General features: G+C 63.2%; 44 protein-coding genes and 4 pseudogenes. 27 read left to right on the forward strand and 21 right to left on the reverse strand.

The genetic code is table 11. The features are described 5' to 3' along the window. Window positions 1-25: 25 nt before the first annotated feature. The gene (locus AS156_RS22505; protein ID WP_066499663.1) at window positions 26-1129 is read left to right on the forward strand and encodes an ISAs1 family transposase; all 1104 of its coding nucleotides are present in this window, start codon (window positions 26-28) and stop codon (window positions 1127-1129) included. Between the two features lie 157 nt (window positions 1130-1286). Here AS156_RS22505 and dapA read toward each other — a convergent pair whose 3' ends face one another. The 4 genes from dapA to AS156_RS42995 form a co-directional block, all read right to left on the reverse strand. Continuing rightward, window positions 1287-2204, reverse strand: coding sequence for a 4-hydroxy-tetrahydrodipicolinate synthase (gene dapA, locus AS156_RS22510; RefSeq protein ID WP_066508810.1), 918 nt, complete (start codon window positions 2202-2204; stop codon window positions 1287-1289). A 535-nt stretch (window positions 2205-2739) separates the two neighbouring features. After that, window positions 2740-3663, reverse strand: a complete 924-nt coding sequence (locus tag AS156_RS22515) for a LysR family transcriptional regulator (protein ID WP_066508812.1) — start codon at window positions 3661-3663, stop codon at window positions 2740-2742. 2 nt (window positions 3664-3665) lie between these two features. Further along, entirely contained in the window at window positions 3666-4631 is a 966-nt protein-coding gene (gene trxB / locus AS156_RS22520) for a thioredoxin-disulfide reductase (RefSeq protein WP_066508814.1), read from the reverse strand. 64 nt (window positions 4632-4695) lie between these two features. Further along, window positions 4696-4839 carry a hypothetical protein gene (locus AS156_RS42995; protein WP_160331132.1) on the reverse strand — a complete coding sequence of 48 codons (144 nt, stop codon included), beginning with the start codon at window positions 4837-4839 and terminating at the stop codon, window positions 4696-4698. Between the two features lie 73 nt (window positions 4840-4912). Here AS156_RS42995 and AS156_RS22525 point away from each other — a divergent pair, with 73 nt between their 5' ends. After that, window positions 4913-5392, forward strand: coding sequence for an Lrp/AsnC family transcriptional regulator (locus AS156_RS22525; protein ID WP_066508816.1), 480 nt, complete (start codon window positions 4913-4915; stop codon window positions 5390-5392). Window positions 5393-5485: 93 nt separating this feature from the next. Here the strand turns inward: AS156_RS22525 and AS156_RS22530 are convergent, their stop codons facing one another. The 4 genes from AS156_RS22530 to AS156_RS22545 all read right to left on the reverse strand — a co-directional run bounded on the left by AS156_RS22530 (window position 5486) and on the right by AS156_RS22545 (window position 11583). Continuing rightward, on the reverse strand, window positions 5486-5884 hold the full coding sequence (locus AS156_RS22530; protein WP_066508818.1) for a DoxX family protein: 399 nt from the start codon (window positions 5882-5884) through the stop codon (window positions 5486-5488). A gap of 387 nt (window positions 5885-6271) precedes the next feature. Then, window positions 6272-6745 (reverse strand): transcription elongation factor GreA, encoded by a 474-nt coding sequence (greA, locus tag AS156_RS22535; protein WP_136626382.1) that lies wholly within the window; start codon window positions 6743-6745, stop codon window positions 6272-6274. 198 nt (window positions 6746-6943) lie between these two features. Further along, complete coding sequence (gene carB / locus AS156_RS22540) at window positions 6944-10408, reverse strand: carbamoyl-phosphate synthase large subunit (protein ID WP_066508822.1); 3465 nt, start codon at window positions 10406-10408, stop codon at window positions 6944-6946. Between the two features lie 479 nt (window positions 10409-10887). Further along, window positions 10888-11583, reverse strand: a complete 696-nt coding sequence (locus AS156_RS22545; protein ID WP_066508823.1) for a class I SAM-dependent methyltransferase — start codon at window positions 11581-11583, stop codon at window positions 10888-10890. Window positions 11584-11715: 132 nt separating this feature from the next. Here AS156_RS22545 and AS156_RS22550 point away from each other — a divergent pair, with 132 nt between their 5' ends. Further along, window positions 11716-12255, forward strand: a complete 540-nt coding sequence (locus AS156_RS22550) for a Dps family protein (RefSeq protein ID WP_066508824.1) — start codon at window positions 11716-11718, stop codon at window positions 12253-12255. Window positions 12256-12425: 170 nt separating this feature from the next. On the opposite strand, the gene AS156_RS22555 is transcribed toward AS156_RS22550, so the two are convergent. The 3 genes and pseudogenes from AS156_RS22555 to AS156_RS46095 form a co-directional block, all read right to left on the reverse strand. Beyond that, on the reverse strand, window positions 12426-12947 hold the full coding sequence (locus tag AS156_RS22555) for a cupin domain-containing protein (RefSeq protein ID WP_066508825.1): 522 nt from the start codon (window positions 12945-12947) through the stop codon (window positions 12426-12428). Between the two features lie 200 nt (window positions 12948-13147). Further along, entirely contained in the window at window positions 13148-13543 is a 396-nt protein-coding gene (locus AS156_RS46090) for an enolase C-terminal domain-like protein (RefSeq protein WP_430641810.1), read from the reverse strand. Then, a pseudogene (locus AS156_RS46095) lies at window positions 13494-14096 on the reverse strand (mandelate racemase/muconate lactonizing enzyme family protein); the annotation flags it as partial. The pseudogene AS156_RS46095 and the gene AS156_RS46090, both read right to left, overlap by 50 nt. Here AS156_RS46095 and AS156_RS44760 point away from each other — a divergent pair. Next, the gene (locus AS156_RS44760; RefSeq protein WP_245313015.1) at window positions 14095-14289 is read left to right on the forward strand and encodes a hypothetical protein; all 195 of its coding nucleotides are present in this window, start codon (window positions 14095-14097) and stop codon (window positions 14287-14289) included. The pseudogene AS156_RS46095 and the gene AS156_RS44760 overlap by 2 nt on opposite strands. A gap of 87 nt (window positions 14290-14376) precedes the next feature. On the opposite strand, the gene AS156_RS22565 is transcribed toward AS156_RS44760, so the two are convergent. Both AS156_RS22565 and carA read right to left on the reverse strand, forming a co-directional pair. Beyond that, window positions 14377-14874: a PaaI family thioesterase gene (locus tag AS156_RS22565; RefSeq protein WP_066508865.1), complete on the reverse strand. Its 498-nt coding sequence runs from the start codon at window positions 14872-14874 to the stop codon at window positions 14377-14379. Window positions 14875-15039: 165 nt separating this feature from the next. After that, window positions 15040-16233 carry a glutamine-hydrolyzing carbamoyl-phosphate synthase small subunit gene (gene carA / locus AS156_RS22570; protein ID WP_066508828.1) on the reverse strand — a complete coding sequence of 398 codons (1194 nt, stop codon included), beginning with the start codon at window positions 16231-16233 and terminating at the stop codon, window positions 15040-15042. A 161-nt stretch (window positions 16234-16394) separates the two neighbouring features. On the opposite strand from carA, the gene AS156_RS22575 reads away from it, so the two are divergent. From AS156_RS22575 to AS156_RS22585, 3 genes are all read left to right on the forward strand, one after another. Further along, window positions 16395-17096 carry an alpha/beta fold hydrolase gene (locus AS156_RS22575; RefSeq protein WP_066508830.1) on the forward strand — a complete coding sequence of 234 codons (702 nt, stop codon included), beginning with the start codon at window positions 16395-16397 and terminating at the stop codon, window positions 17094-17096. Between the two features lie 136 nt (window positions 17097-17232). After that, window positions 17233-17688, forward strand: coding sequence for a GatB/YqeY domain-containing protein (locus AS156_RS22580; protein ID WP_066508832.1), 456 nt, complete (start codon window positions 17233-17235; stop codon window positions 17686-17688). A 15-nt stretch (window positions 17689-17703) separates the two neighbouring features. Next, complete coding sequence (locus AS156_RS22585) at window positions 17704-18171, forward strand: hypothetical protein (protein WP_066508835.1); 468 nt, start codon at window positions 17704-17706, stop codon at window positions 18169-18171. Window positions 18172-18321: 150 nt separating this feature from the next. Here the strand turns inward: AS156_RS22585 and AS156_RS22590 are convergent, their stop codons facing one another. Continuing rightward, window positions 18322-19284 carry an MBL fold metallo-hydrolase gene (locus AS156_RS22590; protein ID WP_082747679.1) on the reverse strand — a complete coding sequence of 321 codons (963 nt, stop codon included), beginning with the start codon at window positions 19282-19284 and terminating at the stop codon, window positions 18322-18324. A gap of 167 nt (window positions 19285-19451) precedes the next feature. On the opposite strand from AS156_RS22590, the gene AS156_RS44765 reads away from it, so the two are divergent. Both AS156_RS44765 and AS156_RS44770 read left to right on the forward strand, forming a co-directional pair. Then, window positions 19452-20177 (forward strand): AMP-binding protein (locus AS156_RS44765; protein ID WP_245313010.1); only part of this gene is annotated, 726 nt, incomplete at its 3' end. 3 nt (window positions 20178-20180) lie between these two features. Next, window positions 20181-21062 (forward strand): annotated as a pseudogene (locus tag AS156_RS44770) (AMP-binding enzyme); the annotation flags it as partial. A gap of 180 nt (window positions 21063-21242) precedes the next feature. Here the strand turns inward: AS156_RS44770 and AS156_RS22600 are convergent. From AS156_RS22600 to AS156_RS22610, 3 genes are read right to left on the reverse strand one after another with little or no spacing between them, the layout of a single operon-like run. Then, window positions 21243-21758, reverse strand: coding sequence for an SRPBCC family protein (locus AS156_RS22600; RefSeq protein ID WP_066508869.1), 516 nt, complete (start codon window positions 21756-21758; stop codon window positions 21243-21245). A gap of 32 nt (window positions 21759-21790) precedes the next feature. Further along, window positions 21791-22258 carry an SRPBCC family protein gene (locus AS156_RS22605; RefSeq protein ID WP_066508839.1) on the reverse strand — a complete coding sequence of 156 codons (468 nt, stop codon included), beginning with the start codon at window positions 22256-22258 and terminating at the stop codon, window positions 21791-21793. Beyond that, a complete protein-coding gene (locus AS156_RS22610; protein ID WP_066508843.1) occupies window positions 22251-22565 on the reverse strand; it encodes an ArsR/SmtB family transcription factor in 315 nt (104 codons plus the stop codon). The genes AS156_RS22605 and AS156_RS22610 overlap by 8 nt, the downstream gene beginning before the upstream one ends. A 120-nt stretch (window positions 22566-22685) precedes the next feature. On the opposite strand from AS156_RS22610, the gene AS156_RS22615 reads away from it, so the two are divergent. Continuing rightward, window positions 22686-24119, forward strand: a 1434-nt coding sequence (locus AS156_RS22615; RefSeq protein ID WP_066508871.1) for an LVIVD repeat-containing protein, incomplete at its 3' end; no start/stop codon positions are given. A gap of 803 nt (window positions 24120-24922) precedes the next feature. Next, window positions 24923-25540: a LysE family translocator gene (locus tag AS156_RS22625; protein WP_066508845.1), complete on the forward strand. Its 618-nt coding sequence runs from the start codon at window positions 24923-24925 to the stop codon at window positions 25538-25540. 21 nt (window positions 25541-25561) lie between these two features. Here AS156_RS22625 and AS156_RS22630 read toward each other — a convergent pair whose 3' ends face one another. Further along, window positions 25562-26275 (reverse strand): GntR family transcriptional regulator, encoded by a 714-nt coding sequence (locus tag AS156_RS22630; RefSeq protein WP_066508846.1) that lies wholly within the window; start codon window positions 26273-26275, stop codon window positions 25562-25564. A 216-nt stretch (window positions 26276-26491) separates the two neighbouring features. On the opposite strand from AS156_RS22630, the gene AS156_RS22635 reads away from it, so the two are divergent. The 10 genes and pseudogenes from AS156_RS22635 to AS156_RS44780 all read left to right on the forward strand — a co-directional run. Then, on the forward strand, window positions 26492-28069 hold the full coding sequence (locus AS156_RS22635; RefSeq protein ID WP_066508878.1) for a sugar ABC transporter ATP-binding protein: 1578 nt from the start codon (window positions 26492-26494) through the stop codon (window positions 28067-28069). Continuing rightward, the gene (locus AS156_RS22640) at window positions 28066-29400 is read left to right on the forward strand and encodes an ABC transporter permease (protein ID WP_066508848.1); all 1335 of its coding nucleotides are present in this window, start codon (window positions 28066-28068) and stop codon (window positions 29398-29400) included. The genes AS156_RS22635 and AS156_RS22640 overlap by 4 nt, the downstream gene beginning before the upstream one ends. Beyond that, window positions 29387-30361 (forward strand): substrate-binding domain-containing protein, encoded by a 975-nt coding sequence (locus tag AS156_RS22645; protein ID WP_066508850.1) that lies wholly within the window; start codon window positions 29387-29389, stop codon window positions 30359-30361. The genes AS156_RS22640 and AS156_RS22645 overlap by 14 nt, the downstream gene beginning before the upstream one ends. A 133-nt stretch (window positions 30362-30494) precedes the next feature. After that, complete coding sequence (locus AS156_RS22650; RefSeq protein WP_066508853.1) at window positions 30495-31088, forward strand: DUF1349 domain-containing protein; 594 nt, start codon at window positions 30495-30497, stop codon at window positions 31086-31088. Window positions 31089-31228: 140 nt separating this feature from the next. After that, entirely contained in the window at window positions 31229-31462 is a 234-nt protein-coding gene (locus tag AS156_RS22655; RefSeq protein WP_066508856.1) for a DUF6894 family protein, read from the forward strand. Window positions 31463-31587: 125 nt separating this feature from the next. Further along, on the forward strand, window positions 31588-32115 hold the full coding sequence (locus AS156_RS22660) for a MaoC family dehydratase (protein ID WP_430641809.1): 528 nt from the start codon (window positions 31588-31590) through the stop codon (window positions 32113-32115). Between the two features lie 113 nt (window positions 32116-32228). Continuing rightward, a complete protein-coding gene (locus AS156_RS22665; protein ID WP_201456090.1) occupies window positions 32229-32843 on the forward strand; it encodes a TetR/AcrR family transcriptional regulator in 615 nt (204 codons plus the stop codon). An 83-nt stretch (window positions 32844-32926) separates the two neighbouring features. Then, window positions 32927-33784, forward strand: a complete 858-nt coding sequence (locus AS156_RS22670; RefSeq protein WP_066508857.1) for a DMT family transporter — start codon at window positions 32927-32929, stop codon at window positions 33782-33784. Window positions 33785-34016: 232 nt separating this feature from the next. Continuing rightward, window positions 34017-34488: pseudogene (locus AS156_RS44775) on the forward strand (chloride channel protein); the annotation flags it as partial. A 1-nt stretch (window position 34489) separates the two neighbouring features. Beyond that, window positions 34490-35299: pseudogene (locus tag AS156_RS44780) on the forward strand (chloride channel protein); the annotation flags it as partial. 126 nt (window positions 35300-35425) lie between these two features. Here AS156_RS44780 and AS156_RS22680 read toward each other — a convergent pair. Continuing rightward, window positions 35426-36616: an OpgC domain-containing protein gene (locus tag AS156_RS22680; RefSeq protein WP_066508858.1), complete on the reverse strand. Its 1191-nt coding sequence runs from the start codon at window positions 36614-36616 to the stop codon at window positions 35426-35428. 119 nt (window positions 36617-36735) lie between these two features. Beyond that, a complete protein-coding gene (locus AS156_RS22685) occupies window positions 36736-36930 on the reverse strand; it encodes a hypothetical protein (protein ID WP_066508859.1) in 195 nt (64 codons plus the stop codon). Between the two features lie 38 nt (window positions 36931-36968). On the opposite strand from AS156_RS22685, the gene AS156_RS42290 reads away from it, so the two are divergent. Together AS156_RS42290 and AS156_RS22690 are read left to right on the forward strand one after the other, a co-directional pair. Then, window positions 36969-37316, forward strand: coding sequence for a hypothetical protein (locus AS156_RS42290; RefSeq protein ID WP_136626384.1), 348 nt, complete (start codon window positions 36969-36971; stop codon window positions 37314-37316). A 175-nt stretch (window positions 37317-37491) separates the two neighbouring features. Beyond that, window positions 37492-38469 carry a helix-turn-helix transcriptional regulator gene (locus tag AS156_RS22690; RefSeq protein WP_066508862.1) on the forward strand — a complete coding sequence of 326 codons (978 nt, stop codon included), beginning with the start codon at window positions 37492-37494 and terminating at the stop codon, window positions 38467-38469. Window positions 38470-38580: 111 nt separating this feature from the next. Here AS156_RS22690 and AS156_RS22695 read toward each other — a convergent pair whose 3' ends face one another. Continuing rightward, window positions 38581-40005 (reverse strand): FAD-binding oxidoreductase, encoded by a 1425-nt coding sequence (locus tag AS156_RS22695; RefSeq protein WP_082747681.1) that lies wholly within the window; start codon window positions 40003-40005, stop codon window positions 38581-38583. Between the two features lie 124 nt (window positions 40006-40129). On the opposite strand from AS156_RS22695, the gene AS156_RS22700 reads away from it, so the two are divergent. The 4 genes from AS156_RS22700 to tnpC all read left to right on the forward strand — a co-directional run. Next, window positions 40130-41038: a LysR substrate-binding domain-containing protein gene (locus tag AS156_RS22700; RefSeq protein WP_066508864.1), complete on the forward strand. Its 909-nt coding sequence runs from the start codon at window positions 40130-40132 to the stop codon at window positions 41036-41038. Window positions 41039-41361: 323 nt separating this feature from the next. Then, on the forward strand, window positions 41362-41766 hold the full coding sequence (gene tnpA, locus AS156_RS22705; protein WP_066501573.1) for an IS66-like element accessory protein TnpA: 405 nt from the start codon (window positions 41362-41364) through the stop codon (window positions 41764-41766). Next, on the forward strand, window positions 41763-42110 hold the full coding sequence (gene tnpB, locus AS156_RS22710) for an IS66 family insertion sequence element accessory protein TnpB (RefSeq protein WP_038388978.1): 348 nt from the start codon (window positions 41763-41765) through the stop codon (window positions 42108-42110). Before tnpA ends, tnpB begins: the two co-directional genes overlap by 4 nt. Window positions 42111-42180: 70 nt before the next feature. Then, the coding region (gene tnpC, locus AS156_RS22715) for an IS66 family transposase (protein WP_136626056.1) at window positions 42181-43110 on the forward strand (930 nt) is incomplete at its 3' end.

The following is a 43110-nucleotide window of genomic DNA, read 5'->3' on the forward strand; positions in this document are numbered from 1 at the left end:
ACTCCTGGGTCAAGAAGGGGGTCGGATGCGCCAATTCAAGAAGGTTTTTGGTCGATTGCCGGACCCGCGGGCGGCCAATGCGAGGCACGATCTTTTGGAGGTGCTGGTCATCGCGCTGGCAGCAACGCTGTGCGGAGCGGAATCGTGCTCGGACATGGCGGACTTCGGAGCAGCGAAGGAGGAGCTGTTGCGGCTCTTCCTTCGGTTGGAGCATGGCATCCCGAGCCACGACACATTCAGCCGGGTTTTCCGCCTGCTCAAGCCACAAGCCTTCGAGAAGGTTTTCCGTCGTTTCATGGCGGCTTTTGCCAAAGCCAACGGGCTCAAGCTCACCGGAGTGGTGGCCGTCGACGGCAAGGCGTTGCGCGGCGCCTACGAGCGCGGCGGCAAAGCCACGCCGCTGCATCTGGTCAACGTCTTTGCGGTGGATGCCCGCATGGCTTTGGCTCAGCAGAAAGCGCCTGGTCGCAACGAGACGGCAGGCGCCTTGGAAGTGTTGGACCTTCTCAGTCTGGAGGGCTGCATCGTTACCGCCGATGCCCTGCATTGCAGCCGCGCCTTTGCCAGCGCCGTGCTGGAGCGAGGTGGCAATTACACTCTGGCGATCAAAGCCAACCGCGGCCCCCTGTTCAAGGCGGTTACGCAACAATTTGCGCGATCGGGCAGGCGCAGCAGTGCCGAGCAGATCGACCCCTCCAGCCACGATCGGCACGAGGCGCGGCGCGCCACCATCATGCGCAACACCAGCCTGGCTGCGCACCACGACTTCCCCGGCGTCGCAGCGGTGGGGCGCATCACCTCGCGCAGGCGTCTGCGAGGCCACCGGGCCGATGCACCGGTTGTACGCCACTATCTCTTGTCCAAATACATCTCCCCCAAGCGGCTGCTGCACATCACCCGCAGTCATTGGGGCATCGAGAACCAGCTCCATTGGGTGCTCGACGTCCATTTCGCCGAGGACGGCAATCGCGCGCGAAAGGACCATGCTCCCGAGAACCTCGCTACCCTGCGCAGGCTCGCACTCAATATCCTGCGAGCTCACCCCGACCGCGCCTCCATCCGGCGCAAAATCAAGCGCGCCGGATGGGATCATGCCTTTTTCCTCGGCATGCTCGGTCATATGCGATAGCCCTGCCGCTTGCGGGGAGAGGTCGGCGCGCAGCGCCGGGTGAGGGGCACCGCGAGTTCGTCTCACTATTATTTGCGGAAGCAGCCCTCACCCGCTCCTCTAAGAGCAGGCTTCGCTTGTCTCGACCCCGTAAGGACGGGGAGAGGGAGAAGACTGGTCACGCCGGCTGCAAGCTGGCCGGCATGTGCCGCTCGATCTCCGCATCCAGCAAGATCGCGAGATCCGCGCTCACCTCCATCATCGGCAGCCGCACCTCGGGGCTGTCGATCAATCCCTGCCGCCACAGCCAGTGCTTGGCCGGCGCCGGGCTCGGCTCGGCGAACAGCAGCCTGGTCAGTCCGGCAACACTCTGCCAGGCCACCAGCGCCGCATCGCGCTTGCCCTGCTTCAGCAGCGTCCGGATCGAGGCGAAGGTTGCGGTCTGAAGGTGCGCCGACAACAGGATGGCACCGTCCGCGCCATCGGAGAGTGCGTCGAATGTCTGTGCGTCCTCGCCGGTCAGCACGCGAAAATCCGCGGGCCGCCGGTTGAGGAAATCGATCGACTGCGCGCGGTCGGCACAGCAATCCTTCATGCCGACGATGTTGGGATGGCGCGCGAGCGCCAGCAGCGTCTCGTTGGTCAGGTTCACCCCCGTGCGGTAGGGGATGTTGTAGATCACGATCGGCGAGGCCGTGTGGTCGGCGAGTGCGGTGAAATGCTGCAACAGGCCGCGCTGCGACGGGCGGGTGTAATAGGGGCTGGCGATCAGGTAGCCGCTGATCGGCCAGTCGGCTGTGTCGTCGAGCGCCTCCTTCATTCTCGCGGTGCTGGCGCCGGAGAGCCCGAGGCAGACCGGCAAATGGCGGGAGCTGGCACTGAGCTCGGCAAGCACCACGCTCACCAGTCCCTCCATTTCGTCCATGGTGAGCGACATGCCTTCACCGGAGGTTGCACCGAGGATGAGGCCATCGACCGGGCCGGCGGCGTAGTGCCGCACGAGGCGGCGGAGCGATGCGACGTCGAGTTCGCCGTCGCGAAACGGCGTGATCAGGGGCAGCCAGAGGCCCTGCAATTGCGGTTGTAGATCGGTCATGTTCCATCTCCTGGGAAGACAAAGCCGGAGACGGGACCGATAAAAAAACCCCGTCCAGGCGGCGGGGTTTCGGGATCGTTCAAATGCGAAATGATCTTATCGCGCGCGATCTCGTGTCCCCGGGAGGGGACCTTTTTTCGACGACAGAGCGGCGCACGAAGTCGTGATCATCCGATAATGATGCTGCGCCGCGTGGTTGTTGTCAATGCGCGTATTGACCGTGGCGTGCGGCCCCCAAAAGGGCACGCGGCGCGCATCGATGAGGAGCGTGAGCGGAAGAAAAAAAGCCGGGCTCGATAGAGCCCGGCTTGAGGTATTGGCCACGTGAGGCCGACACAATCACCTTCCAAGAGGGATTACTGAACTTCCGCGCCACTGGAGGAGGGGGACATATGCGCGACGCGAACGCTCAGCGTGCAAACACTATGATCCTCATCGGCGCTATGCAGCAACCGTCCGAGCCGCATGTCAGACATGCGGAGTCTTGGGGGGCAGCGCAGGGAGCCTATAACAGAAGCGTATAAGGGCCGCTTAATCAGGACGGCCAGCGCTGCGCCTTGCTGACCACGAAGTCGCGGAAGACCTGCACGCGCGCCACCGTCTTCAACTCTTCCGGATAGACGAAGTAGGTGTCGAGCGCGATCGAGTCGGACTCACCGAACAGCTGCACGAGGCGGCTGTCTTCTTCGACGAGATAGTCGGGCAGTGCAGCGATGCCGAGGCCCTGCTGGCAGGCGCGCACCAGGCCCAGGATGTTGTTCACCTTGAAGAACGGTTCGCGCGGTCCAGAGCCGTTGCGCCCGGCATCGATCAGCCATCCCCGATTCTGCAGGTGCGGCAGCACCTGGGCGTCGCCGAGCATGATGATGCGGTGCTGGTCGAGATCATCCAGCGTCCGCGGCGTACCGAAGCGCTTGATGTATTCCGGCGAGCAATAGGCATGGAAGCCGATCGAGAACAGCTTGCGCTGGATCAGGTCCGGCTGGGTCGGCTTGCGGGTGCGGATCGCGACATCAGCCTCGCGCATCGACAGGTCGAGATCCTCGTCGGTGACGATCAGCGAGATCCTGATGTCGGGATAGAGCGCGGTGAACTCGTCGAGCCGCGGGATCAGCCAGTTGATGCCGAGCCCCTGAGGCGTCGTGATCTTGAGGTCGCCGCTCGGCCGCTCGCGGCTGTCGGTGAGCTTTGCGCGTGCCGCCTGCAATTGCATGAACACATCATGCGCGGTGCGAAAGAGCAGGTCGCCCTGTTCGGTGAGAATCAGGCCGCGAGCGTGGCGGTGAAACAGCGAGACCGACAGCTCCTGCTCCAGCGCGCTGACCTGGCGGGAGACCGCCGATTGCGAAAGCCCAAGCTGCTCACCGGCATGCGTGAAGCTCCCAGCTTCCGCTGCTGCGTGGAAGACCTTCAGCTTGTCCCAGTCCATATCCGTAAATCCGTCGCGAGATCGTGCCATGATTATTCCGCCGCTGCGCGATCGCTCGCGCGAAGTGCCAAGAAGCGTTCTGCCTCGAGCGCCGCCATGCAGCCGAGGCCGGCAGCGGTGACCGCCTGCCGATAGGTTTCATCCGCCACGTCGCCAGCGGCGAACAGGCCGGGCACCGAGGTCGCCGTCGAATTCGGTGCCACCTCGACATAGCCTGACGGTTTCAACTTGATCTGGCCCTTGACGAGCTCCGTCGCCGGCGCATGGCCGATCGCGATGAAGACGCCGTCGGTCTTGAGGTTCGTCAGCGCGCCGGTCTTGACATTCTTCAGACGCACATGGGTGACCTTGCTCGGGTTCTCCGAGCCGCAGATCTCGTCGACGGCGGAGTCCCAGACCACCTTGATCTTGGGATGCTTGAACAGCCGCTCCTGCAGGATGCGCTCGGCACGGAAATGGTCGCGGCGGTGCACGATGGTGACCTGGGAGGCGTGATTGGTCAGAAACAGGGCTTCCTCGACCGCGGTGTTGCCGCCGCCGACCACCACGACTTCCTTGTTGCGATAGAAAAAGCCGTCGCAGGTCGCGCAGGCCGATACGCCAAAGCCCTGGAACTTCTCTTCCGACGGCAGCCCGAGCCAGCGGGCCTGGGCGCCGGTGGCGAGGATGACCGTCTCGGCGAGATAGACGTCGCCGGAATCGCAGGTCAGGCGGAACGGCCGCTGGCCGAGTTCCAGCTTGTTGACCAGATCGGTGACGATCTTGGTCCCAACATGGGCCGCCTGCTTCTCCATCTGCTCCATCAGCCAGGGGCCCTGGATGACGTCGGCGAAGCCCGGATAGTTCTCCACGTCGGTGGTAATGGTGAGCTGTCCGCCCGGCTGGATGCCCTGGATCAGCACCGGCTCGAGCATTGCGCGCGCTGCGTAGATCGCTGCGGTGTACCCGGCGGGGCCGGACCCGATGATTACGACCTTGGCATGGATAGGCGCGGGCATTAGCTGATCCCTCTCTGCTGGGGACTTTGGTCAGGACTTGTGTGGGAAGTGCCCCGGAAACACGTCACGGCGGCACCAAAAGTGTCAAATCAAAGTCTATGATATCTGGGAAGCTATGCAAGAATTGCAATTCAAGGCGGCGAATTTTCCCCGGAACTGAAATCAAAATCGCGAAATCGTGCGCTGCACGCGCAATAAAATTGCGCACGGCGTGCCGCCTGCGCTATGAGAGTTGCGGCAGATTTGCCGAGCCTTCCGAACTTCTAGGGAACTGTAGTCGCGTGTCGAAGAACCTTGACGAGATCGACCTCAAAATCCTCGCCGAGATCCAGGCCGATGGCCGAATCACCAATGTGGAACTGGCCAAACGTGTCGGCATCTCGCCGCCGCCCTGCCTGCGCAGGGTCAGGGCGCTGGAGGAGGAGGGCTACATCCAGGGATACCGCGGCCTGCTCGATCCCCGGCGTCTCGGCTTCGATGTCACCGTGTTCGCCTCGGTGCATCTGTCGAGCCAGGCTGACGCCGATTTGCGCGCCTTCGAGAACTTCGTGCGCGCCGAACCGCTGGTACGAGAGTGCTGGATGCTGTCGGGCGAGGTCGACTTCATCCTCAAATGCGTCGCGCCCGACATGGCGACGTTCCAGGACTTCGTCACCCACCTGACCGCCGCGCCGCATGTGCGCAATGTCAGGACCTCGCTGGTGCTGCACAACTCGAAATACGAAGCCGCGGTGCCGCTGGATCTCAAGGCTGCGGGCTGATGCGCGGTCTCCGCTTAACCGCCATTGCGAGCAGCCAGGCGACGACTTGTCCGCCGAAGCTTCAGCCTTCGCTCGCAATGACGACGAATAGGCTCAACCCCTCTTCCGCAGCAGTGCATCGAGGCTGATCGGGCCCCCGCCCGATGTCACCAGATAGAGGCAGGTGAAGCAGAGCAGGATCGCAGCGGTGCCGCCGTTGATGACCGGGTAGAAGTTCTTCGGGAAGTGACCGATAAAATAAGCGAAAGCCATCTCACCCGACAGAATGAAAGCAACCGGCCGCGTGAATAGGCCGAGTATCAGCAGGCCGCCGATGATCAGCTCGATGCTGCCGGCCGCGCCATACAGTGACATCAGCTCCACCTTTGCGAACGGCGAGTCCGGCGGGAACTTCAGTAGCTTGGCAACGCCGTACTGAAACAGCATGAGCCCGGTGATGACCCGAAGCAGGCTCAATGCGATCGGTTGCAGTTTGGAAAGCGTCTGGTCCATTGTCATTTACCCCCTTTTGACACGTTGGAACATTGCGAAGCGTAGAACACGGTGTCTGCCACCACAGCGTGATGTCAACACCCGGCGTTTGGAATCATTCCCTGGTACACGGCTGACCAACGCGTCGAGCGCATGACGCGCAGCAAGCTGCACCACGACGCGCAACGACACCTCGTGTGTGTGTGTGTGTGTGTGTGTGTCGCAGGATCGCCGGCATCGATCCCAAGCCGTCCGATATGATTATGCAGCATAATCATATCGTCGCGATGCGTAGTATGGATCGTGCCGCGCCTCTACTCACAAAGGCGTCAGATTGGCGCGGGACAGACGAAAAGAAAAAAGCCGCGTCCTCGACGCGGCTTCCTTGCACCAGTCACTTGCGGGTAACTATCGCCATTCGACCTTGGTGATCTCGTAGGCTTTGGCGCCGCCGGGTGCCACCACTTCCACGGTGGCGCCCTTCTTCTTGCCGATCAGCGCGCGCGCGAGCGGCGAGGTGATGGAGATGCGGCCCTTCTTGGCATCGGCCTCGACCTCGCCGACGATCTGCCACACCGCTTTCTTCTCGGTGTCTTCATCGACCAGCGTCACGGTGGCGCCGAACTTGATGGTGTCGCCGGAGAGCTTCGAGATGTCGATGACGTCGGCGCGCGCGAGCTTGTCTTCGAGCTCGGCGATGCGGCCTTCGTTGTGCGACTGCTCTTCCTTGGCGGCGTGATACTCGGCGTTTTCAGAGAGGTCGCCGTGCGAGCGCGCTTCCGCAATATGTTCGATGATGCGCGGACGATCCTCCGACTGGCGCTTCTTGAGCTCGTCCGTCAGTGCGGCGTATCCACCCGCAGTCATCGGAACCTTATCCATCATCTTCGTCCTTAATCGTGCGCGCCCGTGGCGAGCACGAGTATTTGGTTCAGCCAACGCAGGAATCGGGGCGCAAGACGCGCCCGGAAGCCCAGTGATTTTCGGCCCCGCTAAGGGCCGATACAACATCCAATCGCGCGGTGAGTTCCAGCCATTCGGCTCACGCTGACCGATTCGGGCCTTCGGCCCGGGCAGCGGTCAGGTCTCGGAAAAGTAACTCTGAAGCGTGCGGACCTCAAGGTCCCCGTCCCGATAGGCCCGTATTCCCTGTGCAGCCGCCACCGCACCGGAAAGAGTGGTGTAATACGGCACTTTATGCAAGAGGGCAGCGCGCCGCAGCGAACGGCTGTCGGCCAGCGCCTGCGGACCTTCGGTGGTATTGAAGACCAGCTGGACATCACCGTTGGTGATGGCGTCGACAATGTGGGGACGCCCCTCAAGCACCTTGTTCACCTTTTCCGTCGGCACGCCGTTGTCGCTGAGATAGCGCTGTGTGCCCGAGGTCGCCATCACCTTGAAGCCGAGCGAGTGCAGCAGCCGCACCGCGTCCGCGATGCGCATCTTGTCGTCGCCGCGCACCGAGACGAACACCGTGCCTCGTCGGGGCACGCGCGTGCCGCCGCCGAGCTGGCTCTTGGCGAATGCGACCTCGAAGGAGCGGTCGATACCCATCACCTCGCCGGTGGAGCGCATCTCCGGCCCGAGCACGGTGTCGACGCCGGGGAAGCGCGCGAACGGGAACACCGATTCCTTGACGCCGACATGGTCGAGCTTCTTCTTCTTCAGCTTGAAATCGGCGAGCTTTTCGCCGGCCATGATCCGCGCCGCGATCTTGGCGACCGGCGTGCCGATCACCTTGGCGACGAACGGCACCGTGCGCGAAGCGCGCGGGTTGACCTCGAGCACATAGATCTCGCCGTCCTTGATGGCGTATTGCACGTTCATCAGGCCGATCACGTCGAGGCCGAGCGCGAGCTCGTGGGTCTGCCGCTCCAGCTCCTCGATGGTCTTTGCGTCGAGCGAATGCGGCGGCAGCGAGCACGCGGAGTCGCCGGAGTGGATACCGGCCTCCTCGATGTGCTCCATGATGCCGACGATGAAGGTGTCCTTGCCGTCGGACAGGCAGTCGACGTCGACCTCGGTCGCGTCGCTCAGATAGCGGTCGAACAGCAGCGGGTTCTTGCCCAGCACGGTATTGATCTGCCCGGTCTTGTCGTTCGGGTAGCGCGCCTTGATGTCGGCGGGCACCAGCTCGGGCAGCGTTCCCAGCAGATAGTCGTTGAGCTGGGTCTCCTCGCGGATGATCTGCATCGCGCGGCCGCCGAGCACATAGGACGGACGCACCACCAGCGGCAGGTCGAGATCGGCGGCCACAAGGCGCGCCTGCTCGACCGAATAGGCGATGCCGTTCTTCGGCTGCTTGAGGCGGAGCTTGTCGAGGACGCGCTTGAAGCGGTCGCGGTCTTCCGCGAGATCGATCGCGTCGGGCGAGGTGCCGAGGATCGGCACTTCGGCGGCTTCCAGCGCGCGTGCGAGCTTCAGCGGAGTCTGGCCGCCGAACTGCACGATCACGCCGTGCAGCGTGCCGTTGCTGCGCTCGGTCGCGATGATCTCCAGCACGTCCTCGGCGGTGAGCGGCTCGAAGTAGAGGCGATCGGCAGTGTCGTAGTCGGTCGACACCGTCTCGGGGTTGCAGTTGACCATGATGGTCTCGTAGCCGGCATCCGCCAGCGCGAAGCAGGCGTGGCAGCAGCAATAGTCGAACTCGATGCCCTGGCCGATGCGGTTCGGGCCGCCGCCCAGGATGATCACCTTCTTCCTGTCGGACGGATCGCTTTCGTCGGCTGCGGCGCCCGCGAACGGCGCTTCATAAGTCGAATACATATAGGCCGTGGGCGAGGCGAATTCGGCCGCGCAGGTGTCGATCCGCTTGTAGACGGGACGGATGCCGAGCGCGTGGCGCCTCGCTGTGACCTCGGCCTCGGTGGTTTCGGTCAGCACCGCCAGCCGCGCATCCGAGAAGCCCATCGCCTTCAGCATGCGCATGCCGTAGCCGTTCGGCGGCAGGCCGTTCTTGCGAACCTTGTCCTCCATCTCGACGATGCTGCGCATCTCGGCGAGGAACCAGGGATCGATCTTGCAGGAGTTGAATATCTCCTCGTTGGACCAGCCGAGCCGCATCGCCTGCGCGACCTGCAGCAGGCGGTTCGGCGTCGGCGTGCCGAGCGCGGCGCGGATCGCGTTCTTGTCGTCGCCGCGGCCGAGCCCTTCGATCTCGATCTCGTCGAGGCCGGTCAGCCCGGTCTCGAGCCCGCGCAGCGCCTTCTGCATGCTTTCCTGGAAGGTGCGGCCGATCGCCATCACTTCGCCGACCGACTTCATCGAGGTGGTGAGGGTGGAGGAGGCGCCCGGGAATTTCTCGAATGCGAAGCGTGGGATCTTGGTGACGACGTAGTCGATGGTCGGCTCGAACGAGGCGGGTGTGGCGCCGCCGGTGATGTCGTTGGCGATCTCGTCCAGCGTGTAGCCGATCGCGAGCTTCGCCGCGACCTTGGCGATCGGGAAGCCGGTGGCCTTGGAGGCCAGCGCCGAGGAGCGCGACACGCGCGGGTTCATCTCGATCACGACCATGCGGCCGTCGTCCGGACTGATGCCGAACTGCACGTTGGAGCCGCCGGTCTCGACGCCGATCTCGCGCAGCACCGCAATCGATGCGTCGCGCATGATCTGGTATTCCTTGTCGGTGAGCGTCAGCGCCGGCGCCACCGTGATGGAATCGCCGGTGTGCACGCCCATCGGATCGACGTTCTCGATCGAGCAGATGATGATGCAATTGTCCTTCTTGTCGCGCACCACCTCCATCTCGAACTCTTTCCAGCCGAGAACGGATTCCTCGATCAGCACCTCGTTGGTCGGCGAGGCGTCGAGGCCGCGCTCGATGATGTCGAGATACTCTTCCTTGTTGTAGGCGATGCCGCCGCCGGTGCCGCCGAGCGTGAAGGAGGGGCGGATGATCGCGGGCAGACCGATGTCGGACAGCGCCATCAGCGCTTCGGCGAGCGCCTGCTGCTGGTAGCGCTTGCGCCGTTCGTTCTCGCCGGCATCCCACTGCGCCTCGAACTCCTCGAGCTCGGCGCCGGACAGCTTGGCGTGATCGGCGAGGTATTTGTCGCGGTCGGATTTCTTCAGCGCCGAGGCGTTGGCGAGCCGCGACTTCGGTGTCTGCAGCCCGATCTTCTCCATGGCGTTGCGGAACAGCTGGCGGTCCTCGGCCTTGTCGATGGCGTCAGCCGTGGCGCCGATCATCTCGACGTCGAACTTCTCCAGCGTGCCCTGCTTGCGCAGCGACAGCGCGCAGTTCAGCGCGGTCTGGCCGCCCATGGTCGGCAGCAGCGCGAAGCCGCCGGGGATGACATGGCGCTCCTTCTCGATGATCTTGGCGACGATCTCCGGGGTGATCGGCTCGATATAGGTCGCATCGGCCAGGTCCGGATCGGTCATGATCGTCGCCGGGTTGGAATTGACCAGGACGATCCGATAGCCCTCTTCCTTCAGCGTCTTGCAGGCCTGGGTGCCGGAATAGTCGAATTCGCAGGCCTGGCCGATCACGATGGGACCGGCGCCGATGATCAGGATGGTGGAGATGTCGGTTCTTTTGGGCATCAGCTCTCGCGGACTGGAATTTGGGCACAAAAAAAGGGCGCGCGTTCCGCGCGTCCCTCGAGCCCTGCGCTACAGCCTGTAGCGCGGGAAGCGCGATCCCTCGCGCGCGGGTGGTCTTTAGACCAGTTTCTGCACCTGCGAAACCCCCAAAGAGGCCCAATCAACCGCGATTCTGGGGAAATTCGAGGTATTTACCTAAGCACGGCTTCGCCCTACTACCTCGAGCGCTGCCTTATCCGTCTACGCTTTCGCTAGGCTCAAGCTACGCCGGACACGCTTTGCCCTGCCGGTCTAGCGTGGCTGTGCCACGCGTAGCCCGTCAGGGCGAAGCGTGGAGGCCCGGCCTGGAGTTGAACCAGGATAAAGAGCGATGCACTGCTCCCGCGTCGACGCTTCCGCCACCGGGCCGAAGCAATCATTGCTGAATATTTCCAGGCCCGCCACGGTTACTTTTGGTTAACCTTAATTCGCGGCACAACCTATGATGGATCGTGCGCGACGAACGTCATTCGCCACGGATTGTGTCCGATGTTGCGCGGCGCCCGCGTGGCGCTGAACCCCGCTTTGCCGAGCTTTGCAATCATCTCGGCCTCGCCATAGCGCTGCAGTCCGATCTTGTTGCGCAATTGCCGGTAGTCGGAGAGCGCGGTGCTGACCAGCCCGACCGCTGCGTCGCGCAGGAAGCCGTGGGTCGCGGCGAAGCGCAGCAGCGCCATCACGTCCCTGATCATGCCGACCTCGGGCCGCAGGATGTCGCCGAGCACGAACCGGCCCGACGGCTTCAGCAGGCGATGGATCACCTCGAATGCCGAATCCAGCTCCTCCGCCGTCATGTATTGCGCCACCGAATTCATCACGACGAGGTCGAGCGAGTTCGCGTCCATCTGCTTGAGCTCATCGAGCGAGCGCACCGAGATCTTGGCATTGCGCGCAAACCGAGCGGCGAGCCGTCCGCGGACACCCGGTGCGGGCTCGGCCAGATAGAGCTTGCCACAGGCATCCGCGACCTTGGTCGCGGACAGCGCCTCGCCGCAGGCATAGTCCAGCACCACCGCATCGGGCGAGGTGATGTAGCCGATGATGTCGCGCGCGATTGCCTCAAAATGCAGGTCGCGGTGCAGTCTGCTTGCATAGATCGTATGCGTGGAATCGTAATAATCGATCCATTCATCCATCGCGTTTGGTATCCGGTAGAAGCGGGTTCCCGGCCTGCAGGAACGGGTGGGCAGATGATGCGTTAGCGGTCCGGCGGCCAATGTTCAATGCGCCGAAAGCAGAAATGCAGTTCCTAAACAGGAAGGTCCAACGTGAACAAAGCCAGGAACGACAACAAGTCCGACAAGATCTCCTCCGACCTCGATACGCCGAGCGACCTTCCGCAGGCCGCGGTGGACAAGATTACGACCTCGCTGAACACGCTTTTGGCGGATGCTTTCGCGCTCTACGTGAAGACCAAGAATTTCCATTGGCATGTCAGCGGCCGGCACTTCCACGATTATCACCTCATGCTGGACGAGCAGTCTGACGCGATCTTCGCCACCACCGACCAGCTCGCCGAACGGGTGCGCAAGCTCGGCGGCGCGACGCTGAAATCGATCGGCGATATCGCCAAACATCAAACCATCAAGGACAATGACGAGGACTATGTCCCGCCGCGCGAAATGCTGCGCGAACTGATGGAAGACAACAAGCACATCGCAGCGGCGATGCGCAAGGCTCACAAGCTCGCCGACGACCACGAGGATTCCGGCACCGCGGGCCTGCTCGAGACCTTCATCGACGAAACCGAGCGCCGCACCTGGTTCCTGTTCGAGGCAAGCCGCCAGGAAGGCAGCAACGCGGCTTGAAATTCACCCTCTCCCCTTGCCGGAGAGGGTGGCGCAATCGAGGCGGGAGCGAGATGAAGCCGGTGAAGGGGCTGTCTCCGCGGATGCAGACCCATCCGGCTCGCATCCGTCGATGCGAGCCCCCTTCCCCAAAGGGGAAGAAGGGAAAGTGAGCGCTTGCTTGCGAACTCCTAGCGCTTCCACAGCCGCAGCAGCGGCCCGTCCTTGCCCATCACCGGATCGCTCGGAGGGATCGCGACCAGCGGGATCGTCTTCAGCGCCTTGGCGTGGTTCTCCGGCGTCAGCCGTTGCAGATCCATCGGCGGGCCGGGCGGATAGGCGCCGACCACGCAAAAGTCGTCGCTTGTCGACAGGCATTGATGCCCGGTGCCGGCCGGCAGGATCGCGACATCGCCGGCTGCGATCTCCAGCGCGCGTCCGCGCTCGCCGCCGAACTGCACCCGCGCGGAGCCGGTGGCGACGCCGAGCACCTCATGCACCGTGGCATGATAATGCGGATAGTCGTAGACGCCGTTCCGCCACATCGCACCCCAGCCATTGGCGCTGAACAGGCGTTCGATCGTGGCTTCGGGATTCTTGCTGACGTCGACCGCACCCTTGTAGACCAGGAACGGCATTGGATTGTTGGGCACCAGGCCGTCGTCCCGAAAGACGAAGGTGAGGGGTTCGATATCGGTATTGATGACCGACATGGTGGCTCTCGGCTGTTTGAGTGAACGCGATCTCCGGACAGACCAAAGCGTTGGTCCGGGAGACTGTTCCCGCCAAAGCGCGATGAGATTGAGTTGAATCGTCATCGCGCTTTAGCTCTTTGTTTGAGCATGATCTCCGCGCAAACGCGTTCCGCGTTTGTCGCGACGGAAAACCGCTTCACACTTTTCCGGATCGTGCTTTAGATTTTGAACTTCAGCACGTCGTCCTTGAATCTGAGCCCGTGTCCGGGCCGCTCCGGCGCCGTGATCATGCCATTGGCAATCTGCGGCGGATCGACCCAGAGGTCGTCGATCAGCCCCATGTTCTCGCACCAGATCCCGTTGGGAATCGAGGCGAGCAGGTGCACATTGAGTTCGGGAAACAGATGCGGCGCGATGGTGACGCCGAAAGTGTCCGCAAGCGCTGCGATCTTGCGCAGGTCCGTCATGCCGCCGCGCATCGGGTCGGGCTGCAGGATCGGCAGGCAGGGATTGAGAAAGAACGGCCTCAGATCGTAGCGCGTGAAGTGGGTCGGTCTCGCCGCCGACGACGCGCATGTCCAGCGCCGCCGCGATGCGCTGATAGCCGGCGAAATCGTCGGCCGGTACCGGCTCCTCGAGCCAGTAGATGTCGTACTTCTCGAACTTGCGTCCCATCTCGATGGCGACGTCGGCGCTCCAGCCCATGTTGACGTCGATCATGATGTCGATGTCGGGCCCGAGAGCCTCGCGCATGCGGCGTACATTGTCGAGGTCTTGCGCCGGCGTGTGGACATGCGCGACCTGCATCTTGATCGCCTTGTAGCCCTGCTTCACGAAATGCAGCGCTTTCTCGATCATCCCGTCGCCGCCGGCGCCGCGGAAACAGCCGGAGCCGTACACCGGGATTTGCGAGCGATAATGCCCCCACAGCCGGTGCAAAGGCAGGCCGGCGCGTTTCCCCACCGCGTCCCATAGCGCGATGTCGAGCGCCGACATCGCCATCGCAGCGATGCCGCCGCGGCCATAGGTCATTGTTGCCGTCCACAGGTCACGCCAGATCGCCTCGATCGCGGTGGCGTCCTTGCCCTTGACGCGCGGGATGATGCATTCGTCGAGACAGGCCGCGATCGATTTCATCCCCGGTCGGAACACGAACAGATAGCCCATGCCCGTCACGCCGCCTGATGTCTCGACCTCGCAGATCAGAATGTCGCGCGTGTCGCCCAGCGCGGCCCCCTTCAGCCAGGGATCGTCGGCCCACGGTAGCCGCAACATCGTCACGCGGATGTCGCGGATGGTCATGTCTGAAGCGGCTGATGCCATCGGGTTTCCCCTTTTCGGCCGGATCATGTTTGTCTGATCTCGGACCGGGAAACTCAATCACATGATGCTGCCGCTGATCCAGCGCCGTTCGTCATGCCTCCAATGCGCGAAGCTGCGATTGCCTTCAGGCGGTCTTCGGCAGTTCAAACACCAGGCAGGTGGTGGTGGCATGCGCCAGGAGCTTGCCCTTGTCGTCGGTGATCCGCGCCTCGGCGGTCGCGGCGCGGCGGCCGACATTGAGCGTGCGGCCCTCGGTGCGGATCTTGCCGGTGTCCTTGGTCATGCCGCGGATGAAGGAGATCTTGAACTCCATCGTGGTGTAGCCTGAGCCCTTCGGCAGCGTGGACTGCACCGCGAGCCCCATCGCGGAGTCGAGCAGGATTGCGGCGTAGCCGCCATGCACCGAGCCGATCGGATTGTAGTGGCGCAGTCCGGGCACGCTGTGGATCACCACATGGCCTGCCTCGGCGGTGCAGTCGAACGGCTCGACGGTCTGCATGATCGGCGGCTCGGGCAGGGTGTGGGCAAATATCCCGCGCACAAAGTCGAGGCCCGACATCGATGCCATCACCTCCATCGAGGTGACGCCGTATTCGGTCTTTGCGGTCGGGTTCTCGGTCATATTGGCATTTCCTGTGATTTGGCAGTCGCCATGCGAAGGCGCCTCGGTGCCCGTCGGTGTTTGCGGGACATGACGATCCGTCATGCCCGGACTTGATCCGGGCATCCATCTCTTTTCTTCAAGGGATGGATTGCCGGGGCAAGCCCGGCAATGACGAATGCGGATTTACGCCGCGCGCTTGTTCTGTCGCATCAGGTCGGCGAAGCGCTGGAAAAGGTAATGCGAGTCGCGCGGGCCGGGTGAGGCTTCGGGATGGTACTGCACCGAGAACACCGGCCTGCCCTCGAGCGCGATGCCGCAATTGGAGCCGTCGAACAGCGAGATATGCGTCTGCGTCGCGCCATCAGGCAGCGTCGCCTGGTCCACCGCGAAACCGTGGTTCATCGAGGTGATCTCGACCTTGCCGGTGGTCTCGTCCTTGACCGGATGATTGGCGCCGTGATGACCCTGATGCATCTTCATGGTCTTGGCGCCGACGGCGAGGCCCAGCATCTGGTGGCCGAGGCAGATGCCGAAGGTCGGCGTGCCCGACTCGATCACCTTCTGGATGACAGGCACGGCATATTTGCCGGTCGCGGCCGGATCGCCGGGGCCGTTCGACAGGAATACGCCGTCCGGGTTCATCGCCAGGATGTCCTCGGCGGGGGTCGTTGCCGGCACCACGGTCACCTTGCAGCCGATGCCGGCGAGCAGGCGCAAGATGTTGCGCTTGATGCCGTAGTCGATCGCGACCACGTTGAATTCGGGGGCGGCCTGCCGGCCAAAGCCCTGCTGCCAGACCCAGGGCGTCTCGTCCCAGGTGAAGCGCTGGCCGGAGGTCACCATCGGGACCAGGTCCATGCCCTCGAGGCCGGGCCATTCGCGAGCCTCTTCCTTCAGCCCGTGCAGATCGAACTCGCCGTTCTTCGCATGCGCGATCACGGCATTCGGCATGCCCTTGGAGCGGATGCGCGCGGTCAGCGCGCGGGTGTCGATGCCGGACAGGCCGATGATGCCGCGCGCCTTCAACCACAGGTCGAGATGGCGGGTGGCGCGGTAGTTCGAAGGATCCGTGATGGCGGTGCGCAGGATCACGCCGCGCGCGCCCGGCGTCGCCGCCATGTTCACCGTCTCGATGTCGTCCTCGTTGGTGCCGACATTGCCGATATGCGGGAAGGTGAAGGTGATGATCTGGCCGGCATAGGACGGATCGGTGAGGATCTCCTCATAGCCGGTCATCGCCGTGTTGAAACAGACTTCGCCGACGGCGTGGCCTTCCGCGCCGAGGCCAAAACCTTCCAGCACGGTGCCATCGGCAAGCACAAGGAGCGCGGTCGGTTTGTGGTCCGGCCAGGCGGGAGCGTTTTCGGATGTTGTCATGAGCGCTTTAAATAGACGCCGCACCCTGCGGCGTCAAAGCGAAAGGCCGCGGATTCACACCGCGTTGCCGGCCGATTTGACAGGCCGGAACGGCCTTTTAATCTAAAGTTCCCCAAGCAGGCCGTTTGCTTGTCGAAAATGACCCGGTTCGGAGCCAACGCATGGACAACACGATGCCGATCCTGCTCGTCCCGGGTCTCATCTGCTCACCCCGGATTTTTGCCCCTGTCATACCGGCGCTCTGGCGGCTCGGGCCGGTGACGGTCGCCAACCACGTCAGAGACGACAATATGGGGTCGATCGCGCGCCGGATCCTGGCCGAGGCGCCGCCGCGCTTCGCGCTCGCCGGGCACTCGATGGGTGGCTACATCGCTTTCGAGATCATGCGCCAAGCACCCGAGCGCGTCGCCAGATTGGCGCTCATGAGCACCCAGGCCCGACCCGACACGCCGGAAGCGACGGCACGCCGCCGCGGCATGATGGAGCGTGCCAGGAACGGCCAGTATCGGAGCGTGGTCGACGACCTGTTTCCGGGCTTCGTCCATCCGTCGCGGCAAGGGGACGCAAGCCTCCGCCAGATCGTCGACGATATGAGCGATGATGTCGGCGCGGAGGCCTTCATCCGTCAGCAGATGGCGGTGCTGAGCCGGCCGGATTCGCGGCCGAGCATGGCGTGGATCAAATGCCCGACGCTGGTCCTGACCAGCGATACCGACAACACCGTGCCGAATTTCCTGTCGGACGAGATGGCAAGCGGCATCCCCGGGGCGAAACTCGTGGTCCTCTCCAATTGCGGTCACCTGCCGCAACTGGAACAGCCGAAGGCCTGCGCCGACGCACTCGTTGAATGGTTGCGGGCCTAAAGCGTTTTCAGGCGAAGCCTGCCCCGCGCGATGCGGGGTCGACAGCGGTCCGCGTGACGAAAACGCGTCCAATCAAGAGTTGTTCTGCCATCGCAAACTGCCTACATGAGAGGATTGCCAGTTTAAGGACACCAGGATGCTGCGCGACGACATTAACAATGCGGTCAAGGAAGCCATGAAGGCGAAGGACGAGCGCAAGCTCTCCACGCTGCGCATGGTTAATTCGACCATCAAGAATGCCGATATCGACGCGCGCGGGCAGGGCAAGCCGCCGCTCTCCGATGCGGACCTGCTCGGCGTGCTGCAGAAGATGATCAAGCAGCGCCAGGAATCGGTCGAGCTCTACGACAAGGGCGGCCGCGCCGAGCTCGCCGCCCAGGAGCGCGAGGAGATCGCGGTGATCTCGGCCTATCTGCCGAAGCAGATGTCCGACGACGAGGTGAAGGCTGCGATCGCAGCCATCATCGGCGAGACCGGCGCCGCCGGCATCAAGGACATGGGCAAGGTGATCGGCGCGCTGAAGGCGAAATATGCGGGCCAGATGGATTTCGGCAAGGCCAGCGGCCTCGTGAAGGCCGCGCTCACCGGTTAGCAGGGGAGGCCTCCGGTGTTTCGCGTCACGGCGGACAGTCTGGAGGCCTATCTCGCATTCGATCCGGATCGCACCGCGGATCTCGAAAAGCTGCATGCCGTCTTGCGCAAGGCGGCGCCTTCGCTCAAGCGGCACTTCCATGAGGGCACACCGGCGGGCGAAGCCGGCATGCGCATGAAGATGATCGGCTATGGGCAGTTCCGCTATGCGATCAAGCCCGGCAAGACGACGTTGTGGCCGGTGATCGGCGTCGCGCTGCAGAAGAATTACATCAGCGTCTATGTCACGGTCACACGGAGCGGCAAGCCGCTCGTGTCCTGCTATGCAGGCGAGCTCGGCGCGCTGCGGAGCGGCGGCAACAATTTCAGCTTCGAGACCTTCGAGGACCTGAACGCGCCGGAGGTATCGGCGCTGTTTGCCGAGGCGGCCGACATCTTCAAGGCGGACAAGGAAAACCCGGTCCGCTATATGCAGGGCGAGTGAACGCTGATGCGATCACCGCGCCCTAAAGCATGATCCGGAAAAGTGTGAAGCGGTTTTCCCTCGCGACAACCGCGGAACGCGTTTGCGCGGAGATCATGCTTAAACAATAAGCTAAAGCGCGATGACGATTCAACCTGATCTCATCGCGCTTTAGAGCTCCAGCAGGTCGTGGCCGACAACGAGATTTCCTGAAAAATACGGTCGCACCGCCTCGAACCAGACCTCGTCCTTGAGGAAGGGATAGCCGCCGGGAACGAAGTGCGACAGCACGAGCGTCTTGACTCCCGCTTCGGTGGCAATGCGGCCGACCTGTTCGGTCGTGGTGTGGCTCGCCAGCAGATGTTCGCGCAACGTCTTGGCATTCGGCTCGGTCGCGATCAGTTGGTCGAGCGATGGCAAGTGCATGACCTCGTGGACCAGGACGTCGGCACCCTGCGCAAGCTTGACCAGGTTCTGCGATGGCCTGGTGTCGCCCGAGATCACGATGGAGCGGTCGGGACAATCGAAGCGGTAGGCGAACGCCGGCTCAACAGGCGGATGCTGCACCAGGGCCGCCGTGACCTTGACGTTGTCGTCCTGCATGACGAGCCCGCCGGCGCTGATCTCATGCGGAACGATCAGGTCTTTCAGCGGCGGGCGCCCTTCGTCGGCGATGCGGGTACGGATGTCATAATCGTTGAGGGCGAGAAACAGCCGGGTCATCTCCACAAGCGGCGGCGGCCCGTAGGTATCGACGCGCTTGGCGAGATCGGTCGCCCACGCCAGGAGCAACAGATTGCCGTAGTCGGCATTGTGATCGGAATGGTGGTGCGTCAGAAACACGGAATGGATCGACGCCAGCTTGAGCTTTGCCAGGATCATCTGACGGGCGACGCCATTGCCGCAATCAATCACGTAGGACGTGTTGTTGACGACAATGACCTGTGCGGGAGCCGCCCGATTGGGCTTCGGCGTGGGCCCGCCGGCGGTACCCAGCAGGATCAGGCGCGATTTCGGCTTTGCATCGGAAGCCGGCTTCGCCGTTTCATCGGCGGCAAACACACGAGAGAATGGTGCTGCTGCGGCCAGCGCCGCAGTGCTGCGAAGAATGGTGCGGCGCGTCATTCGCGGCATGAGACGATCCCCCTCATGGTTTGTAGCGTCCCCTATAGTGGTGCGGAGACGTGTGCATCGTGAATTGCCCTGGGATAGCTGAACGTGAAGTGCTCGCAAAGCGCCTCTCGAAAAATCTGTGGTTCGGGTAAGGTCGGGTTTCCTGACATCCGACCGCGCGGATACCCATGCTGACTGAAGCCGCCACTTACGACGAGCTCTACCGCAACTTCCGTTGGGAAGTCCCTGAGCGCTTCAACATCGCCACCGCCTGCTGCGACCGTTATGCCGACGGCACCGGGCGGCTCGCGCTGGTTTATGTCGACGAGGACGGCGGCACCACGCGCACCTCGTTCGACGAAGTCGCGGAGGCCTCGCGCCGCTTTGCCAATGTGTTGAAGTCCGATGGCCTCGTCCGGGGCGACCGCGTCGCAGTGTTCCTGTCGCAATCCCTTGAGCTGCCGGTCGCGCATCTTGCGGCGTTTCGTTCCGCAATGATCTCGATCCCGCTCTTTGCGCTGTTTGGCGAGGATGCGCTGGAGTTCCGCCTGTCGAACTCCGCCGCCAAGGCCATCATCACCGACGAAGCCGGCTGGGAGAAGATCGCCAGGATTCGCGACCGTCTGCCTGACTTGAAGACGGTCTATATCGTCGGCGAACGCATGCCTCCGGGCACGGCGTCGTTCTGGAGCGCGATCAAGTCTGCCTCACCCGAATTCGTCACCGCCGACACCTCGCCCGACGATCCCGGCCTGATCATCTACACCTCGGGTACCACAGGAAATCCAAAAGGGGCGCTGCACGCGCACCGTGTCGTGCTCGGCCATCTGCCCAATGTCGAGATGTGCCACAATTTCCTGCCCAGACCCGGCGACCTGATGTGGACGCCGGCGGACTGGGCCTGGATCGGCGGGNNNATCAACGGGCTGTTCGCGTTCTGGTATCACGGCATCCCGCTGGTCGGTCACCGCGCGCGCAAGTTCGAGCCGCAAGCCGCGATGCAGATGATGGCCGACCTCGGCATCCGCAATGTGTTCCTGCCGCCGACCGCGCTGAAGCTGATGCGTCAGGCCAATGTGAAGAATCCCGGCGTCAAGCTGCGCAGCATCTTCACCGGCGGCGAGTCGCTCGGCGGCGAACTGCTCGGCTGGGTGCGCGACACCTTCGGCATCGATGCCCACGAGGTGTTCGGCCAGACCGAATGCAATCTCGTGATCGGCAGCAACTCCAACTTGTTCCCAATCCGCCCGGGCTCAATGGGCCGCGCCACGCCAGGCTTCGACGTGCGCATCGTCAACGACAAGGGCGACGAGCTGCCGCGGGGCGCGCGCGGCATCATCGGCGTGCGCCAGCCGTGTCCCTGCACCATGATCGAATACTGGGGCAATCCGGAGGCGACCGCGAAGAAGTATGCCGGCGAATTCCTGCTGACCGGCGATCTCGGTGTGCAGGATGAGGACGGCTATTTCTGGTACGTCAGCCGCGAGGACGACGTCATCACCACCGCCGGCTATCGCGTCGGCCCGTCCGAGATCGAGCACACGCTGATGAAGCATCCGGCGGTCGCGATGTCCGCCGTGGTCGGCATTCCCGACCCGATCAGGACGGAATCGATCAAGGCCTGGATCGTGCTGCGGCCGGGCTTTGCACCGAGCGATGCACTGGCGCGCGAGATTCAGGAATTCGTTAAGGTGCAACTCGCCGCCCACGAATACCCGCGCTTCGTGCAATTCGCCGACAGCCTGCCGATGACGGCAACAGGGAAGGTGCTGCGGAGGGAGCTGAGGGCGCTGGGGTAGGTCGTTCTCTCCATCGTCGTCCCGGGCAAGCGCAGCGCGACCCGGGACCCATAACCACAGGGAGTAGTTGTTGCGCGGTGCTGTGGCCTCAGCGAACTCTGATCACGCAATGCGGTGGTTATGGGTCCCTGCTTTCGCGGGGACGACAGCAGCATACAGGGTGCCCGCGCGCCGCAGACCTCAAGACGGCATCGGGATTCCCAATTCCTTCAGCGCGGCCAGCATGCGCTGCGGCGGTTGCATCGGGATCACCATGGCTTGGCCGGTTTCCAGCAGGCTCTTCAGGCTGGAGAGGATCGCGGGCCAGCCGGTTCGTCCGCCGGACAGGATATCGTCGCTGATCGGGCGGTCATGCGACTGCAGCAGCGTCAGCCTCACGCCATCGCCGGCCGGCTCGATCTCGTAGGTGACGAGCGTCGGCCCGAGCTTTTCGATCAGCTGCGGCCAGTTGACGTTGAAGGTGACGGTGAGCCGCCGCAACGGATCGCACTCGATAACCTCTCCGGAAATATGCAGCGCGCCGTCGGGCGTGCGCACGACGTAGGCGCCGCCGACTTTCAGGTCGACCTCGACCGCGTTGCCGGAAAAGTATCTCCGGCTGAACTCGGCCTGGGTCAGCGCTTGCCACACCTTCTCCGGGGTGGACGCGATGTAGATGGCGTAGACGATTGCCGGTTTGAATTTCTCGATGTTCATGTCCGTGCGTACCCTCCGATAGATATTCATGGTTATTCGAAGCCTTCGATCCCGAGCGCCCGCGGCGGGATCGGAGGGACCTTGCCGGTTTCGAGCAGGCTCTTGAGCCCGGACAGGATCGCTGGCCATCCCTTGGAAATGCCGTCGAGCAGCTTGCTGCTGACGCCGAAGCCTTCATGCGTCACGGTCAGCTTGACGAGATTGTCGAAGGGTTCGAGCGTAAAGACGACCTTCGTCGCCGGCTCCTTGCGCATCTCCTCGTCGGCCTCGTGCTTGAACGTGTAGGCGAGGCGCCGCGGCCGGTCGGCGACCAGGATCTCGCCGGTGTCGGTCGTCTTGCCGCTCATCACCAGCGCGAGCGGCGAGCCGACCTTCCAGTCGGATTTCAACTCGGTGTCGAACCAGTATTGCCGCGTGAACTCGCTCTTGGTGAGCGCGTCCCACAACTTCTCCGGCGTGGTCTCGATGTAGGTGACGTAGATAAATTCCGGCTTACTCATCACGCTTCTCCAATTGCCGTTTCAATTCGCTGAGCGCGACCAATTTTCCGCGCTCGAATTTGCTGATCCACCGCTCGGCGATCTGATGGATCGGAACCGGGTTGAGATAGTGCAGCTTCTCGCGGCCGTGCTTGATCGTGCTGACCAGGTTGGCCTCTTCGAGAATCCCAAGGTGCTTCGTGACGGCCTGACGCGTCATGTCGAGGCCGTCGCAGAGTTCGTTGAGGGTCTGTCCGTTTCTGGCGTGAAGCCGGTCCAGCAGCGTTCGCCGAGAGGCATCTGCAAGGGCTCTGAACACCTCATCCATGGATCGGATCATAGGCAACCAAATGGTTGCATGTCAAGAGCGTGTGTTTGGACCCTTGATTCCCCGTGCTATCGTGCTGTCAGCCAACGAAAGATTGGTTTGGAACAAGGGGTGGTGCGCATGGGTGGTCGCGTTACGGCGGTTTGCTGCACGGCGTTGTTGGTTCTGTTCACGAGCAGCGCCCATGGCCAGCAGCAGAAGATCGGCGACCCGCCCGAAGCCTCCAACATGAAGTTGGTCGGATACAACGATCTGCAGGCGCGCAGCGCCTATCAGCCGACCATTCATCACCAGGGCGATAGGTGGATCGCTTATATCGGCCATCACGGCGGCACCGACGACGTTCCCGATCCCGTCAATCCGATGACCGGCAAGGCCGAGCCGAACGGCACGTCGATCGTCGACGTCACCGATCCCGCGCATCCGAAATATCTGCGGCACATCCCGGGACAGGAAGGCAAATATGAATCCGGCGGCGCGCAGATGGTGCGCGTCTGCGACGGCAAGGATCTGCCGAAGGGCGATCGCAATGCGGTCTACATGCTGCGCGCGGTTGGCAGCGAAGGGCATGAGATCTGGAATGTTGCCGATCCTGCCAATCCTGTTCTCGTGACCCACATTGGCGAGGGCTTGAAGGACACGCATAAGAACTGGTGGGAATGCGATACCGGCGTCGCTTACCTCGTCTCGGGCGCGCCTGACTGGCGCACGCGGCGCATGACGCAGGTCTACGACCTCTCCGATCCCGCGCATCCCGTGAAGATCAGGGATTTTGGCCTGCCGGGACAGGAGCCCGGCGCGACCGGCGCGGTGCCGACCGAACTGCACGGACCGATTTCGACCGGGCCGAAAGGCAATCGCGTCTATTTCGGCTACGGCACCGACAAGGGCGGCTTCCTGCAGATCGTCGATCGCGACAAGCTGCTGCACGGGCCGAAGGAGCCGACGCCAGAGAATCTGAAATTCCCCGAGATCGCGCGGATGCCGCTGTCGGCGCTGAACGGCGCGCATACGGTGTTTCCGATGCCTGACATGCCGATCGCGGAATTCGCCCATGACAAGGACGGCCAGCGGCGCGACATCGTGATGATCGTCGACGAGGCGATCCAGAACGAATGCGGCGAGGCACGGCAGATGGTGTGGTTCGCCGACGTCACCACGGAAGCTCGGCCGATGGTGATCTCGAGCTATACGGTGCCGGAAGCGAGCGGGAACTTCTGCGAGCGCGGCGGGCGGTTCGGCTCGCATTCGTCGAACGAGAGCATGGCGCCGGTCTACTACAAGAAGATGGTGTTCATCGCCTTCTTCAATGCCGGCGTCCGCGCGCTCGACATCCGCGATCCCTATCACCCGAAGGAAGTCGGCTACTTCATTCCCTCCATCACCTCGGCGACCGACAAGCGCTGCGTCACCATCGACGGCAAGGCGCGCTGCAAGGTCGCGATCCAGACCAACAATGTCGAGACCGACGATCGCGGCTACATCTATGCGGTCGACCGCGCCAACACCGGCCTGCACATTCTCGAACTGACCGGCCCGGCGCGCGCCGTCGCCNCCTGCCGTGAGCGCATCGTGACGCGCCCGTGGCCCGTGATCGCGGCGATGTTCCTGGCGCTCGGCGGCGCCTCGGCCGTCGCCGGCTACGAAATGGCGCCGCCGCGCACAGGCGAGTGGCACGAGATCGCCTGGCCGTTTCCGCGTGACGGCTGGCCCGCCGGCCGCGCGTTTCGTTGTGCTCCTGCGGATTGCGGCGCCGTTCTCGAGGTCTATGTCCGGCCCAAGCTCGGCTTCTGCAACTGCTCGACCGGCGTCGCCGATGACGACGAGGTCGACCGCGTCGCCGATGTCGACATGATCAGCGCACAGTTCAGGCCGCTAAAGGCGGGCGATGTCGTTGATGTCGCCGACATGCAGGGGCGGATCAGGGCCTATGATATCGAGATGCCCGGCGGCAAGCGCACCGCCATCGGCATCGCGGTGTCGCATCGCTGCGACCTGTTGGTGGCAGCGGCGCAGGGCAGGGGCGACGCGGCACGGATGAGGAGCGAGGTGCTGGCGTTTCTGGGGGCACGAGCGATCACGAAATGGATGATGGCTGCGATGAACGGCGATTAAGTCGCACGGCGCTTCTTCACCTCTCCCGCCTGCGGGGAGAGGTCGGATCGCGCTTGCGATCCGGGTGAGGGGCACAGGTCTGACCGTTCGCACCGCCTCGCGGAGAGAGTCCCTCACGCCGACCCTCCAAGAGCGAGCTTCGCTCGTCTCGACCCCCGCAAGAGCGGGGCGAGGGAGCAAGGCAGTTCCCATCCGCCTCTCTCACATGCATAATGTCGGCAACAACTGGAAGAACCCTCCCAATGTCCATGCAAGCCTATCTCGCTTTCGTCGCTGCCTGCATTGCGCTCGCGCTGTTGCCCGGTCCGATCGTCACGATGGTCATCGCCAACGGGCTGCGCTACGGCACGCGCGCCGCGCTCACCAATGTGCTGGGCGCGCAGGTCGGGCTGACGATCGTGATCGGCATCGTCGCCGTCGGCCTGACCTCGATGATGGCGACCATGGGTTACTGGTTCGACTGGGTGCGCTTCGCCGGCGCCGCCTATCTGGTCTGGCTCGGCATCAAGCTGATCCGCGCGCCGATCGAGGGCATCAGCACCGAAGAGACGCCGCCGCCGCCGCGCGGCGGCTTCTTCCTGCAGGGCTTCCTGGTGCTGCTGTCGAACCCCAAGGTGCTGGTGTTCTTCGGCGCCTTCATCCCGCAGTTCATGGACATGAGCAAACCCCATGTCCCGCAGGTGGCCTTGCTCGGTGCCACCTTCATGGCGACCGCGGTGTTGACCGATGGCGCCTATGCGCTGGCGGCCGGCCGCGCCCGCAAATTCTTCTCCAAGGAGCGGACACGGCTGATGTCACGCATCTCCGGCGGCTTCATGATCGGCGGCGGCATCTGGCTGGCGCTGACCCGCGCGCGGTAAGGCGCGGGGCGGAGCTCCGCGCTACGCTTCGAAGAACCCCGGATGCTTCGCGGCGAAGGACTGCAGCTCGCGCGCGACGCGATCGAGATGATCGGCCATTTCGTTTTTCGCCTGATCCGCCTGATGCGCGGCGATCGCGCGAAAGATCGCTTCGTGCTCGCGGAAGGTTCCCTCGGGCCGTCCCGGCTCCGGCAGCAGCGTCCGGCGGACGCGCTCCAGATGGGTGCGGATCGGATCGAGGATCTCGCCGACGCGAGCGAGACCCAGGCTCTCGGTCATCTGGCGATGAAACCTGGTGTCCAGCTCGTGAAATCCCTCAAGATCACCGCTGGCAATGGCGGCCTCCTGGTAGGCGATATTCTGGCCGAGTGCGGCGATCGCGTTTTCAGGCATGCTGGTCGCGCAGACCCCGACAACCTCGATCTCCAGCGCGCGTCGCATCAACATCCACTGCCGGACATCCTCGAGGTGGATCCTCGCCACGTAAGAGCCGCGCTGCGGTTCGACCACCACCAGCCCCTCGAAGGCGAGCCGGTTGATCGCGGTCGTGATCGAGAGCCTCGACACATCAAACGTGGCGCACCACTCGTTCTTGTCGATCGGGGTGTCAGGCGCGAGTGCGCCTGAGACGATGGCGCGCTTGAGCGCCGAATAGGCCTTGTCGACCTTCGATTCTCCCGCCCGACGCCCCCGCGCTTGGGCCGCACCTCCGCTGAACCCGCCGACTGAATGCATGCCGTGAGATCCCTCGGCTGATTTTTACACGTCCGATGACGCCAAGGCGGACCGAGAGACTTGACGATCATCAACTAGTATAACTAGCATATCAGTAAAACAAGCAACATCACCAGCGGCCCGATATCTCCTGGATTGAGGGCAGTCGGGGAGGAATGCCCGATGGAGACACGCGTCGGCGCGGACGATGAGCGGGGCGTTTCCCGCTCGCCTCGCATGGTCGAGCTCGGCAGCCGGGTCAGCGTGCCAGGCGGACAGATCGTGCTCGCGGCGGCGCACGTCTCCAAATCCTTCGCGGGCGTCAAGGCGCTTAGCGACGTCGACTTCGATCTGCGCCAGGGCGAAGTGCACGCATTGATGGGCGAGAACGGTGCCGGCAAGAGCACCCTGATGAAAATTCTCGCCGGCGTGCACACGAGCTATGACGGCGCCGTTGAGGTCGAAGGCCGCGCCGTCTCGTTCGGCGGCGTGCGCGATGCCGAGGAAGCGGGCGTCGCGATCATCCATCAGGAACTCAATCTCGTTCCGGAGCTGAGCGTCGCCGATAATATCTTCCTCGGCCGCGAGCCGCGCATCGCCGGCCTGTTCATCGATCGGCGGCGCATCATCGAGGCGGCCGCGCAGATCTTGCGGCGCCTCGGCGTCAAGGTCGCTCCCGAGAGCCGCGTTGCCGACCTGCGCGTCGGCGAGCAGCAATTGGTGGAAATCGCCAAGGCCCTGTCGCTGAAAGCTCGCATCCTCATCATGGACGAGCCGACATCGGCATTGTCGGAGTCGGAATGCACGACGCTGTTCAAGATCGTGCGTCAACTGACCGGTGAAGGCGTCGCGATCATCTACACGTCGCACCGGATCGAGGAGGTGCTCGGTCTCGCCGATCGCGTCACCGTCCTGCGCGATGGACGGCGTGTCGTGACCGCCCCGATCGATGGATTGTCGCATGGCGCGATCATCTCGGCGATGGTGGGTCGCGAGATGGCTGTGAGCGACCGGGGAGCGGCGGCGCGAGACGGCGACGTGGTGCTCTCCGTGCGCGACCTGACCCTCGATACACTGGGGCCGCACGGATGGCGGCGGACGTTGCATGGCGTCGACTTCGACCTCAGGCGAGGCGAGATCCTCGGCATCGGCGGCCTGCTTGGCTCCGGCCGCACCGAGATATTGGAGTCGATCTTTGGAGTCGCGCGCGGCTGGCGCGGCGGCCGGATTGCGATCGACGGAGTGCCGGCCGAAATCACGTCGGCGGCGGAGGCCTATCGCCTCGGCCTCGCGCTCGTCAGCGAGGATCGCAAGGAGCGCGGGCTGCATCTCTCCGCGTCGATCTGCGACAACATCGCACTGCCCTCGATCGGTGCGATGTCGCGGTTCGGGCTGCGCACCTTCGCCGGTGAGCGCGCATTGGCCGCCGAGATGGTGCGCCGGCTTTCGGTCCGTTGCACGGGCATCGGCCAGGCGGCCGCGGCACTGTCCGGCGGCAACCAGCAGAAGGTCGTGATCGGCAAATGGCTGGCGACCGACCCCCGCATTCTCCTGCTCGATGAGCCGACCCGCGGCATCGATGTCGGCGCCAAGCAGGAGATCTACCAGCTGATCTTCGATCTTGGCCGGCAGGGCCTCGGCATCATCGTGGTGACCTCGGAGATGCCCGAGCTCTTGCTGCTGTCCGATCGGATTCTCGTGATGTGCGAGGGACGGCAGACCGGAATCCTGCGCCGCGAGGACGCCACGCAGGAGATGGTGATGCGCCTTGCGGCACCCGGCATGGTGCGGCGGTCGGAAGGAGCACCGGCATGAAGGCGCTACGTCTGCTGTCGCGGACCAAGCTCTATTGGGGTCTGCTGCTCATCTGCCTGATCGGCGCGCTGACGTCGCCGCAGACGTCCTCAGGCAGCAATATCTTCCTGTCCTACGCAAACCTCACGGATGTTCTGCGTCAGGTCTCGATCACTGGGCTGGTCGCGACCGGCATGACGATGGTCATTCTGCTCGGCGGCATCGATTTGTCGGTCGGCTCCGTGATGGGTTTCTCGACCGTCATCTGCGCGATGTTGCTGACCAAGTCCGGCTGGACCGCGGCTTCGGCGATGGGCGTGCCGGCCGCGACGCTGGTCGGCGGCGTCACCGTGGCGCTTGCCGCGCGCTTCATCGTGATCGGGCTTTCACGCGGCCATGATGTCGGCGCAGGGCGGCGCCGCGAGATCACGCTGCCGGCCTGGCGCAGCCTGGGAATTCCCGCGGTGCTCGGTCTTGTTGCCGCGATCGCGGTCGCTTGGTGGACGTTGACCCAGGTGACAACCAAGTTCGGTGTCCTTGGTGTGCTCCTGGTCGCGCCGAGCCTTGCACTGTTGCTCGGCGTCACCAACGGACTTCTGATCGTGACCGGGCGGCTGCAGCCGTTCATCGCCACGCTGGCGATGATGGTGAGCGCACTCGGCATCGCCCGCCTCACCGCAGGGCAGGACAATGCCGTCGTGCCGGTCTACACCGGCACCAACGCTACCGAAGCATTCGAATTTCTCCGCTCGATGTTGTGGGGCGTGCTGCCGGTGCCGAGCGTATTCTTCCTGGCGGCGATCATCCTGTTCGGCGCGATTCTGCGTTTCACGACCTTCGGCCGCTATGCCTATGCCATCGGCGGCAATGTCGAGGCCGCCAAGCTTTCGGGCATCAAGGTCGCCCAGGTCCAGCTGACGGCCTATCTGCTCTCCGGATTGCTCGCGGGGATCGCCGGAGTTCTGTTCGTCGCGCAGTACCGGCAAGGCAAGCCCGACGCAGGCACGGGACTCGAGCTCGATGCCATCGCCGCCGTCGTCATTGGTGGCACAAGCCTGATGGGTGGCCGAGGCGGCCTCGCCGGCACCTTCGTCGGTGTCCTGATCTTCGGTCTGCTGTCCGACATCCTGCAGCTCCAGAACATCGACTCGAATGTCCAGCTGCTGATGAAGGGGTTGATCATCGTCTGCACCGTCGTCGTGCAGGAACAGAATCTCGGCCAGCTCTTCGCGCGATGGCGGTTCAGCCGATCGGCGGAAGCAAAGGTCGATCCGCGAACAGCCGAGCCCCATCGGCCGTCAAGCGCCGCAAAGGCGCAATTTGCAAGGGAGGATCTCGATGAAGCGTCGTGAATTCCTGAAATTGTCGACCACCGTGGCGGGCGCCGCGATGACCATCTACATGCCCGCGAATTGGACCCCCGCCAAGGCGGCAGCCAAGTGGAAGGTCGGCTTCAGCCAGTGCACCACACTCGAGCCGTGGCGCGTCCAGTTCAACAAGGATGTCCAGGCCGAGGCAAAGAACCATCCGGATGTCGACCTCGTGATCACCGACGGCCAGGACAAGACCGAAAAGCAGGTTGCCGATTGCGAGAACCTGATCGTGCAGCAGGTCAACGTCCTGCTGATTTCACCGAAGGAGTCGGCGGGGTTGACCGGCGTCGTAGAGAAGGCGATCGACGCCAAGATCCCGGTCATCGTGCTTGATCGCAACGTCGATACCAAGCGGATCACCCAGTTCATCGGCGGCGACAATGTTGCGATCGGTCGCGCCGCCGGCGAATACGCCGTGAAGCTGCTCGGCGGTCCCGGCAAGGCCGCCGGCAATGTCGTCGAAATCTGGGGCGGCATGGGTACCCAGCCGGCGCACGACCGGCACGATGGCTTCCACGTTTTCACCGACAAGGAACCCGGCATCAAGAACCTGCTGAACAACCAGTCGGGCGACTGGAAGCAGGACAAGGCCTACAACATCATGACGACGGCGTTGCGCAATCACGAGAAGATCGATCTCGTCTACGGCCACAACGATCCGATGGCCTATGGCGCGTATCTTGCGGCCAAGGACGCCGGCCGCGACAAGGACATCAAGTTCATGATCGGCATCGACGGCCTGCCCGATGAGGGCGTGACCTGGGTGAGCAAGGGGCAGCTGACGGCGACGTTCCTCTACGCAACACCCGGAGCCGAAGGCCTGCGACAGGCGGTCAAGCTTCTGAACGGCGAGAAGCTGCAGCCGGTCATCACTCTGCCGACGATGTTGATCACGAAAGATAACGCGCCTGACATCCTCAAGAAGAACGGATTGCTTTGATCGTCCGATGTCTTGCGCTAACTGCGGCGGCCGTGGAGTCTGGTCCGGACAATGGAATCAGACTCCGCGCTTGCGTCAGTCGCTGTCGTATGCGGCGGCATGAGACCGGCGGGAACCGCCAACCGAGGTTGAAATGAGCAGCCCGATCTTCCGCAGACATGACGGCGTGTGGTTGAACGAGCCGGAGCGATGGTCGGCCGAGGGCGACAATCTTGAGATCGTCACCGACAAGGCCACCGACTTCTGGCGCGAGACGCATTACGGTTTCAACCGGGACAGCGGACATTTCCTTGGCTTCCGGACAGGCGAGGCATTCACCGCCGAGCTGCGCGTGCAGGGCGACTTCCAGGCGCTCTACGATCAGGCGGGCATCATGGTGCGCATCGATGCGCAGCATTGGGTCAAGGCGGGGATCGAGTTCTCCGACGGCAGCGCCATGCTCGGCAGCGTCCTGACCGACGGCCGGTCGGACTGGGCGACGGCGCGCTATGGCCACGATCCCGGCGACTTCCGGATCCGCGCAACCGTGGTGAACGGCGTGTTGCGCCTGCAGGCGTCCGCCGACGGCAAGCTGTGGCCGTTGATGCGGCTGGCGCCGTTCCCCAAGGCAAGCTCCTATCTAGTGGGGCCGATGGCCTGCACGCCCGAACGGGCCGGGCTGAAGATCGTCTTCTCGGCGTTTCGCCTGACGCCGCCGCTGGGCAAGGGCCTGCACGATCTCGGCTGAGGCGCCGACCTCTCTCTGCGGTCCGCGGGCCGCCGGGCCGCGCACGCTTGTGTGCGCGACATCACGCATGTTCCCGCGTCGCACGCCTATGGTCCACGCACGGTCGTATCAGCTCACACCGATCTTGCGAGGACGCGAACATGGCCCAGGTCTATTTTCACTGCTCCAACACGCGAGGGGTGTTGATGGATCGCCGCGGCACCTCGGTGGCCAGCCTCACCGAGGCGTGCGAGGCGGCGACGCTGATGGCGCGATCGCTCGTCGCATCAGCCAGCCTGGAAGACTGGCGTGATTGGGCCATGCATGTCAGCGACGACGCCGGCGACGAGATCTTTGTCCTGTCCTTTGCATCCATTCTCGGCAAGCCACACTGAGTGGCGCCTCGCGACCGGAGCGCTCCGGCTTGGCCGCCGGCGAGCCCGACATTTGTCCTACTGGCGCGCCGCGGCCGGCTCGCTTAAACAGGTAGGGTACCATATCCTCATTGCCGAGGTCGAAGGTGTCAGACGCCAGGCGAGCCGCCGAGCTCGAAGCTATCCGCCGCAAGCTTGTTCCACTGGCAGCGTACCGTCAGCTTCTCAACGGCCCCGAGCAGGTGTCGGATTGGATGCTGGTCGATCAGTCGATGATCGACACGTTCGCCGATGCCACCCGCGATCATCAGTTCATTCACGTCGACCGCCAACGAGCCGAAAGCGAAACGCCCTTTGGTGGAACCATTGCACATGGATTTCTGACGCTGTCGCTGCTGTCGGCGCTCGCTTTCGATGCGATGCCCGGCGTCGAGCGGACGCGGATGGGCGTCAACTACGGGTTCGAGCGGGTTCGCTTCCTGAGCCCGGTGAAGTCCGGAGCCCGGGTGCGCGGCAAGTTCCGTCTGGTCGGACTGACCGAGCGCGCGGTGTCCATCCAGTCGGCCTGGGATACGGTGGTGGAGGTCGAAGGCATGGTCAAGCCGGCCATCGAGGCGCACTGGATCACCTTGGCGCTGATCGATCCAAACGCGCCGCTTGCAGATTCAAAGTGAGCGAGCCTGTTTCGGGGCAAACTTCAACCGACCGGCACCCCCCGCGGAATTAGCCGAGAATGAGCGGAAGCAGCCTCTTGCGATTTAAAGACTGATTGGTCTATATATCGGCAATGAACCGCCAAACCCTCGTGCAGCCGCCGCGCGGCCGTCCCCGGAGCTTCGATGTGGAAGCCGCCGTCGAACGCGCGATGGATGTGTTCTGGTCGCGCGGCTATCACGCCACGGCGCTCCCGGACCTGCTTCGTGCGACGAAGCTCTCGCGCGGCAGCCTTTACGCCGCTTTCGGCGACAAGCACTCGCTCTTCCTGCGTGCGCTCGACCGCTACATTGCCGATGCACTGACACGGATGGACGTCGAACTCGATCCCCGCCGAGCGGCGGTTGACGGTCTGCGAGCTTACCTTGCTGGTTACGTGGAGCGGACGCGCGGTGCCAATGGCCGGCGCGGATGCCTATTGGTGGCGACAGCGATGGAACTGGCCGGCCAGGATGCTGAAGTCAATCGTCGCGCCGCGGGCTTTTTCAGGGCCATGGAGGCCAGGATGGCAGACGCATTGTCCCGGGCGGAGGCCGCGGGAAAGTTGGCCGATGGCGTCGAGCCTGCAAGCGCCGCCCGCATTCTGGTCTGTTTCGTCGAAGGGTTGCGCGTGGTCGCCAAAACCGCGTCGACACAGATCACGTCGCAAGCCACCGCTGACGCGCTGCTCGACCGCTTCATCAGATAAACGAGGTCAGGACGTCCTGCTTGGACGGCTCCGTCACAGGCGTGCCGATATATGGACCGATCGGTCTTGAAAGGAAGGATTCCATGTCTGCCATCCAGATCGTCTGCGCGGTGGCCGTTCCCTTGCTCTGGGGTTATCAGTTCGTGGCAATCAAAGTGGGCGTGACGGAATTTCCGCCGCTCTTCTTCCTCGCGTTGCGCTTCCTGGCCATCGCGCTGCTGCTTGTTCCGTTCGTCAAGAGGCCTACGCGGCAACAGCTCGGCCCGATCGCGGTTATCTCGCTGTTTCTCGGCGGGCTGAACTTCGGGCTGTTCTATGTCGGCATCGGTCTCGGCTCGGGAAGCATGTCGGCGGTCGCCTATCAACTCGCGCCGCCCTTCACCGTGCTGCTGGCCTGGCCGCTGCTGGCGGAGCGGCCGTCGCTCGTCACATCTGCCGGAGTGGTGCTTGCGTTCGCCGGCGTGGTGCTGGCAGCGGAGCCCGGCACGTCGACGAACGCCTTGCCGCTGCTGCTTGTGGTCGCCGCCGCTTTCGCATTCGCGGTGTCCAACGTTCTGACGAAGCGCTACGGCCCGTTCGATCCGTTGATGCTGATGGGGTGGTCGTCGCTGCTCACGGTGCCGCAGGTCATGTTGATGTCGCTGCTCCTTGAATATGGACAGCCGGCGAGCCTTGTCACGGCGGACGAACGTGGCTGGCTGGCACTCGCCTACACGATTTTCATCGGCGGAATTGTTGGGTTCGGCCTTTGGTTCTGGCTGATCGCGCGCTGCTCGATGGGCCGCGTCGCCCCCTTCGGCCTGCTGATTCCGGTGTTCGCCTTGATCTCGAGCGTGCTGTTCCTTGGCGACCACGTGACGCCAAAGTTGATTGTCGGTGGGCTGCTGGCGATCGCCGGCGTCGCAATTACACAGGTAAGACCGAGCGCTCGACCAATCTGAAACCGCAAGTCGCGCGTGGCGCCCTGCGGGTCGGCTCCTCGCCGTTTGCAACGCTTCCGGACGGCCCGGGCGCGGCGCTTATGGGCAGAAGCGGACATCAACCTGCCGACAGCCTCGCGGCATCAGTCGAAAATGACCCGGAGCGGGCCTAGAGTGGACCCGATTGCACTCCTTCCTGGACGCAGCTATTCGTTTGGGTAGATATTGCAAAGCACCCAGAATGAAGTTCCTTTCGAACCGCGATAAACGCCTATTCAAAGTCGTCACCACCCGATGGCAACGCCGTGCAATATTCTTGCTGGGCGGTCTTGCGGTTGGTGCAGCAGCCGTGGCGCTGGCAAAACTGGCCGACCTCTCGCAAGTCGCCTTTGCGATGCTACTGTCGGTGTCTCGCTACGCACCGCTGGTGGTCACGCCGCTGGGGTTCGCGTTTTCCGTCTATCTGACAAATCGTTTTTTCCCGAATGCGCAAGGCAGTGGCATTCCTCAAGCTATCGCGGCTCGCCATTTGACGGACCAGACGGAGCGCGAGGCGCTCGTGTCACTTCGAATTGCCGCCGGAAAAATCATCCTGACCCTGTTCGGCCTGCTGTGCGGTGCATCCGTCGGGCGTGAAGGGCCCACGGTCCAGATCGGCGCTTCCATTATGTTTGCGTTGGGACGATTCTCGCCGCGACGGCAGCCCGGTTTGATCCTGGCGGGAGNGCCGGTGTCGCGGCTGCCTTCAACACGCCACTGGCCGGCATCGTCTTCGGCATTGAAGAGATGAGCCGGTCCTTTGAGACACGGACCTCCAGCCTGATCATTGCCGCAGTCATCGCCGCCGGTCTGACGTCGCTCGCGCTGATGGGCAACTATACCTATTTCGGCAGCAGTCCAATGACGCTGCGTGGCGGAATGGATTGGCTCGCTATTCCGATATGTGGCGTGGCGGGAGGCGCACTCGGCGGCATATTCAGCCGCATCGTGATCATGATGGCGCGTGGATTTGCCAACAAACCGGGCCGCGCGATCAAACGCCATCCGCTGATCTTCGCGTTGCTTTGCGGGTTTGCAGTCGCCATCTGCGGGATCGTGTCGGGCGATACCATTTACGGCACCGGCTATACGCAGGTGAAGTCGGCGCTCGAGGGTGGGGCGGCGCTGCCGGTCAACTTCGGTATCCTGAAGTTTCTCGCGACGACATTCGCCTCCATCAGCGGAATTCCCGGCGGCATTTTTTCGCCTTCATTGGCGGTCGGCGCAGGATTGGGCGCAAACGTCGCATCCTTCTTTCACGGCGCACCGGTTGCGGCGATCATGCTACTCGGTATGGTTTCCTACTTCGCCGGTGTCGTTCAGGCTCCGATCACGGCCTTCGTCATCGTCACCGAGATGACCGACAATCACACCATGGTTGTACCCGTCATGGCAGCTGCGTCCATTGCCTACGCCACCTCGCGCCTCATTTGCGAAGAAGGCATCTACCACGCTTTAGCCAAGGGATTTATCGAGCGGTCTTCGCAGACGGTCTGACTTGTGGCCCTTCGCGTCATCCGCTGCGGTGCGGCTGACGAAAGCGACAGGCAAAGCTTTCACGGCGCAAAGTTTCTGTGGCTCTTCAGGGACCGTTCGGCACGACGCATGACGGCCGGCTCGGACCTATTGACGCGCAATGGGAACGCCGTCGGGGATCGTCGCGCTCAGGTGCGGCGGCCGAGCGGGCTTGATTGTGATCGAGTTCAGCAGCGTCGCAGCGGCGATCATGACCAGAATGCCGCCGACGCTGACCGCGATCTGCATCGCAATTCCATCCGAGATCTCCAGCAGCGCCATGTGGCTGCCGCAGGCGAGCAGCACGCCGAGGCAATAGATCGGCAGCGAGTACTGCCCACAGCGGATCACGCTGCGCAGCGCCGGGGTCCTTAGGGCCTGCCAGTCACGCGGTATCAGCCGGACCGCGACGATGCCGATCGCGAGAAAATGCAGCAGCCGCGCGGGATCGAGGTTCGACTTGTCCAACTGATGAAACAGCTTTGCGAACATTTCCGGGACCATGGCTTCCAGCGGCTTGATGTGCCAGCTCAGGGCAATGAAGAGGGCGACGAGCAGGTACAGCACGGCAGCGACCAGCACGGCGCGTGACGTTATCAATCGCTGGGCAGGCTTGCCCGCGATCATCCACCACGCGCCGAGCACGACCAGGAACTGCCAGGCCAGCGGATTGAAGGCCCAATGACTGCTTGGCCATGCCGGCACCATCCAGCCGAAGACCTGTACCAGCACATAGAGCGCGAAGGAGGTGGCCAGTGTCGCATTCGGCCAGCGCAGCAACAGCCACAGCAGCGGCGCGAACAACAGGTGGAGCAGCACGAAGATCGGCAACACGTCGGCATTGACCGGGCGGTACTGCAGGATCACGGCGTGCGCGAGCGTCGCGCCCGGATCCTCCAGCAGAACGCGCGTATTGCTCGCGTCGGCAAGATCGTCGCCGCCTGCGAGGTAGACCATGATGGCGTAAGCGAGCGTGAGCAGCAGGAATGCTGCATAGATATACCATCCTCGCCGCAGTGAACGGCTGATCACGCCGTTCCAGCCTTCGTAGCGGCGCGCCCGGCCGTAGGCGAGTGCGCAGGTTACGCCGGACATGAACATGAAGACTTCCGCGGCATCGCTGAAGCCGTAGTTCTTGAGCGTTAGCCAGCTTCCGACGTTGTCGGGGACATGATCAAGGAAGATGCACCACAGCGCGATGCCCCGGCAGGCGTCTATGCGCAGGTCACGACCGGATGCGTTGAAATCCGGCGGCGGCTCGCCGACCGACGGCTTTGAGGTGTGTATGCGATCGTGCATTTGGTTGCCTTAACCGGCGCGCGGCCGCGAGCCCGATCGGTGAGGCACTCCTCCGGAGCACTTTCCAGTTCGCGATGCTCCGGCGTGTGCGGGCCGATCGGCTCGATGCGGTTGCGTGCTTACCGGATGATCGAGGCTTCGCTTGTCGTGGTGGCGTCGTCGAGGCCGTTGGCCTTTCCTGGGTTGGCAGGATTGGTGGCATCCCAATTCATTTCCAGGATGTCGTCGCCGACAACCGGGACCAGGAATTGTTTGCGCATTTCAGCAAGGCGGGCGCGGCAGCATTCCCGATAGAGCAATTCGAGTATGGACATGAGCAAATCCTCACGTAATCGGCACTTATGGAGGCCCAATGCAATTGATCCAGGTCATTTCACCCGCGGCCGATGAGCTAAGCCGGCCGGCATTGCTCCGACGAAGATTGCCGTTGCGCGCCTCGCGTGCGGCACGACATCATCATCGGGCAGGGGACATCCGGGGCGCAGCTTGCGCATCGCATCCCACATCGAATGAATTCGATGGATTGCAAACAACCTTGCAGGCTCGAGCTATGCTCGCGGCCGCGGCGCCGACGAAGTTCAAAACGGACGCGATGGCGGCAACCAGAAATAGCTTCATCATGGCTCTCTCCTCTTTAGAGAGATATTTTCACCACGACTTTCGCAATTACCTTAGTTCAGATTTCGTCGCTTCGACGTGAACTAGCTCACTTGCGGTGTCGATTGCGATGAGTGACACTAGCACTCCGGCGGCATTGTTTCTTGGACTTCTGCGCACCTCGTATTGGAAGGTCGGTGCGCGAAGCGCAAATTGCAGATATCGGCAGTCGATTGTCGGAATAACTCCGGTTGTTGCGTAAGGCTTGGAGATTCCGCATGTCCGCGGGTGCAGCCGATTTCAGATCGATTCGATTTTCCACCCGCGAGCTCCCCGAGCGGATCCGCATTCCGATGTGGCGCGAAGAGTTCGGACGATGCATCGTGCACGCCGATATCGCGGCTGCATCCGACGCTCCGTTTCAGGCCGAAGCAACGCTGCAAGCGCTTCAGGGGCTTCGCGTGCTCGCATGGCAGGGGTCGGCCATGCGCTTCAAACGTTCGCGAACGAACATCGTCGATGGCGATGACTCGATCGGCCTCATCGTCAGCTCTCCGAGCTCGAGCCGGCTATCGCAGCGAGGCCAGGAGATTGAATTCCGCGGTGGCGATGCCATCGCGCTTCTGCACGCGGAGCCGGCCACCGTGCGCTATGTCCAGGGTCTTCAAATCGGTCTGGCGGTGCCGCGCGAGGCATTGGTGCCGCGGGTGACCGATGTCGACGACCTCGTCATGCGGCCGATTTCCCGCCGGACCGAGGCGCTCCGGCTTCTGATGCCTTATCTGAAGCTGGCATTGAAGCAAGGTGCGTTGGCTGCGCCAAAGCTGCGCGATACGATCGTGACCCACATCCACGACCTCCTGGCGCTCACAATCGATGAAGGCGCTTCTTTGGGTGAGAGCAGCGCGAGCGCGGTGATCGCGGCGCGTCACAGCGCCGCACTCGACCACATCGCGGCGCACTTTCAGGATCCGGAGCTCAGCCTGGAGATCGTGGCCCGTCGCCAGGGCATCTCTCCGCGCTATCTGCAGCGCGTGATGGCGTCATCGGGCGCGTCTTTCACAGAGCGCGTCAACGAACTGCGGCTGCAAAAGGCGTTCACAATGTTGATTGTGCCGCGCGACGGTGCGCAGCGAATTTCCGATATTGCGCTGGAAGCCGGCTTCTCGGACATATCGCACTTCAACCGATTGTTCCGGGCCCGCTTCGGCGATTCGCCGCGCGGCGTGCGCAGCATTTGCAGCCGTGCCGCGTGACCTTACGCGATCAACGTTTCCTTGCGCAGCACAGCCTCGATCTCGGCGAGGATGCGCGCCAGCCGATCGGCCCACGCGGTCTCGCCGGAGTTCATCAGGCCGCGCATCTCGTCATGCACGGGGATCGCGCCCGCGGGTCGCTTGTGCTGCCGGCGCGATGTTCTGGTTCAGCCGGAAGAAGTTCGTCGGATCGTATTTGGTCTTGAGCGCAAGCAGTCGCGCGTAGTTCTCGCCGTAGGCAGCCTCTACGCGCTCCGTTCCTTCCTCGCCTAGATTGTTGGCGTAGACGCCGCCGGTTGAAAAAGGTCGCATGGCGTCCCACAACTCGCGTGCCCAGCGGATACGCATCGCGTCCTCGACCGGATCGTCCCAGATGGCAATGGGGAAGCAATCGTACAGCGCATCACGGTTGGCATAAGGCGTGGCTTCGACCGGTATGCGCGCGATGGCTCCGCCGACATGCTGCAGCACAAGCAGCGATTCCGCAGGGGCGCTCGCGTACCCGGCCAGGAGTGTATCGATTGCCGCGCTGGACAGTTCGCGCAGGAACTGTGCCTTCCAATAATAACGACGGCCGCGTGGAAAAATGGCATCGCCGGCGGATTGGATCTCCACATAAGAACGCGGCGCAATTTGATCCTGGATCGGCGCTCCGTATTCGCGCAGCGGCTTGAGGATCCGCTCACCTTCATCGATCGGACCGACATAACAAGCCGAAATGCTGAAGACCCGCTCGCCCGATGGAGTCGTCGCCAGCGCCGCGTCCAGGCTCAACTCGTCCGCGGCTGTGCTCGCAAACGCTTGATAGAAGCGCATCGCGTCGTGCGCCCGTTCGTAGGGGTGCGCGATCGAGCCCGCCAACAGCACGGGACCGACCGGAAACAGCCGGTACTCAAAGCTCGTGACGATTCCGAAATTGCCACCGCCGCCGCGGATCGCCCAGAATAGATCGGAATGCTCCGTGGCGCTGGTGCGCAACAGCCGACCGTCCGCCGTGACGACCTCGGCCGAGACAAGGTTATCGCAGGAAAGGCCATATTTGCGCCCGAGCTTGCCGAAGCCGCCGCCGAGCGTCAGCCCGGCAATACCGGTATCGCCATTGACTCCCATCGTGGTCGCGAGACCGTACGTCTGAGTTGCCGCATCAAACTCGCCGAGATTGAGGCCGGCCTGGGCTCGCGCGGTCCGCTTGTCCGGATCGACCTCGATTTGCTTCATGCGTGAGAGATCGATGACGAGGCCGTCATTGCACACCGACGCGCCTCCGATGTTGTGGCCGCCCGCCCGCACCGCGACGAGCAGGGAGCGCGACCGCGCGAAATTGACCGCCGCAACAACATCGTCGGGGCCGGCGCAGTAAACGATCGCCGCAGGATGCCGGTCGACCATGCCGTTCCACACTTTTCGCGCCTGGTCGTAGGCCACATCGCCTCGCGCGACGACGTCGCCACGGACCGTTCGTCTCAGGCGTGCGACGTCGTGAGTTTGCTGATCTAATTCACCGCTGTCTCTGTCCGTAAGCCTGGTTGCGTCCATGGCGGCCTCCCGTTCTCCCTGCTGCGACGCAGCGCGACGGTCACAAGCGTCTCACGTCGCCCAATCGCCGGCAAAATCGAATTATTGAGTCGCCAGATGAGCTGAATTCACCTACCCTTAGGGAATGCGAAAGCTTCCGCCCCTGGGTTCACTGCGCGCCTTCGAGGCTGCCGCAAGGCACATGAGCTTCCGCGAGGCAGCCGAAGAGCTCGGCGTCACGCCGACGGCGATCAGCCACCAGATCCGGGCACTTGAGGACATTTGCGGCCAGCCGCTGTTTCGTCGTCGCCCGCGTCCTCTTGAACTGACCAGCGCCGGCGAACGGCTTTTTCCGATCATCAGGGGCGGTTTCGACGCATTTGCGAGCGCGATCGCGTCTGCGTCCCCGCGCGCCAGCCACAAGCGCTTGCGAGTGACAAGCCCCAATGCCTTTGCCAGCCGATGGTTGGTGCCGCGACTGCCGAAGTGGCGCGAGGCCTATCCGAAGATTCCACTTGAGATCATCGGGACGGACGCGGTCCTCGATTTGCGCGTCGGAGAAGCCGATATCGCAATTCGGTATGCACGGCGCATGCCACTCGATCTAAACGGAAAGGAGATCTTTCGCGACACGTTCTTTCCGGTATGCAGTCCAGAATTGTTGACGCGGCGCGGACAGAGGATCGATCGTGCCTCCGATCTCCTGCACTATCCATTGATTCACTTCGATTGGATGAACCGCGACCGTGACGCGCCGACCTGGTCGCGCTGGCTTGCGACCGCCCGCTCGATCGACCCCAGCATTCCCGAGACCAACAAAGCGTGGGACCTGAGTTTCAGGGAAGAACTTCACGCAATCGATGCGGTCGTCGCAGGTCAGGGCATCGCCATGTTCAGCGACGTCGTCGTTGGACGCGAACTCGAGAGCGGAGTTCTCGTCAAGGCCCACGATCTGTCGCTGTCAGGCTATGGCTTTTACGTTGTGCACGTTCCCAATCACCCCGAGCATCCCAGCATCGAAGCCTTCTCCGCCTGGTTGCGCCTGGTCGTATGACCTGCCCTCAGCAAGCCGAATTCTTATGCGCGATTTCAGAGAGGTCCGGTCATGGCCCCCTTCGCGTCATATCGCGCTGCCGCACGAGCATGGTCGCCATAGGGGCAAAGCGGACATAGCCTTCGCCGTATCACGCCGTCAGGTTCATGCGTGCGCCGCCCTAGTACCCGCTTTTCTTGGAACGTGAGTCGTGATTCAAGGTCGGGATGATACCCGAAGCAAGAGAAGTCCGCCTTTCGAGGAAAGATCGCAAGGTGCTTGAGAGTCTCCCTCCGGTGACGGCCGCCTTGTCAGGTTAAGACGAGTGCTGTGTAACAGCCCTTATGGACAGCAATAAGTGCAGTGCTCAGGTCGAGCGGTTCGAGATTGTCGAGACTGGCCGGCGCCGTCGCTGGACCGATGATGAGAAGCTCAAGATCGTTTTGGAGAGTTTGCAGAGCCCGCGGGCGGTCTCGTCGACGGCACGGCGATACGGCATCTCACGTTCGCTGTTGCTGACTTGGCGTCGATCGTTTGGTGCACGGGCGAGTAGTGATGAAGTGCCTCGGCCCGGCTTTGTGCCAGCGATGGTGGTACCGGACTCGCCGCCAGTGCCGTCGACAGCGTTAGCGGCGACGGCGAGCGGACGCATGGAGATTGTCTCCGGCAAAGCTTATCGAGTGATCGTGGACGCCGGCGTTGATATGATGGCGCTGTCTCGCGTGTTGGATCTGCTGGAGCGGCGATGATCCCGATCGCAGCAGGAGCGAGAATCTGGATCGCAACCGGTCATACTGACATGCGCAAAGGCATGCAGGGTCTGGCGTTGCTGGTGCAGGAGGGCCTGGGGCGAGATCCTTTTGCCGGAGACGTCTTTGTGTTCCGTGGTCGCGCTGGCACCCTGATCAAGGCGCTTTGGCACGACGGGGTCGGGTTGTCGCTCTACGCCAAGCGGCTGGACCGTGGCCGCTTCATCTGGCCGGCGACGGTGGACGGTGTGGTGTCGCTGACGGCAGCTCAGATGGGCTATTTGCTGGAGGCGATCGACTGGCGCAACCCCCAACATAGTTGGCGGCCGCAGAGCGCAGGGTAAGCAGCGCAATAGTCGCGTGAGATTGCAAAAAGGCCGCGCCAAATCGCGGCTTTTGTGATTCCATCGGTGCATGGGTGACGGTCCCGAAAATCTGCCGGAAGACATTGAGGCGCTGCAGGGGGCGTTACTGGCCACGCGGGCCGAACTTGCCAGCGTTCGCGCCCAGCAGTCCGACGACCAGGCGCTGATCGCTCACCTGAAGCTGCAGATCCAAAAGCTGAACCGTGATCGTCATGGCCCTGGCTCGGAGCGTACCGCAAGGCTGCTGGATCAGCTCGAACTGACGTTGGAGGAACTCGAGGCTTCTGCGACTGAGGACGAACTCGCTGCCGAAATGGCCGCGGCCAAGACGACGAAGGTGGCCTCGTTCACGCGCAAGCGGCCGTCGCGCCAACCGTTCCCGGACCATCTGCCTCGCGAGCGGGTGCTCGTGCCGGGACCTGTGACGTGCGCCTGCTGCGGCGGAGCGAGGTTGTCCAAGCTCGGTGAGGACATCACAGAAACGCTGGAGGTGATCCCGAAATCCTGGAAGGTGATCCAGCACGTCCGGGAGAAGTTCAGCTGCCGTGATTGCGAGAAGATCAGCCAGGCCCCGGCGCCATTCCACGTCATTCCTCGCGGTTGGGCCGGCCCCAGCTTGTTGGCGATGGTGCTGTTCGAGAAGTTCGGCCAGCACCAGCCGCTGAACCGGCAGGCCGAACGATATGCCAAGGAAGGCGTGCCGATCAGCCTGTCGACCCTCGCCGACCAGGTCGGTGGTTGTACAGTCGCGCTCACGCCCTTGTTCCGGCGCCTCGAGGCCCATGTGCTAAGCGCCGAGCGACTGCACGGCGATGACACGACGGTGCCGGTCCTGGCCAAGGGCAAGACCGACACCGGCCGAATTTGGGTCTATGTGCGCGACGACAAGCCTTTTGGTGGGCAGGCCCCGCCGGGGGCAGTGTTCTATTACTCGCGCGATCGCGCCGGCGAGCATCCCCAGGCGCATCTGGCCGGCTAT

The sequence above is a fragment of the Bradyrhizobium macuxiense genome (assembly GCF_001542415.1).
In the GTDB taxonomy this organism is placed as follows: Bacteria; Pseudomonadota; Alphaproteobacteria; order Rhizobiales; family Xanthobacteraceae; genus Bradyrhizobium; species Bradyrhizobium macuxiense.

Coding starts and splice junctions, on each gene's coding strand:
- AS156_RS22505 (WP_066499663.1), top strand. CDS start 26: ATGCGCCAATTCAAGAAGGTTTTTGGTCGATTGCCGGACCCGCGGGCG.
- dapA (WP_066508810.1), bottom strand. CDS start 2,204: ATGACCGATCTACAACCGCAATTGCAGGGCCTCTGGCTGCCCCTGATC.
- AS156_RS22515 (WP_066508812.1), bottom strand. CDS start 3,663: ATGGCACGATCTCGCGACGGATTTACGGATATGGACTGGGACAAGCTG.
- trxB (WP_066508814.1), bottom strand. CDS start 4,631: ATGCCCGCGCCTATCCATGCCAAGGTCGTAATCATCGGGTCCGGCCCC.
- AS156_RS22530 (WP_066508818.1), bottom strand. CDS start 5,884: ATGGACCAGACGCTTTCCAAACTGCAACCGATCGCATTGAGCCTGCTT.
- greA (WP_136626382.1), bottom strand. CDS start 6,745: ATGGATAAGGTTCCGATGACTGCGGGTGGATACGCCGCACTGACGGAC.
- carB (WP_066508822.1), bottom strand. CDS start 10,408: ATGCCCAAAAGAACCGACATCTCCACCATCCTGATCATCGGCGCCGGT.
- AS156_RS22545 (WP_066508823.1), bottom strand. CDS start 11,583: ATGGATGAATGGATCGATTATTACGATTCCACGCATACGATCTATGCA.
- AS156_RS22555 (WP_066508825.1), bottom strand. CDS start 12,947: ATGTCGGTCATCAATACCGATATCGAACCCCTCACCTTCGTCTTTCGG.
- AS156_RS44760 (WP_245313015.1), top strand. CDS start 14,095: ATGCCCGTCACGCCGCCTGATGTCTCGACCTCGCAGATCAGAATGTCG.
- AS156_RS22565 (WP_066508865.1), bottom strand. CDS start 14,874: ATGACCGAGAACCCGACCGCAAAGACCGAATACGGCGTCACCTCGATG.
- carA (WP_066508828.1), bottom strand. CDS start 16,233: ATGACAACATCCGAAAACGCTCCCGCCTGGCCGGACCACAAACCGACC.
- AS156_RS22575 (WP_066508830.1), top strand. CDS start 16,395: ATGGACAACACGATGCCGATCCTGCTCGTCCCGGGTCTCATCTGCTCA.
- AS156_RS22580 (WP_066508832.1), top strand. CDS start 17,233: ATGCTGCGCGACGACATTAACAATGCGGTCAAGGAAGCCATGAAGGCG.
- AS156_RS22590 (WP_082747679.1), bottom strand. CDS start 19,284: ATGCCGCGAATGACGCGCCGCACCATTCTTCGCAGCACTGCGGCGCTG.
- AS156_RS22600 (WP_066508869.1), bottom strand. CDS start 21,758: ATGAACATCGAGAAATTCAAACCGGCAATCGTCTACGCCATCTACATC.
- AS156_RS22605 (WP_066508839.1), bottom strand. CDS start 22,258: ATGAGTAAGCCGGAATTTATCTACGTCACCTACATCGAGACCACGCCG.
- AS156_RS22610 (WP_066508843.1), bottom strand. CDS start 22,565: ATGGATGAGGTGTTCAGAGCCCTTGCAGATGCCTCTCGGCGAACGCTG.
- AS156_RS22625 (WP_066508845.1), top strand. CDS start 24,923: ATGTCCATGCAAGCCTATCTCGCTTTCGTCGCTGCCTGCATTGCGCTC.
- AS156_RS22630 (WP_066508846.1), bottom strand. CDS start 26,275: ATGCATTCAGTCGGCGGGTTCAGCGGAGGTGCGGCCCAAGCGCGGGGG.
- AS156_RS22635 (WP_066508878.1), top strand. CDS start 26,492: ATGGTCGAGCTCGGCAGCCGGGTCAGCGTGCCAGGCGGACAGATCGTG.
- AS156_RS22640 (WP_066508848.1), top strand. CDS start 28,066: ATGAAGGCGCTACGTCTGCTGTCGCGGACCAAGCTCTATTGGGGTCTG.
- AS156_RS22645 (WP_066508850.1), top strand. CDS start 29,387: ATGAAGCGTCGTGAATTCCTGAAATTGTCGACCACCGTGGCGGGCGCC.
- AS156_RS22650 (WP_066508853.1), top strand. CDS start 30,495: ATGAGCAGCCCGATCTTCCGCAGACATGACGGCGTGTGGTTGAACGAG.
- AS156_RS22655 (WP_066508856.1), top strand. CDS start 31,229: ATGGCCCAGGTCTATTTTCACTGCTCCAACACGCGAGGGGTGTTGATG.
- AS156_RS22665 (WP_201456090.1), top strand. CDS start 32,229: ATGAACCGCCAAACCCTCGTGCAGCCGCCGCGCGGCCGTCCCCGGAGC.
- AS156_RS22670 (WP_066508857.1), top strand. CDS start 32,927: ATGTCTGCCATCCAGATCGTCTGCGCGGTGGCCGTTCCCTTGCTCTGG.
- AS156_RS22680 (WP_066508858.1), bottom strand. CDS start 36,616: ATGCACGATCGCATACACACCTCAAAGCCGTCGGTCGGCGAGCCGCCG.
- AS156_RS22685 (WP_066508859.1), bottom strand. CDS start 36,930: ATGTCCATACTCGAATTGCTCTATCGGGAATGCTGCCGCGCCCGCCTT.
- AS156_RS42290 (WP_136626384.1), top strand. CDS start 36,969: ATGCAATTGATCCAGGTCATTTCACCCGCGGCCGATGAGCTAAGCCGG.
- AS156_RS22690 (WP_066508862.1), top strand. CDS start 37,492: ATGTCCGCGGGTGCAGCCGATTTCAGATCGATTCGATTTTCCACCCGC.
- AS156_RS22695 (WP_082747681.1), bottom strand. CDS start 40,005: ATGGACGCAACCAGGCTTACGGACAGAGACAGCGGTGAATTAGATCAG.
- AS156_RS22700 (WP_066508864.1), top strand. CDS start 40,130: ATGCGAAAGCTTCCGCCCCTGGGTTCACTGCGCGCCTTCGAGGCTGCC.
- tnpA (WP_066501573.1), top strand. CDS start 41,362: ATGGACAGCAATAAGTGCAGTGCTCAGGTCGAGCGGTTCGAGATTGTC.
- tnpB (WP_038388978.1), top strand. CDS start 41,763: ATGATCCCGATCGCAGCAGGAGCGAGAATCTGGATCGCAACCGGTCAT.